This window comes from Shinella sp. GW821-FHT11G07 (assembly GCF_058808115.1).
Map to the genome: position 1 here is coordinate 1 of NZ_JBXARJ010000007.1, position 56647 is coordinate 56647.

At 63.6% G+C, this 56647-nt stretch carries 53 protein-coding genes and 2 pseudogenes (1 of these 55 cut by a window edge); 23 read left to right on the top strand and 32 right to left on the bottom strand.

The genetic code is table 11. From position 1 onward, the window contains the following. The 3 genes from AC1RT2_RS14745 to AC1RT2_RS14755 form a co-directional block, all read left to right on the top strand. On the top strand, positions 1-573 hold a 573-nt coding region (locus tag AC1RT2_RS14745), incomplete at its 5' end, for a thiamine pyrophosphate-dependent enzyme (RefSeq protein WP_493102950.1). 233 nt (positions 574-806) lie between these two features. Further along, positions 807-1976: an ATP-grasp domain-containing protein gene (locus AC1RT2_RS14750; protein ID WP_493102951.1), complete on the top strand. Its 1170-nt coding sequence runs from the start codon at positions 807-809 to the stop codon at positions 1974-1976. A gap of 3 nt (positions 1977-1979) precedes the next feature. Next, a complete protein-coding gene (locus tag AC1RT2_RS14755) occupies positions 1980-2732 on the top strand; it encodes an esterase family protein (RefSeq protein WP_493102952.1) in 753 nt (250 codons plus the stop codon). 2 nt (positions 2733-2734) lie between these two features. Here AC1RT2_RS14755 and AC1RT2_RS14760 read toward each other — a convergent pair whose 3' ends face one another. Together AC1RT2_RS14760 and AC1RT2_RS14765 are read right to left on the bottom strand one after the other, a co-directional pair. Beyond that, a complete protein-coding gene (locus tag AC1RT2_RS14760; RefSeq protein WP_493102954.1) occupies positions 2735-3742 on the bottom strand; it encodes a magnesium and cobalt transport protein CorA in 1008 nt (335 codons plus the stop codon). A gap of 198 nt (positions 3743-3940) precedes the next feature. Continuing rightward, the gene (locus tag AC1RT2_RS14765; protein ID WP_493102956.1) at positions 3941-4810 is read right to left on the bottom strand and encodes a bile acid:sodium symporter family protein; all 870 of its coding nucleotides are present in this window, start codon (positions 4808-4810) and stop codon (positions 3941-3943) included. A 235-nt stretch (positions 4811-5045) separates the two neighbouring features. Here AC1RT2_RS14765 and AC1RT2_RS14770 point away from each other — a divergent pair. Then, a pseudogene (locus AC1RT2_RS14770) lies at positions 5046-6725 on the top strand (amidase); the annotation flags it as partial. Positions 6726-6833: 108 nt separating this feature from the next. On the opposite strand, the gene AC1RT2_RS14775 reads toward AC1RT2_RS14770, so the two are convergent. From AC1RT2_RS14775 to AC1RT2_RS14805, 7 genes are all read right to left on the bottom strand, one after another. Beyond that, entirely contained in the window at positions 6834-8156 is a 1323-nt protein-coding gene (locus tag AC1RT2_RS14775) for a siroheme synthase family protein (protein ID WP_493102958.1), read from the bottom strand. Beyond that, positions 8128-10785, bottom strand: coding sequence for a nitrate reductase (locus tag AC1RT2_RS14780; protein WP_493102960.1), 2658 nt, complete (start codon positions 10783-10785; stop codon positions 8128-8130). Before AC1RT2_RS14780 ends, AC1RT2_RS14775 begins: the two co-directional genes overlap by 29 nt. Position 10786: 1 nt before the next feature. Then, positions 10787-11122 (bottom strand): nitrite reductase small subunit NirD, encoded by a 336-nt coding sequence (nirD, locus tag AC1RT2_RS14785; RefSeq protein ID WP_493102962.1) that lies wholly within the window; start codon positions 11120-11122, stop codon positions 10787-10789. Between the two features lie 2 nt (positions 11123-11124). Next, complete coding sequence (gene nirB, locus AC1RT2_RS14790) at positions 11125-13575, bottom strand: nitrite reductase large subunit NirB (protein ID WP_493102964.1); 2451 nt, start codon at positions 13573-13575, stop codon at positions 11125-11127. Between the two features lie 14 nt (positions 13576-13589). Next, on the bottom strand, positions 13590-14825 hold the full coding sequence (locus tag AC1RT2_RS14795; protein ID WP_493102966.1) for an MFS transporter: 1236 nt from the start codon (positions 14823-14825) through the stop codon (positions 13590-13592). Between the two features lie 336 nt (positions 14826-15161). Then, on the bottom strand, positions 15162-16376 hold the full coding sequence (locus AC1RT2_RS14800; protein WP_493102968.1) for a CmpA/NrtA family ABC transporter substrate-binding protein: 1215 nt from the start codon (positions 16374-16376) through the stop codon (positions 15162-15164). Further along, entirely contained in the window at positions 16373-16975 is a 603-nt protein-coding gene (locus AC1RT2_RS14805) for an ANTAR domain-containing response regulator (RefSeq protein WP_069062230.1), read from the bottom strand. Before AC1RT2_RS14805 ends, AC1RT2_RS14800 begins: the two co-directional genes overlap by 4 nt. A 200-nt stretch (positions 16976-17175) precedes the next feature. On the opposite strand from AC1RT2_RS14805, the gene AC1RT2_RS14810 reads away from it, so the two are divergent. The 12 genes from AC1RT2_RS14810 (at position 17176) to AC1RT2_RS14865 (ending at position 28863) form a co-directional block, all read left to right on the top strand. Beyond that, a complete protein-coding gene (locus AC1RT2_RS14810; RefSeq protein WP_493102971.1) occupies positions 17176-18237 on the top strand; it encodes a LacI family DNA-binding transcriptional regulator in 1062 nt (353 codons plus the stop codon). Further along, positions 18230-19252 carry an ABC transporter substrate-binding protein gene (locus AC1RT2_RS14815; RefSeq protein WP_493102973.1) on the top strand — a complete coding sequence of 341 codons (1023 nt, stop codon included), beginning with the start codon at positions 18230-18232 and terminating at the stop codon, positions 19250-19252. The genes AC1RT2_RS14810 and AC1RT2_RS14815 overlap by 8 nt, the downstream gene beginning before the upstream one ends. A gap of 96 nt (positions 19253-19348) precedes the next feature. Then, positions 19349-20176 (top strand): ABC transporter permease, encoded by an 828-nt coding sequence (locus AC1RT2_RS14820; protein WP_444801706.1) that lies wholly within the window; start codon positions 19349-19351, stop codon positions 20174-20176. Continuing rightward, positions 20173-20949, top strand: coding sequence for an ABC transporter permease (locus tag AC1RT2_RS14825; RefSeq protein WP_493102976.1), 777 nt, complete (start codon positions 20173-20175; stop codon positions 20947-20949). The genes AC1RT2_RS14820 and AC1RT2_RS14825 overlap by 4 nt, the downstream gene beginning before the upstream one ends. Continuing rightward, a complete protein-coding gene (locus AC1RT2_RS14830) occupies positions 20942-21970 on the top strand; it encodes an ABC transporter ATP-binding protein (RefSeq protein WP_493102978.1) in 1029 nt (342 codons plus the stop codon). Before AC1RT2_RS14825 ends, AC1RT2_RS14830 begins: the two co-directional genes overlap by 8 nt. Positions 21971-21975: 5 nt before the next feature. After that, positions 21976-22899 (top strand): nucleoside hydrolase, encoded by a 924-nt coding sequence (locus AC1RT2_RS14835; RefSeq protein ID WP_493103499.1) that lies wholly within the window; start codon positions 21976-21978, stop codon positions 22897-22899. Further along, positions 22896-24686 carry an adenine deaminase gene (locus AC1RT2_RS14840; RefSeq protein ID WP_493102980.1) on the top strand — a complete coding sequence of 597 codons (1791 nt, stop codon included), beginning with the start codon at positions 22896-22898 and terminating at the stop codon, positions 24684-24686. Before AC1RT2_RS14835 ends, AC1RT2_RS14840 begins: the two co-directional genes overlap by 4 nt. Positions 24687-24688: 2 nt before the next feature. Beyond that, positions 24689-25579 carry a DMT family transporter gene (locus AC1RT2_RS14845; protein ID WP_493102982.1) on the top strand — a complete coding sequence of 297 codons (891 nt, stop codon included), beginning with the start codon at positions 24689-24691 and terminating at the stop codon, positions 25577-25579. A gap of 18 nt (positions 25580-25597) precedes the next feature. Continuing rightward, entirely contained in the window at positions 25598-26893 is a 1296-nt protein-coding gene (locus tag AC1RT2_RS14850; RefSeq protein WP_493102984.1) for an amidohydrolase, read from the top strand. A 129-nt stretch (positions 26894-27022) separates the two neighbouring features. After that, entirely contained in the window at positions 27023-27397 is a 375-nt protein-coding gene (locus AC1RT2_RS14855) for a CidA/LrgA family protein (protein ID WP_069062222.1), read from the top strand. Beyond that, complete coding sequence (locus AC1RT2_RS14860) at positions 27390-28088, top strand: LrgB family protein (protein ID WP_493102986.1); 699 nt, start codon at positions 27390-27392, stop codon at positions 28086-28088. Before AC1RT2_RS14855 ends, AC1RT2_RS14860 begins: the two co-directional genes overlap by 8 nt. A 106-nt stretch (positions 28089-28194) precedes the next feature. Further along, on the top strand, positions 28195-28863 hold the full coding sequence (locus tag AC1RT2_RS14865) for a glutathione S-transferase family protein (RefSeq protein WP_493102988.1): 669 nt from the start codon (positions 28195-28197) through the stop codon (positions 28861-28863). A gap of 33 nt (positions 28864-28896) precedes the next feature. Here the strand turns inward: AC1RT2_RS14865 and AC1RT2_RS14870 are convergent, their stop codons facing one another. The 9 genes from AC1RT2_RS14870 to nirK all read right to left on the bottom strand — a co-directional run bounded on the left by AC1RT2_RS14870 (position 28897) and on the right by nirK (position 36719). After that, the gene (locus tag AC1RT2_RS14870; RefSeq protein ID WP_493102990.1) at positions 28897-29604 is read right to left on the bottom strand and encodes a cytochrome c3 family protein; all 708 of its coding nucleotides are present in this window, start codon (positions 29602-29604) and stop codon (positions 28897-28899) included. Then, positions 29604-30095, bottom strand: coding sequence for a nitrate reductase cytochrome c-type subunit (locus AC1RT2_RS14875; RefSeq protein WP_493102992.1), 492 nt, complete (start codon positions 30093-30095; stop codon positions 29604-29606). The genes AC1RT2_RS14870 and AC1RT2_RS14875 overlap by 1 nt, the downstream gene beginning before the upstream one ends. Beyond that, positions 30065-32569: a periplasmic nitrate reductase subunit alpha gene (napA, locus tag AC1RT2_RS14880; protein ID WP_493102994.1), complete on the bottom strand. Its 2505-nt coding sequence runs from the start codon at positions 32567-32569 to the stop codon at positions 30065-30067. Before napA ends, AC1RT2_RS14875 begins: the two co-directional genes overlap by 31 nt. Then, complete coding sequence (locus tag AC1RT2_RS14885) at positions 32544-32828, bottom strand: chaperone NapD (protein WP_493102996.1); 285 nt, start codon at positions 32826-32828, stop codon at positions 32544-32546. Before AC1RT2_RS14885 ends, napA begins: the two co-directional genes overlap by 26 nt. Then, a complete protein-coding gene (gene napF, locus AC1RT2_RS14890; protein ID WP_493102998.1) occupies positions 32821-33321 on the bottom strand; it encodes a ferredoxin-type protein NapF in 501 nt (166 codons plus the stop codon). The genes AC1RT2_RS14885 and napF overlap by 8 nt, the downstream gene beginning before the upstream one ends. Positions 33322-33331: 10 nt before the next feature. Then, positions 33332-33511: a periplasmic nitrate reductase, NapE protein gene (napE, locus tag AC1RT2_RS14895; protein ID WP_069063659.1), complete on the bottom strand. Its 180-nt coding sequence runs from the start codon at positions 33509-33511 to the stop codon at positions 33332-33334. Between the two features lie 269 nt (positions 33512-33780). Continuing rightward, positions 33781-34476 (bottom strand): Crp/Fnr family transcriptional regulator, encoded by a 696-nt coding sequence (locus tag AC1RT2_RS14900; RefSeq protein ID WP_493103000.1) that lies wholly within the window; start codon positions 34474-34476, stop codon positions 33781-33783. 75 nt (positions 34477-34551) lie between these two features. After that, positions 34552-35466, bottom strand: a complete 915-nt coding sequence (locus tag AC1RT2_RS14905; RefSeq protein ID WP_493103501.1) for an SUMF1/EgtB/PvdO family nonheme iron enzyme — start codon at positions 35464-35466, stop codon at positions 34552-34554. A gap of 110 nt (positions 35467-35576) precedes the next feature. Next, positions 35577-36719, bottom strand: a complete 1143-nt coding sequence (gene nirK, locus AC1RT2_RS14910; protein ID WP_493103002.1) for a copper-containing nitrite reductase — start codon at positions 36717-36719, stop codon at positions 35577-35579. Between the two features lie 214 nt (positions 36720-36933). On the opposite strand from nirK, the gene AC1RT2_RS14915 reads away from it, so the two are divergent. Beyond that, positions 36934-38148: an NnrS family protein gene (locus tag AC1RT2_RS14915; RefSeq protein ID WP_493103004.1), complete on the top strand. Its 1215-nt coding sequence runs from the start codon at positions 36934-36936 to the stop codon at positions 38146-38148. 39 nt (positions 38149-38187) lie between these two features. Here the strand turns inward: AC1RT2_RS14915 and AC1RT2_RS14920 are convergent, their stop codons facing one another. Genes AC1RT2_RS14920 through AC1RT2_RS14935 form a run of 4 tightly spaced genes read right to left on the bottom strand, consistent with a single transcriptional unit; the run spans position 38188 to position 40674 of the window. After that, positions 38188-38487, bottom strand: a complete 300-nt coding sequence (locus tag AC1RT2_RS14920) for a metal-sulfur cluster assembly factor (protein ID WP_069062210.1) — start codon at positions 38485-38487, stop codon at positions 38188-38190. A gap of 4 nt (positions 38488-38491) precedes the next feature. Continuing rightward, positions 38492-39013 carry a DUF2249 domain-containing protein gene (locus tag AC1RT2_RS14925; RefSeq protein WP_493103006.1) on the bottom strand — a complete coding sequence of 174 codons (522 nt, stop codon included), beginning with the start codon at positions 39011-39013 and terminating at the stop codon, positions 38492-38494. Between the two features lie 2 nt (positions 39014-39015). Beyond that, a complete protein-coding gene (locus AC1RT2_RS14930; protein ID WP_493103008.1) occupies positions 39016-40368 on the bottom strand; it encodes a hypothetical protein in 1353 nt (450 codons plus the stop codon). Positions 40369-40395: 27 nt separating this feature from the next. After that, positions 40396-40674 carry a DUF2249 domain-containing protein gene (locus tag AC1RT2_RS14935; RefSeq protein WP_493103010.1) on the bottom strand — a complete coding sequence of 93 codons (279 nt, stop codon included), beginning with the start codon at positions 40672-40674 and terminating at the stop codon, positions 40396-40398. 226 nt (positions 40675-40900) lie between these two features. Here AC1RT2_RS14935 and hemN point away from each other — a divergent pair. Continuing rightward, a pseudogene (gene hemN, locus AC1RT2_RS14940) lies at positions 40901-42253 on the top strand (oxygen-independent coproporphyrinogen III oxidase). A gap of 58 nt (positions 42254-42311) precedes the next feature. Here the strand turns inward: hemN and AC1RT2_RS14945 are convergent. The 5 genes from AC1RT2_RS14945 to AC1RT2_RS14965 form a co-directional block, all read right to left on the bottom strand. Continuing rightward, complete coding sequence (locus AC1RT2_RS14945; protein WP_493103012.1) at positions 42312-44210, bottom strand: nitric oxide reductase activation protein NorD; 1899 nt, start codon at positions 44208-44210, stop codon at positions 42312-42314. 8 nt (positions 44211-44218) lie between these two features. Then, positions 44219-45022: a CbbQ/NirQ/NorQ/GpvN family protein gene (locus AC1RT2_RS14950; RefSeq protein WP_493103014.1), complete on the bottom strand. Its 804-nt coding sequence runs from the start codon at positions 45020-45022 to the stop codon at positions 44219-44221. A gap of 62 nt (positions 45023-45084) precedes the next feature. Continuing rightward, positions 45085-46431, bottom strand: coding sequence for a cbb3-type cytochrome c oxidase subunit I (locus tag AC1RT2_RS14955; RefSeq protein ID WP_493103016.1), 1347 nt, complete (start codon positions 46429-46431; stop codon positions 45085-45087). A 24-nt stretch (positions 46432-46455) separates the two neighbouring features. Continuing rightward, entirely contained in the window at positions 46456-46908 is a 453-nt protein-coding gene (locus tag AC1RT2_RS14960; RefSeq protein ID WP_493103018.1) for a c-type cytochrome, read from the bottom strand. A 374-nt stretch (positions 46909-47282) separates the two neighbouring features. Beyond that, complete coding sequence (locus AC1RT2_RS14965) at positions 47283-48098, bottom strand: MerR family transcriptional regulator (protein ID WP_493103020.1); 816 nt, start codon at positions 48096-48098, stop codon at positions 47283-47285. Positions 48099-48311: 213 nt separating this feature from the next. On the opposite strand from AC1RT2_RS14965, the gene AC1RT2_RS14970 reads away from it, so the two are divergent. Together AC1RT2_RS14970 and AC1RT2_RS14975 are read left to right on the top strand one after the other, a co-directional pair. Then, positions 48312-49589, top strand: a complete 1278-nt coding sequence (locus AC1RT2_RS14970; RefSeq protein ID WP_493103022.1) for a 4-aminobutyrate--2-oxoglutarate transaminase — start codon at positions 48312-48314, stop codon at positions 49587-49589. A 96-nt stretch (positions 49590-49685) separates the two neighbouring features. Continuing rightward, entirely contained in the window at positions 49686-51167 is a 1482-nt protein-coding gene (locus AC1RT2_RS14975; RefSeq protein ID WP_493103024.1) for an NAD-dependent succinate-semialdehyde dehydrogenase, read from the top strand. Positions 51168-51203: 36 nt separating this feature from the next. On the opposite strand, the gene AC1RT2_RS14980 is transcribed toward AC1RT2_RS14975, so the two are convergent. From AC1RT2_RS14980 to AC1RT2_RS14995, 4 genes are read right to left on the bottom strand one after another with little or no spacing between them, the layout of a single operon-like run. Then, on the bottom strand, positions 51204-51599 hold the full coding sequence (locus tag AC1RT2_RS14980; RefSeq protein ID WP_493103026.1) for a type II toxin-antitoxin system VapC family toxin: 396 nt from the start codon (positions 51597-51599) through the stop codon (positions 51204-51206). Beyond that, positions 51599-51841, bottom strand: a complete 243-nt coding sequence (locus tag AC1RT2_RS14985; protein ID WP_493103028.1) for a type II toxin-antitoxin system VapB family antitoxin — start codon at positions 51839-51841, stop codon at positions 51599-51601. Before AC1RT2_RS14985 ends, AC1RT2_RS14980 begins: the two co-directional genes overlap by 1 nt. A 57-nt stretch (positions 51842-51898) precedes the next feature. Next, the gene (gene maiA / locus AC1RT2_RS14990) at positions 51899-52543 is read right to left on the bottom strand and encodes a maleylacetoacetate isomerase (RefSeq protein ID WP_493103030.1); all 645 of its coding nucleotides are present in this window, start codon (positions 52541-52543) and stop codon (positions 51899-51901) included. Between the two features lie 3 nt (positions 52544-52546). After that, positions 52547-53563, bottom strand: coding sequence for a fumarylacetoacetate hydrolase family protein (locus tag AC1RT2_RS14995; RefSeq protein WP_493103032.1), 1017 nt, complete (start codon positions 53561-53563; stop codon positions 52547-52549). Between the two features lie 111 nt (positions 53564-53674). Between AC1RT2_RS14995 and AC1RT2_RS15000 the strand changes: the two genes are divergently transcribed. Then, entirely contained in the window at positions 53675-54235 is a 561-nt protein-coding gene (locus tag AC1RT2_RS15000) for a DUF2585 domain-containing protein (protein ID WP_493103034.1), read from the top strand. Between the two features lie 2 nt (positions 54236-54237). On the opposite strand, the gene hmgA is transcribed toward AC1RT2_RS15000, so the two are convergent. Next, complete coding sequence (gene hmgA / locus AC1RT2_RS15005; protein ID WP_493103038.1) at positions 54238-55578, bottom strand: homogentisate 1,2-dioxygenase; 1341 nt, start codon at positions 55576-55578, stop codon at positions 54238-54240. Between the two features lie 35 nt (positions 55579-55613). Here hmgA and AC1RT2_RS15010 point away from each other — a divergent pair, with 35 nt between their 5' ends. Both AC1RT2_RS15010 and repA read left to right on the top strand, forming a co-directional pair. Continuing rightward, positions 55614-56120, top strand: a complete 507-nt coding sequence (locus AC1RT2_RS15010) for a MarR family winged helix-turn-helix transcriptional regulator (RefSeq protein WP_493103040.1) — start codon at positions 55614-55616, stop codon at positions 56118-56120. A 216-nt stretch (positions 56121-56336) separates the two neighbouring features. Continuing rightward, a protein-coding gene (gene repA, locus AC1RT2_RS15015) for a plasmid partitioning protein RepA (RefSeq protein WP_493103503.1) crosses the window boundary here: on the top strand, positions 56337-56647 show its 5' portion. The gene runs 901 nt beyond the window's last position; the window shows 311 of its 1212 coding nt (coding positions 1-311); its start codon is at positions 56337-56339; the stop codon falls past the right edge of the window.

The window sequence follows — 56647 nt, forward strand, 5'->3', positions numbered from 1 at the left end:
GTGGATGCCGGGCTGTGGCCCGCCTGCCGCACCCATGGCAAGCTGATGGAGGTCATCACCAAAGCTCTGCCCGATGCGACCGTTGCGGGCGACCAGACCGAGCCGGTCTATGCCGTCAACCAGTTCTACCAGGCACCGCAGGTTCGCTCCTTCTTCAACTCCTCCACCGGCTACGGCACGCTCGGTTACGGCCTGCCCGCCGCCTTCGGCGCCAAACTCGGCGCACCCGACCGTCCCTCCGTCTGCCTGATCGGCGACGGCGGCCTGCAATTCTCCGTGCAGGAACTGGCAAGCGCGGTGGAAGCGGGCATCGCCACCGCCGTCGTCATCTGGAACAACACCAGCTACGGCGAGATCAAGGCCTTCATGGCCGAGCGCGACATCCCGCAGATCGGCGTCGACATCTTCACCCCCGACTTCGTCGGCCTCGCCAAGGCACTCGGCTGCGAAGCCTCCCGCCCGACCTCGCTCGCCGAGCTGGAAAGCGAACTGAAAGCCTCCGCCACCCGCAACGTGCCCACCATCATCGAAATCCAGGCCGGCTCACCGCTCGCCAAAATCCTCGCCGCGTGAGGCGCAGATGCGAAACCTGCTCTTCATCAATGGAAAATGGTTGGAGCCTAGTGAAGACCGTATGATGCTGGAGGCGAGCGGCCGCTTCTAGCTGCGAGCACGTGCAACCGCACGGGCGATCGATACGGCCGAAACCATGCAAGCTTGCGTTTGCGCGCGACTTCTTTAACACTTCGGCGTCGGCTAATGTGCGAGGGCGAGTATCCCTCGAGCCTCTCGGGAGTCTGCTGCTCGTGAAGTTCGTGTTCTTTTCTCCGCATTTTCCTGCAAACGGCACCGAATTCTGCGACCGCCTCCATAAGGCCGGCGCCATGGTTCTGGGTGTTGGCGATACCGCCTACGATCATCTCGCTCCTAGGCTGAAAAATGCCCTGAGCGAGTATTACCGCATCGCCGACATGGAGGATGCCGATCAGGTGCTGCGCGCCATGGGCCATTTCATCCATCGCTGGGGCCGCATCGATCGCTTCGAATCGCTCAACGAGCATTGGCTGGAACAGGACGCCGCGATCCGCACCGATTTCAACATTCCGGGTATTCGCAGCGATTTCGTCAAGAATCTGAAGCACAAATCGAAGATGAGCGCCTTCTTCAAGAAGGCGGGCGTCGAAACGATCCGACAGCACAAATATGTCGACCGGGCGGGTGTGGAGGCTTTCATTGCTGAGGTCGGCTATCCCATCGTTATCAAGCCGGATCAGGGCTCGGGCGCCAGCAACACGGTGAAGCTGAGCGACGACGCGGGTCTCGACGCTTTCGAGACGGCGAAGCTGCCGGGCGTCAGCTATGTCGCCGAAGAATTCATCGACGGCATCGTGCTGACCTATGACGGCCTGGTGGATCGCGATGGCCGGGTGGTGTTTGCCGCCAGCCATCGTTTCGAGCAGAGCATCATGGAGGTGGTGAACACCAATTCGCACCTCAACTACTATTGCCTGCCCTTCGTCGACCCCGCGGTGGAAAAGGCCGGACGAGCCGCCGTGAAGGCTTTCGGCATCCGCGAGAAATTCTTCCACATCGAATTCTTCGAGACCCGCGGCGACAAACGGATCGTCGCGCTCGAAATCAACATGCGCCCGCCGGGCGCATGGATGACCGACGCCATCAACTATTCGTACGACATGGATGTCTATCGCGAATGGGCTGAGATGATCGTCAACAACAAGGTTGGCGGACCGTTCACGGGGCGCTACTACACCGGCTATGCCAGCCGCAAGAACCATATTCGCTATGTCAACGACCATCGGGCCATTCTCGCTACCCATGGCGACAGGATCGTGCATTTCGCACCGATCGAGGACGTGTTCAGCCGGGCTATGGGCAACGCAGCCTATCAGTTCCGTTCAGAGGATTTCGAAGAGGTGAAAGCCATCGTGCGCTTCATCCAGGACGTGGAGCGTTAGCCGTTGCAGATCGAATACCACAAGCGCTTCAGCCATCATCTCGGGCGAGAGATGGAGTTCAAGACCTACGGCCATGCCGGCCAGCCGGTCCTGGTCTTCCCCACCTCCAACGGGCGCTTCTACCAATATGAGGATTCCGGCGGCATCGGCGCGCTCGCTGATCGCATCGAATCGGGAGAATTGCGGGTGTGGACCGTCGATGGCATCGACGGCGAGAGCTTCTTTTCCAACGGCCATGACCTGCCGGCCCGGATCGCCCGACACGAATCCTATTTCCGCTATGTAAACGAGGAACTGCTGCCGGAGATTCTCGCCATCGGCGGACGCGCACCGGTCCTGTCGGGCTGTTCCATGGGCGCCTTTCACGCCAGCAATTTCCTGTTCCGCTTTCCCGACCGGGTTGCCGGCGTGATCGCGCTGAGCGGTGTTTACTCCACCCGCCATTTTTTCGGCGATGCGCTGGACGGCCAGATCTACTTCAACTCGCCGGTCAATTATCTTGCGGGTTTGAACGACCATCATCTGCTGGATCGCATAGGCTCGCGCCGCCTGTTTTTCTGCTGTGGCCAGGGGGCCTGGGAAGACGCGATGCTCGAGGATACACATCGTCTGGAGGCCGTGCTACGCGACAAGAACATTCCGGCCTGGGTGGACTTCTGGGGGACCGACGCAAGCCATGACTGGCCGTGGTGGCACAAGCAGATCGCCTATTTCTTCGACAAGTGGCTTGAGGACGACCGGGGCAGGCCGCTCTAACCTCACAACCAGCCATTCTTGCGAAACCGCCAGTACAGGAACGAGCAGGTCGCAATGATTGCGGTGAGCACCATCGGATAGCCGTATTCCATCCTCAGTTCCGGCATGTCGTTGAAATTCATGCCGTAGATGCCGGCAAGCGCGGTCGGCACGGCAAGGATCGCCGCCCACGAGGCAAGCTTCTTGGAAATCGCCGTTTCCTGGCTCTGGCCGACCAGAAGGCTCGCCTCGAAGGCGAAGGCCAGCACCTCGCGCAGGCTGTCGATCTTTTCCTGCACTGTGCGGATGTGATCGGACACGTCCCGAAACAGCGGATGCATCGCCGCCTGGATTTGCGGCAGATCGGAACTCGTCAGCCGCCGGCAGACCTCGACCAGCGGAAGTGCCGCATTGCGCAGCCGCAGGAGATCACGGCGCATCATGTAGAGCCGTTCGATCTCGCTGCCGGTCATGGGCTTGACCAGAACCTTGTCCTCGATCTCCTCGACCTCGTATTCGAGCTGCTCCAGCACGGGCATGTAATTGTCGATGATGAAATCCAGAATGGCGTAGAGGACGAAATCCTCGCCCTTGGCCAGCGAATGCGGACAGCTTTCCCAATGCTCGCGAACGGTGGCGTAGGAGGTCGATGGCCCATGCCGCACGCTGACGATGTAGCCCTTGCCGACAAAAAGATGCGTTTCGCCGAAGGTGACGCGGCGCTCTATCAGTTGCGCGGTGCGCGCGACGATGAACAGCGCATCGCCATATTGCTCCAGCTTGGGGCGCTGATGCGGGTGCTCGGCATCCTCGATCGCGAGGTCATGCAGGTTGAACTGTGCCTGGACACGCAGGAGAAGCTCGCGGCTCGGCTCCAGAAGCCCGATCCAGACGACGTGACCGTCCTTGCCAGCCCACTGGCCGGCCTCTTCGATGGGAATATCAGCGATGCGCCTGCCAGCCGAGTAAACGCTCGAGGCAACGATCCCGTCCTCTGCAGTGACTGGCGCGAAATTGCGGACATGGTCCATCACCACCTCCCGACTGCGGTGCCATCACTGTGTGATGAAATCGCTGGCCGGTCAATCTAGCGGAATTTCGGCAAACGTGCGCAGCGCGGAATCGAACGCTTGTTTGGGCGCAGCCGGGCGCGGAGCACTACCGGTGCCCCTGGCAGCAAGGTTTGGGGACAGCGCCGGCTTCGATCTGAAAACCGACGCGTCAGGCCCTTAAGAGGTTGGTTTTATAGTCATGCGACCATAGGCAACGAGACCGAAGCCGACGGCGTACATCAGCAATCCGAACAGCGCGGGCGGTACGGCTATTTCCGGCGAATTCATCATGGTGATTGCCAGCAACATGCCGACAGCCGCGTTTCGAATGCTGATCGACGTTGTCACCGCCATCGCCTCGGCGGGGGACAGGCGGAGCAGGCGCGAGCCGAGAAAACCGATTGCCACGCCGCAAATGACCAGCACAAGGACGGCAGGCCCGGCGCTGACAAGGATTTCCGCCCATCGACCGTAGACCGAGATGCCGATGCCGACGATCAAGACCACCAGCACCACAAGGCCAAAGGCGCCAACCATCTTTTCAGCGCGGGCAGCGAGGGCCGGCACCTTGTGCCGGACCCACATGCCGAGGATGACAGGAAGCAGGATGATGACCAGCATCATGCCGATCGTGCGCAGCACGGGCAGGTAGACACGAACATCGCCGTCGCTGAAGCGCTCGATCGCGAAGTTCGCAAACAACGGCAGCGTTGCAATCGCGACAAGGCAGCCGAGAGCGCTCAAAGCGATCGACAGCGCAAGGTCTCCCCGGCCCAGATAGGAAAACAGGCTGGATGTGGTGCCGATCGGGCAGGCGGCAACGATGACCAGGCCGACCGCGATTTCGGACGGCAGGTCCATAAACATCGCAATCGACATGCTTGCGAGGGGGAGGAGCAGAAGCGCTGCCACGATACCCCAGATCAGGGCCTTCGGCCGCATGACGACACGGTGGAAATCGGAAGGGGCGAGCGTCAGGCCGATGCCGGCCATGATGATGAAGACAGCGGCCGGCAAACCGATTTCGATCAGGGCGGACTGCTCCATCCTTCTTCCTTTTCTTTTGGAGGCCGCTGATCGGCCGTTCAGAATCGTAGCATTGCTCCACCATTCCGCCAGATGCAATCGTGCTGTATCCGCAATCCCGCAGAGGCGGTATCCGTCTCTATCCCAGATGAGACATTGCCCCTGAAAAAACCACGCCCTACAACCGTCGAGCCGCATTGCCGAAGGCCACAGTCGTGCTCCCGGCGGTGACGCAAAACCGTGCAGGAGGGCACTGATGAAGGTTGTCGAAGCTTCGATTGATATGTTGCGCGCAGCACTCGAGTCGGGCGAGACGACCAGCGTCGCTCTGGTCGCGGCCTATCTGAACCGCATTGCGTACTACGACCGCCACGGCATCACCCTCAATGCCGTGCCTGTGCTCAATCCCGACATGTTCGCCGATGCGCAGGCTTCGGACCTGCGGCGCGCGCGTGGTGAAAGCCTCGGTCCGCTCGACGGCATCCCCTATACCGCCAAGGACAGCTACAAGGTCAAAGGGCTGAGCGTCGCCGCGGGCTCACCGGCCTTTGCCGATCTGATCGCGACAGAGGATGCCTTTGCGATTTCCCGGCTACGCGCCGCGGGTGCGGTGTTGATCGGACTGACGAACATGCCGCCGATGGCCAATGGCGGCATGCAACGCGGGGTCTACGGGCGCGCGGAATCCCCCTACAATGCCGACTGGCTGACCGCCGCCTTCGGGTCGGGCTCCTCCAACGGATCGGGGACGGCGACAGCGGCGAGCTTCGCAGCCTTCGGACTTGGCGAGGAAACCTGGTCCAGCGGGCGCGCACCCGCCGCCAACAACGGGCTCTGCGCCTATACGCCAAGCCGCGGCGTGATTTCCGTGCGCGGCAACTGGCCGCTCGTGCCGACCATGGACGTCGTGGTGCCGCACAGCCGTTCGATGGCGGACATGCTGGAACTGCTCGATATCATCGTCGCCGACGATCCCGACAGCCGCGGTGATCTCTGGCGCCGCCAGACCTGGGTATCGATCCCGAAAGCCTCCGAAATCCGACCGCAATCCTATGCCGGGCTTGCCCGCACGGCGAGCCTTGCGGGCAAGCGCTTCGGCCTGCCGGCAATGTATATCAACGCCGATCCGGAAGCGGGAACCGGCGGGACGGTGGGTATCGGTGGCGCGACTGGCCGGCGGATCGAAACGCGCGCCTCGATGCTGGCACTCTGTGTGGCGGCACGGGCGGCGCTCGAGGCGGCCGGCGCCGAGGTGGTGGTCACCGATTTCCCGATCATCAGCAACTACGAGGGAGACCGGCCGGGTGCGCCGACCATTTCGACGCGCGGCCTCGTCAGCCCCGACTATCTGCACCGCGAGATCGTCGATCTGTCGGCCTGGGCCTGGAACGATTTCCTTGCGGCCAATGCCGACCCCAATCTGTCGCGACTGACCGATGTCGACAGCGCCCACATCTTCCCTGCCCCGAAAGGCAGCCTGCCCGACCAGTATCACGGTTTCGACGACAGCATTTCCGGCTATGCCGCCCATTTGCGCAACCATCCCGTCGCCTCGTTCACCGAGATTCCCGATCTGGCCGAAGGCTTCAGGGGGCTTGAGGAAACCCGGCGCGTCGATTTCGAAGCCTGGATGGACAGGCTTGGGCTTGATGCAGTGATCTTCCCGGCCGTTGCCGACATCGGTCCGGCGGACGCCGATGTGAACCCTATTTCGGCGGATCTTGCCTGGCGGAACGGCACCTGGGTCGCCAACGGCAATCTGGCGATCCGCCATCTGGGTATTCCAACGGTGACCGTTCCGATGGGAATGCTGGCCGATATCGCAATGCCGGCCGGGCTGACCTTTGCCGGCCGGGCCTGGGACGACACGGCATTGCTGGGCTATGCCTACGCCTTCGAACAGACCGGCACCTACCGCGAAACGCCGGCACGAACGCCCGAGCTTTCGGAACTGCCCACCTCTATCTCAACGGACCGGTCGGAAACACCGGGCCTCAGCCTCGACGCCTCGGTCGTGCCCGACGGTCCCGGACGCCAACAGCTGTCAATACGGGCGCAAAGCCAAACCCCGCTGCTCTGGCTGACGGTGAACGGCCAGCCGGTCGCGTTCCGGCAGGACGGCGTGGAGGTGAGCGCGAGCCTCGATCTGGAGCGGAACACCCATATCCACAGCGAGTGGCGCGAACCCTATGGGCATATCGTGATCGCCTGTGCGAGCGACGGCACCGCCGCTTTCACCATAGCTGGCGGCACTGCCTGATCGAGGGTGGTACCGCCGGCCGACCAAGGCTGGTCGGGGTGTGGCGACGGGGATGCCGGGAACGACATGGACAGGGATGTTTTCGCGGCCAAGGCGCGCCATCACCTCGCCGGCACCGCTGAGCATCATCGGATCGCCGGGCGTCAAACAGACGACGCGCTTTCCCGCCTTGGCGAGCTTGGCCAACATGTCGCCAACGTCCGCCGGCCGGTATAGCGTCCGCCCGTCGTGCCCGCCGATCCGCATGCGCGTCGCCTCGCGGCGGGCGAGTTCCAGAACCTCCGTCGACACCAGATCATCGAAGAGGATGACATCGGCGGCCTGCAAGGCGCGCACGGCCTTGAGGGTCAGAAGCTCGGCATCGCCCGGGCCGGCGCCGACCAGCGCGACGGAGCCGATGGCGGGGGCTTCCGCGAGCCTTTCGGCATCAGCAAGAAGCACCCCGCCTACGCCCTCCTCCGGCGTATCCGTTGTTGCGAAGGCGAGATCGGAAAAGCGTTCCCAGAAGGCGCGGCGCTGTTGGCCTGGTGCAAGACGCCGGTTGACGGCGTCGCGTAGCGACTGCGCCAGTGTCGCCCAGCTTTTCAGGCTGCGCGGCAACAGCGCCTCGATCTTGCGGCGGATGGTCTGTGCCAGGATCGGGGCTGCCCCATCCGTCGAGATCGCGATGATGACGGGCGAGCGGTTGACGATGGAGCCGAACTGGAACTGGCAGAATTCCGGCTTGTCGATCACGTTGGCCGGCACGCCAGCTGCGCGTGCGGCAGCGGAGAACGTCCGCGCATCCGCTTCATCCTCGCAGTCTGCAATAGCGAGCGAGGCACCGCCAAGATCATCCGGCGCCCAATGCCGCCGATGCGGTGTAAATTTAGCGGCCGGGTGATCTGGTGCGCGAGAGAGCAACGTTTCGAACGTCTCGTCGAACGCTTCCGCATAGACATCGACATGCGCGCCGCAGGCGGCGAGCAGCTCTGCCTTCCAGGCGGCGGCATCCGAACCGCCGGCGACGACGACACGCTTTCCTTCCAGCGCCCAGAACACCGGGAGCTTGGCGAGCGGCTCCATGCGCGGCGGTCCATCACTCCGCGGCTGCGGCAAGACATCCATCGATGATCCCCTTGATCTCGGCTCGGCAGGAGCCGCAATTGGTTCCGGCATTGAGCTGCCTGCCGACGGTTTCGACACTGTGGCTGCCGCCGCGCACAGCGGCGACGATCTGGTTGACCCCGACGCCAAAGCAGGCGCAGACGCTCGCGCCGGGATCCGGCTTGTCGGCACCTGGCCGGCCGGCGACCAGGGCAAAGCGCTTGCGCAGGTTAGCGTGTTCGGCCGTCAGTTGCGCAATCGCCCAGTTCCGAGCGACGGCGACCGGTTCGCGGGCGAGAAACAGGGCGGCGCGCAGGTGCGGCCCGTCAAAGAACGCAAGCCGAAGATCGCCGGTCTGACGATCGACGTAACCGAGCGGCTCAACGCCATCCGGCACCGCGAAGGTGCGGCGGCACCAGGCGCTCCAATCCTCGACCGGTTGATCAAAGGCAAGCTCCACCCGCCAGCCGCCCTCCGCCTTCGCCAATGCCCAATAGCTGGCATCAAGCCCCTTCGGCTTGCCCTGCGAGACGGCGAAGCCATAGTGCGCCGCCTTGAACCGTCGAGCCGCCACGGCCACGTTTTTCGACGCCGGCTGGCCGGAGATGCTGTCCACGATAGACGGCACCACCGCGTCGATGCGGGCCTGCGCCGAAAACTGGTCGTTCCAGTGCATCGGCACGAAGATGCTGCCGCGTGCCTGGCGCTCCGTGATGAGTGCGCGCACGATCACCTTGCCCCGCGGGCTCTCGATTTCGACGAGACCGGCATTGCCAACACCAATCTCCATTGCGTCGCGTGGATGCAGCTCGGCAAAGGGTTCGGCGATATGGGTGGAGAGACGCGCGCTTTTTCCCGTGCGGGTCATCGTATGCCACTGGTCGCGGATGCGACCCGTGTTCAGCGTGAAGGGGCAGGCCGTATCGGCGCGATCGCAGGTAACCGGCTCGATGGCAATGAACCGGGCCTTGCCGTCCGTATGATAGAAGCCGCCATCGGCGAAAAAGCGCCGCTCTACCGGTTCGCTGCCCTCGGGCTGCGGCCATTGGAAAGGGGGAAGCGCATCGTAAGCCTGGCCCTCCAACTCGCTGCAGGCGCCGATATCGAAGTCGCGTTGGCCCGCATTCTCGAAAGCCGAAAGTGCTGCGTGCTCCCGGAAGATCCGTGTGGGCGAACCGTAGTCAAAGGCGTCCTTGAAACCGAGGCGCCGGCCAACCTCGGCAAGCTGCCACCAGTCTGCCCTCGCCTCACCCGACACATCGAGGAAATTGCGCTGGCGGGAGATGCGCCGTTCCGAATTGGTGACCGTGCCGTCTTTCTCTCCCCAGCCAAGCGAAGGAAGCAGTACATGGGCGTGACGGGTGGTATCGGTTTCTTCTAGGATGTCGGAGACGACGACGAAGGCACAGGCCTTGAGCGCCGTTTCTACGGCATCGGCATCCGGCATTGAGACGACAGGGTTTGTCGCCATGATCCAAAGCGCCTTGATGCGCCCCTCCGCCACGGCCTGAAACAAATCCACCGCCTTCAGCCCCGGCTTGTCGGCAATCGTCGGCGATTGCCAGAAGCGCTGGACGCGGTCGCGATCCGTTGCACTTTCAATCGCCATATGGGCGGCAAGCATATTGGCAAGCCCGCCGACCTCGCGCCCGCCCATGGCGTTCGGCTGGCCGGTCAGCGAAAACGGCCCCATGCCCGGCCGGCCGATGCGGCCGGTGGCGAGGTGGCAGTTGAGAATGGCGTTGACCTTGTCGGTGCCAGAGGACGACTGGTTGACGCCCTGGCTGTAGCAGGTCACGACCTTTTCCGTCGTCGTGAAAAGGCAATAGAACTCGCGGAGTTGCATGGCCGGAAGACCGGTCTGCTCCAGCACGTCGGCAAAAGACACGTTCGAAGCGGCGGCAAAGGTTTCGGCAAAACCCGTCGTATGCGCGGCGACATAGTTCTGATCGACAGCGTTGTTTGCCACCAGATGCGCAAAAAGGCCGACGAAGAGCGCCACATCCGTATCGGGGTGAAGGGCCAGATGCAGGTCGGCGAGGTCGGCCGTCATCGTGCGGCGCGGATCGATCAGGACCACCTTCATCGCAGGTCGCCTGGCCTTGGCTGCCGCCAACCGCTGGTAAAGCACGGGATGACACCAGGCGAGATTCGAGCCGGTCAGGATGACGAGATCGGCAAGCTCCAGATCCTCGTAGGTTCCCGGCACCGTGTCCGAACCGAAGGCCCGGCGGTGGCCGGCGACGGAGGAGGACATGCAGAGCCGCGAATTGGTGTCGATATTCGCCGAACCGATAAATCCCTTCATCAGCTTGTTAGCGACGTAATAGTCTTCGGTCAGCAATTGGCCGGAGACGTAGAAGGCAACGGAATCCGGCCCGTGCTCGACAATGGCTTGCGAGAATTTTTCGGCGACGAGGTCGAGTGCCTCGTTCCACCCGGCGCGCCGGCCATCGATCTGCGGATGCAGCAGGCGACCGTCGAGGTCGATCGTCTCGGCCAGCGCCGCACCCTTCGAGCAGAGCCGGCCGTAATTCGAAGGATGGTCCGGATCGCCTTTGACGGAGACGGTACCAGCTTCGTCGATCGTCGCGATGACCCCGCAGCCGACACCGCAATAGGGGCAGGTTGTCTTGACCGGATTTTCCATCCTATTCGGCCGCCATCATCAGGCTTTCAAGTGCGATAAACAGCGCGCCGTTGTCGTTGCGCAGCGGAATGGTCTTCACCGCCCCCTCGTCTGCGCCAAGGGCCTTGCCGGTTTCGAGCGAAATCACCCAATTATGCAGCGGGCAGGTGACCGCCTTGGCATGGACGATCCCTTGCGAGAGCGGCCCGCCTTTGTGCGGGCAATGGTCCTCGATGGCAAACACCTCGTTTTCCGCGGTGCGAAAGACGGCGACCTTGCCTTGTGGTATCTTCACGCAGCGGGCGCCGCGCAGCGGAATATCGGCGATGGTGCCGATGGCGATCCAGGTCCTGTCCATGTTTACTCCGCAGCCTGATTGTAGCCGACCGTCGCCATCGGCTTGAACTCGTGTTTGTCCTTGCCGGAGACACGCTCCGACCAGGGGTCGACCTGGGCGAACTTCTGGGAGAAGACGAAACGCTCGTAATAGGCCTTACGCTTGTCCGCATCGCCGATGATCTGGCGGCGGATTTCCTCGAGGCCTATGCGCTTTGCCCATTTGTAGATGCGCTCGAGATAACGCGCCTGCTCGCGATACATCTGTGTCAGTGCCACGATGTGCTCCATCGCCTCTTCCTCCGTTCTCACGAGGCCGAGCACCTCCGTGCCCTTGATGTCGAGGCCGGCGGCACCGGCGAAGTGGATTTCGAAACCGCTGTCGACGCAGATGACGCCGATATCCTTGCAGGTCGCCTCGGCGCAGTTGCGCGGACAGCCGGAGACAGCCAGCTTCAGCTTGGCCGGCGTCCACGAACCCCACATGAACTTCTCGATCTTGATGCCGAGGCCGGTGGAATCCTGCGTGCCGAAGCGGCACCAGTCGGAGCCGACACAGGTCTTCACCGTGCGCAGGCCCTTGGCATAGGCCTGGCCCGAAACGAAACCGGCCTTGCCAAGATCGGCCCAGACAGCAGGCAGGTCTTCCTTCTCGATGCCGAGCAGATCGATGCGCTGGCCGCCCGTCACCTTGACCAGCGGGATCTCGAACTTGTCGACCACGTCGGCGATAGCGCGGAGTTCGCCTGCATTGGTGACCCCGCCCCACATGCGCGGCACGACGGAATAGGTACCGTCCTTCTGGATGTTGGCGTGCACGCGCTCGTTGATGAAGCGCGACTGGTAGTCGTCGGCATACTCGTCCGGCCAGTCGCAGACGAGGTAGTAGTTGAGGGCCGGCCGGCATTTGGCGCAGCCGCAGGACGTTTTCCATTCCAGTTCCTGCATGACGGCGGGAATGGTTTTCAACCCCTTCGCCTTGATCAGGCGGCGCACGTCGTCATGGCCGAGATCAGTGCAGCCGCACATCGGCTGGACGGCCGCAGGATTATAGCTTTCCCCAAGCGTCAGCGTCATCAGTTGCTCGACGAGGCCGGTGCAGGAGCCGCAGGAGGCGGACGCCTTGGTGTGGGCGCGCACGTCGTCCAGCGACGTCAAGCCCTTGTCCGTTATGGTCGAGACGATCCTGCCCTTGCAGACGCCGTTGCAGCCGCAGATTTCCGCATCATCCGGCAAGGCTGCAACGGCCGCCATAGGGTCCAGCGGGGCGCCCCCCTGGTAGGCCTGGCCGAAGATCAACGTCTCGCGCATCTCGGCAATGTCGACGGCCTTCTTCTTGAGATCGTTGAACCAGGCGCCATCCGAGGTCTCCCCGTAAAGCACCGTGCCGATGATGCGGTTTTCCTTCAGCACCAGCCGCTTGTAGACGCCGGCCGAGGCATCGCGCAGCACGATCTCCTCGCGGTCGTCACCGTCGGCGAAATCCCCGAGCGAGAACAGCTCGATGCCGGTGACCTTGAGTTTCGTCGGCGTATCGGAGTGGACAAAGACTGCACTGCGCTCGCCGGCGAGATGGGACGCGGCGACGCGGGCCATTTCATAGAGCGGCGCGACAAGGCCGTAGACCTGGCCTGCCACTTCGGCACATTCGCCGAGCGCCAGAATGCTGCCGTCGGAGGTCTGCATGCCGTTGTCGACGACGATGCCGCGATTGACGGCGAGCCCCGCTTCCTTGGCGAGCCCGACGCTCGGGCGGATGCCGACAGCCATGACGACGAGCGTCGCGGGGATGATGCGGCCGTCGTCCAGCTCTATGCCCTCGACCCTGCCATTGCCGACGATCGCCTTGGTGTTGGCCTTGCAGATGATCTTGATGCCGCGCCCTTCCAGCTCTTTTTGCAGGAGATAGCCGGCGGCGGGGTCGAGCTGGCGGTCCATCAGTGTCGGCATGACATGGAGGACGGTCACGTCCATGCCGCGGCCGGCAAGGCCGGCGGCAGCTTCGAGACCGAGCAGGCCGCCGCCGATGACCACGGCCTTTTCGCGTGACTGGGCGGCAAGCAGCATGGCCTGCACGTCGTCAAGGTCGCGGTAGGTGATGACGCCGGGCAGCGTGTTGCCGGGCACCGGAATGATGAACGGCACGGATCCAGTGGCGATCACCAGCTTGTCGTAGCTCTCCGTCACGCCATGGTCGGATGTCACGGTCTTCGCATCGCGGTCAATGGCGACGATCCGGTGGCCCTTGTAGAGCGTGATGCCGTGTTTGATGTACCAGCCGTCACCGTGGATGATGATCTGCTCGTAGTCCTTCTCGCCGGAAAGCACCGGCGAGAGCATGATGCGGTCGTAGTTGACCCGCGGCTCGGCGTTGAAGATGGTCACCTGATAGTGGTCGGGCGCCTTCTCCAGCAGATGCTCCAGCATGCGCCCCGGCGCCATGCCATTGCCGATGATGACGAGTTTCTCGGTCATGGTGTTTCCTTCGATTACGCGGCGACGGCAGAGACGGAGGGGGCGCGGCGTTCCATCTGGCGGATCGACAGATGCATCCAGATCAGCGAGACGGCGACGACGGCGAAGAGCAGGATGAAACAGCTCGACCAGAGGCCGGTCGCGTCCTTCAGAAGACCGAAGGCGATGGGCAGCACGAAACCGCCAAGCCCGCCGACCATGCCGACGACGCCGCCGACCGCACCGACACCATCCGGGTAGTAGACCGGGATGTGCTTGTAGACGGCAGCCTTGCCGAGGCTCATGACAAAACCCAGCACGAAGACGACGACGATGAAGACTGCGGGAGACACACTCGCCGGCAGCGACAGGATCAACGTCGCGACGGCCGAAATGCCGAACATCCAGTACATGACGCTGCGTGCGCCCTTGCGATCCGACAGCATGCCGCCGAAGGCGCGAAAGATGCTGCCGGGGATCGAGTAGGCCGCAGCGATCATGCCGGCGGTGGCGATGTCGAAGCCGTAGACGCCGACGAGATAACGCGGCAGCCAGAGCGACAGCGCGACGAAGCCGCCGAAGGCAAAGAAGTAGTAGAGCGAGAAGCGCCAGACCCGGGTGTCCTTCAGCGGTGCGAACTCCTGGCGGAGACTGCGCTGCGGGAGCTTGCCTTCGCGGCGGCTGCGGAAGGCCGGATCATCGGTCGTCGTGAACCAGAAGACGAAGGCGGCCATGATCAGCGCAGCCGCCCAGAGCTGCGCAACCATCTGCCAGCCGGCGGCGACCAGCACGAGGGGCGCAACGAACTTGGTCAGCGCCGCGCCGACATTGCCGGCACCGAAGATGCCGAGCACCGTGCCCTGCTTTTCCGGCGGGAAGAAGGGCGAGACATAGGCGATGCCGACGGCGAAGGAACCGCCGGCTAGCCCGATCCCGAGGCCGGCGAGCAGCATCTGCGGATAGGTCGTGGCATGGGAAAGCAAGAGGGTGGAGAGCGATGCCGCCAGCATGGTCAGCGTGTAGACGAGGCGGCCGCCATAGCGGGTCGTCCAGACGCCGAGCACGATGCGCACCAGCGAGCCTGTGAGGATGGGTGTTCCGATGAGCAGGCCGAACTGGGCTTCGCTGAGCCCCAGATCTTCCTTGATGCGGATGCCGATGATCGCGAAGATCGTCCAGACGGCAAAACAGATGGTGAAGGCGAAGGTGGACATCCACAGGGCGACGGCGGGTTCGCTTGAGGATAGAGGAGGCTGCTTGGTCTCAGACATGGCTTCTCCGTGGCCCGACAAGGTCGTGCCGCTCCAACTTGGGGGTGAAAAACAAAAAGCCGCTGATGAGGATGCGTGCGAAACGGACGGTCCGTGGTCGCAGGATTCCTGATCAGCGGCTTTGCTGGAGGCGCCCTTCGTTGGACGCCGATATCGTGACCCGAGGGCCTATACCAAGAAAAGCAATCGGCGTGCCAGTTTTAGCAAACCATTGATTTCATGCTATGGATGAGACCTCGCTCCCAATCGCGGATCAACGGCAGGATAGAACAAGTGCAGTGCGATGCCATTTTTTGTGCAGTGCGCATAAATTAGGCGCTTCGCATTTCAGGCCGCTCAGCCGATCCTTTGTGCCAGGATATAGGCGTCTAAATCGTCCGGATCGAACCGTCCGCCGTCGAAGAAGCCGTCCGGCCCGAGCGTCAACGCGCCGGACGAGCCGACGGGCGTCTCCACGGCCAGCGCACCCTCGACCTTGGAGCTGGCTGACGGCATGGCAAGTCCAAGCGTCTTCAACGCCGCACGATAAATGTCCGGCCGGTAGGTTTCGGCAGCGACTTGCTGGTGTTCGGCCGTGTGGCCGATCTGCCGCCAGCGAACCATCTGGGTGTAGAACCAGAGCGCATGGCTCTTCCAGGGAAAGGTCGCCGCCTTGGCATTCGGAACGAAGAAGTCGCCGATATTTTGCACAACACCACCGCCGACCGGCAGGTTGCCGCTCAAGGCAGGCAGCAGAAGCTCTGCATCATGCCCGACATAGCCGGGCTGCGCCAGGAGATGCGCCAGCTCTTCGCGGTTTTCCAGCTTTTCGCACCAGGCAGACGCCTGATGAAGCGCAACAAGCAGCGCCGCCAGGGCTTCAGGATGAGTTTCGGCCCAGCCGGCATTGACGCCGAGTACCTTTTCCGGGCTCGACCGCCAGATGGCGGCCTTGACGGTGGCCAGATGCCCGCCGCGCTTCAGCACGCCAAACGTGTTCCACGGCTCGCCGGCGCAATAGCCGTCGATCAGCCTCTGCGCCAGTGCGTCCCCCATATCGGGCGGCGGCAGCACAACGATCTCGATGTCCCGGTCCGGGTCGATGTCGCTTGCCGCCAGCCAATAACGCAGTTCGTAGTTGTGCCCCGAATAGGGATGCACGACACCGAACCGCAACGGCTCGCCCTCGCGCCGCGCGATGGCCCTGCGCAAAGCTACGCCGTTCGCGCGCGCATCAAGATCATCCGTCGCCCCCTCACCCGCCATCGCCTGCCAGAGCGCGGTGGACACGGTAACGGCATTGCCGCCGAGGCCCAGCGCCATCGGCACGATCATTTTTGGCGCCGGCGCGGAAAGACCGAGATTGCAGGCGATCGGCATGGGGCCGAGAATATGCGCGACATCGAAATGACGGACGGCCAGCCGGTCGCGTATGCTCGCCCAGGACCGTTCGCGCACGAGGGTCAGATCGATCGACTGCGCCTCGGCAAAGCCCTTCTCCTTGGCAACGACGAGCAGGGCACTGTCGAGCAGCGGCACGAAACCGGCGGTGATGGCGTGGGACATCGTCATTCCTTCGCTCCCGGATCGAGCAGGCTTGCCGCCGTGACGAGGCTTTGGGCGATCTCGACGATCTTGCGGTTCTGGTTCATCGCCGTGCGGCGCAGAAGCGCGTAGGCTTCCTCTTCCGAAAGACCGCGCGAGCGCATCAGCAGACCTTTGGCCCGGTCGATCACCTTGCGGTTCTCCAGTTCGCTGCGTGTCTCTTCCAGCTCACGGTTAAGCCGGGAAAAGGCGTTGAAGCGGCTGATCGCCATCTTCAAGATCGGCCGGACCCGCTCCTGCTTGAGCCCGTCGACGATATAAGCGGACACGCCGGCCTCCACCGCGGCCTCGATCGACGCTTCGTCCGACTTGTCGACGAACATGGCAATCGGGCGCTGGATGACCCGCGAAAGCTGGAAGATACTCTCGAGTTCATCACGGTTCGGGTTCTCGAGATCGATGACGATCACGTCGGGATTGAGCTCGGTGATGCGCCGCGCCAGTCCGTGCATCTGGTCTATGACCGTGACCTGGCCATAGCCAGCGTCACGCAGCCCCTCTTCGATGATGGCGGCGCGGATCCGGTTTTCGTCGATGACCAGTACGTTCAACTCGTTCGGCTTCATCCCGCAACCGTACTCTCTTGCTGCCTGGAGCGGCGCGTCTGCATTTTGACATGCGGCATGACCGAGTCGAAATCAAGCAGGCCCAAAGAACATAGCCCCGGCCTTTCAAGGTGGCTTTTATGAGAGAACAATAAACAATTGACAGAGGCATTTTTTCTGGTAGCGTTGCTTAAACGTTTAATCAGGCTTATGAGCTTCTCTTGAAACCACCTCGCCCCAACCTTTCGGAACTGGCGCGCCACCTCGGGGTGTCGATCGCGACGGTGTCGAATGCGCTGTCCGGCAAGGGGCGCCTGTCGCCGGAGCTCGCCAAGCGTATCCGCGATGCGGCCGACCGGATGGGCTACGTGCCGAGCCAGGCCGGCCGGGCGCTGCGTACCGGGCGCAGCGGGGTTCTGGGGCTGGTGCTCCCCGATATCGGCAATCCGCTCTATCCGGAAATCGCCCAGGAAATCGAGCGCGTCGCAACGAATGCCGGATACGGCGTGCTGATCGCCAACTCGCGCGACGAAATCGCCGCGCAGGACAAGGCGATCTTCCAGCTCATCGAGCGCGGCGTCGACGGCATCGTCATCGTTCCCCGGCGCGGCACCACCGTGCCGGAAACCGCCTGCCCCATTGCCATCATCGACACGCCGACGACACCGAGGAACACAGTCTCGGCCGATCATTTCGAGGGCGGCGCGCAGGTCGCGCGCCACTTGCGGGCGCTTGGCCACGAAAAGATCCTGCTGATCGGCGACGACCCCAGCTCGAACGTCCAGAACGCCCGCGTCAACGGCATGCGGTCGCAACTCGCAGAAGCCCGGGAAGTCGAGACGATCTGGATCGTCGAGATCGAGGCAAAGGGCGGCAAGAGCTGCGCGCTCGGTCTTGCCGCGTGGCGCGCACGCGGGTTTTCCGCCTTTGCCTGTGTGTCCGACCCCCATGCCCTGCGGGCACTCACAGAACTTCAGTCGGCCGGCATCGCCATTCCGGCGGAAGCAACGATCACGGGCTTCGACAACCTGCAATGGTCGTCCTTCATCTCGCCGCCGCTCACCACCGTAAAAATGAACATGCCGGAAATCGCCACCCTCGCGCTCGACGCGCTGGTCGAGGCTATCCAGGCCCGCGATGCCTCGGACGATACACCGAGCCCGCCCGTCACCGCTCGCAAGGCCGCCGTGCCGATGGAGCTTGTCATCCGCCGTTCCAGTGGCCCGGCTCCGAAGGAGCAGCCGGCGGCCGGCATTTCTCAGGAGGAGATCAAACATGCATAAGACGCTTCTTGCCGCCAGCGTGTTCTGGCTTGCGGGCAGCACGCTCGCGGCCGCTCAGGAACAGACGCTGACCATTTCCGTCTACGGCTTCGCCCAGGACGAATTCTCCGAAGCGCTCTACAAGCCCTTCGAGGCGGAATGCGGCTGCAAGCTGGTCGTCGAAACCGGCAACAGCATCGAGCGCCTCGCCAAGCTCGACGCCAACAAGGATGCGCCGGTCATCGACATGGCCGTCTTCTCGCTTGCCGACGCGCTGGCCGCATCCCGCAAGGGCCTGACCGAGAAGCTCGATCCCGCCAAGCTTTCCAACTACGACAAGCTCTACGACTTTGCCAAGGACCCGAACGGCGACGGCATGAGCGTCGGCTATACCTTCTACAAGACCGGCATCGCCTATCGCACAGACAAGATGAAGGTCGAATCCTGGGCCGATCTCCTGAAGGACGAGTATGTCGGCCATGTTGCCCTGCCGAACATCACCACCAACCAGGGTGGTCCGGTGCTCTCGATGATCGGCAAGGCGCTCGGCAAGGATACGCCTGATCTCAAGGACGCCATGGCCGCCGTAGGCGAGAAACGCGACGAGTTCGTCACCTTCTACGTGAAAAGCTCGCAGCTCGTGCAGTTAATGCAGCAGGAGGAAATCTGGGCCGCACCCATGGGCCACTTCTCCTGGGCCGGCATTTCCAAGCTCGACCTGCCGGTCGGCTGGGCAACAACGAAGGAAGGCGATGCCGGCGACATGAACGCCATGGTGCTGGTCAAGGGTACGAAGAACCAGGACCTCGCGCTGAAGTTCATGGATTTCTGGCTCTCCGTGCCGATCCAGACCAAGATCGCCGAAATGCTGATCGACAGCCCGGCGAACAAGGAAGTCGTTCTCGCGCCGGAAATCGCCGAAAAGCTCACCTACGGCGCCGATGTTGCCAACAAGCTGACCTTCCTGCCGGCCGCCACCACGCTCGACTACCGCGAGAAGTGGCTTGCCGAATGGAACATCACGATCGCGCAGTAAAAAGCCCGTCTCCTCGATCCACACGCCTGCGGCGGAGGGTGCCTGAACGCGCCCTCGCCACCGGCAAACGCTGCCCTCTTTCGGCAGGAGCACAGCATGTTTCAAAATCGCGCTGAAGCCTTGGCGCTGGCTTTGCCGGCCGCCGTCTTCGCGGCCATCGTCTTCCTGGTGCCGGTCGTCATCGTGCTGGCCGAGGGTTTTCGCAGCCCGACAGGCTGGACCTTCTCGGCCTACATCGATTTCTTCTCGGAGCCGCTCAACCGGCTGGTGCTGGTGCGTACCTTCAAGCTGGGCCTCGCCGTAACGGTCGCCTCGGCGGTGATCGGCTATGCCGCAGCCTTCGCCATCGTCAATCTCAGCGCGTCGGGCAAGGGCCGCATGATCGGCCTCATCTCGCTGCCGCTGATGATCTCGCCGGTGGCGCGCACCTATGCCTGGATCGTCATCCTCGGCCGCACCGGCATCGTCAACCAGGCGCTCCAGACCGTCGGCCTCAGCGACGAGCCGATCCGCCTGCTCTTCACCGAGACGGCGGTCTTCATCGGCCTGCTGCAGCTCTTCCTGCCGCTGATGATCCTCTCGCTGATCAGCGCGCTGGAAAACATGCCGAAGGATGCGATCCTCGCCGCCCGGGTGCTCGGCGCCAACTGGTTCCAGGTGTTCTGGAAGGTCATCCTGCCCCTGACACGCGAGGGCCTCGTCGTCGGCGGCACGCTGGTCTTCACCGGCTCGCTGACCGCCTACATCACGCCCGCCATCCTCGGCGGCTCGAAGGTGCTGATGCTGGAGACCCTGCTCTTCCAGCGCGTCACCGTCGCCAACGATTTCGTCTCGGCAAGCGTCATCGCCTTCATTCTCATTGCCATGTGTTTTGCCGCGAACCTGCTCCTGAAGCGGCTCGCGACCGCGAGGAACAAGCGATGAACCGCACGCTTTCCACCATCATTCTCGCCGCGCTGCTCATCTTTTTGATCGGCCCCTTCATCATCATCGTAGCAGCCTCCCTTTCAGCCGGCGACACACTTGTCTTCCCGCCGCAGGGCCTGTCCCTGAAATGGGTCGCCAAGGTCTTCACCGTCGAAAGCTTCCGCGACAGCTTCATCATGTCGATGATCCTCGCCGTCGGCGGCACCTTCGTCGCGCTGCTGCTCGGCGTGCCGGCCGCCTATGCGCTCTCGCGCTACAAGCTGCCGTTCGGCGAGGTCGTCAACACGATCGTCACGCTGCCGATCATCGTGCCGAGCATCATCGTCGGCCTCGCCCTGCTGCGCTATCTCGTCGTGCCGTTCAGCTTCTCGATTGGCGTCGCGCTGTTCCTCGCCCATACCGCACTCGTGCTGCCCTATACGGTGCGCGTCGTCTCCTCCAGCTTCAACAACCTGCGCTCCGACATGGAAGAGGCGGCGGTGCTGCTTGGCGCGACGCGCCTTGGCGCCTTCTTCAAGGTGGTGCTGCCGAACATCCAGAGCGGCATCCTCGCCGCCTTCATCCTCGGCTTCGTGACGAGCTTCAACCAGGTGCCGGTCTCGCTGTTCCTCTCCGGCCCCGGCGTGCGCACGCTGCCCATCGACATGCTCTCCTACATGGAAACCACCTACGATCCCTCCGTTGCTGCGCTGTCGGCCCTGCTCGCCCTGATGTCGATCGGTATCGTCTTCCTCGCAGAACGCTTCCTTGGATTCTCCCGTTATGTCTGATCGCGCCTTTCTCTCCCTCGAAAACCTGACGCTTTCCTATGGCAATTCGATTGCCGTGGACAAATTCAACCTTTCGATCCGCAAGGGTGAACTCGTCGCCTTCCTCGGCCCGTCCGGCTGCGGCAAGACGACGACCATGCGCTCGATTGCCGGCCTGCTTGCGCCCACCTCCGGCCGCATCACGCTCGACGGCACCGACATTACCCGCGTTTCCGCCAACAAGCGCAATGTCGGCCTAGTCTTCCAGTCCTACGCACTCTTCCCCCACCTGTCGGTCTTCGAAAACGTCGCCTTCGGTCTCAGATTGAAGCGCATGGCCGCGGCCGATATCGACGCGCGCGTCACTGCCGGCATCAAGTCGGTCGGCCTTTCCGCGCTTTCCGGCCGCAAACCGACCGAACTCTCCGGTGGCCAGCAGCAACGCGTGGCGCTTGCCCGATCCATGGTGATGGAGCCGAAGGTGCTGCTGCTCGACGAGCCGCTCTCCAATCTCGATGCGCGCCTGCGTGTCGAAATGCGCGCCGAACTGCAGCGCGTGCAGAAGGAAACCGGCGTCACCATGATCTTCGTCACCCACGACCAGGCGGAAGCCCTGTCACTCGCCGACCGGATCGTCGTCATGCGTGAAGGCCTGATCGAGCAGGTCGGCACGCCCGAGGAGATCTACAACAACCCCGCCTCCGCCTTCGTTGCGGATTTCGTCGGCTTCGAGAATGTTTTCGCGCTTCGCGGCGGCAAGCTGGCAACACCGGGCGGTGCGATCGCGCTTGCCGAAGCGCTGCCGGGCAATGCTGCCGGCTTCGCCTGGCGTCCCTCCGGCGTGACGCTCGAAGCCGGGCCGTTCAAGGGCACGGTGAAAAGCGTCTCCTTTACCGGGAACCTACGCGAATATCTGCTCGATACGCCCCTCGGCCCGATTACCGCGGAAGTGAGCGCGGCACTGCCGGTCCACGCACTTGGCGCAGAACTGGCCTTCGACCTGCCGCTCACGGCAGCCGCCACCCTCCAGCGTTTCGCGTGAGCACCATGGGTGTGTGGATCGACACCGACATGGGCTTCGACGACATCGCCGCCATCCTGGCGGTGGCACGGGGCGCCGAGCCGATCGACGGCATCTCGCTGGTCTTCGGCAATTCCGGCTTCCGCCAGGTGCGGCAGAACGCAGCCTCGGCCGCCGTTGCCTTCGGCTGGACCTTTCCGATCCATAACGGCCGTGCCCTGCCGGTGCTCGGCCGGCTCGAAACCGCGGAAAACATCCTGAGCGAAGCCGGCATGCTGACCGCCGGCCGCAGCCTGCCGCTGGCGCCCTTGCTGCCGGAAAGCGACGCCTTCAGCGCCCTCTGCCAATGGCTTGAGGCTGCGACAAAGCCATGCCGCATCCTCGCTCTCGGCCCGCTGACCAACATCGCGGCCCTGGCGCTGGCCCGGCCGGATCTCGCAAAAAAGATCGCCGACCTCACCTGGATGGGCGGCGGCGTCACCGCCGGCAACCACACGGCCTCGGCCGAATTCAATGCCTTCGCCGATCCGGAGGCGCTGGCGATCGTGCTCGCCCATGGCTTGCCGCTGCGCATGGTCGATCTCGACCTCTGCCGCAAGGTCGTCGCCTTTCCGGACGACACTACGCCCGTTCGCGATGCGGGCGGCAGGAATGCAGCACTTCTCGCCGACCTCTTCGCCGGCTACATTTCCATTGGAACCAGCCGCGGCCGGCCCGGCATGGCGGTCTACGATCCCTGCGCCGCCGTCGCCTTCGTGTGCCCGCAGGCCGTGACCTTCACCGACGCGCGCATCGACGTGGAACTGTCTGGTCTGCTGACGCGCGGCCGCACGGTGGTCGACATGCGCGCACCGCAGGAGAAACGCAATGCCGTCTTCGCCTCCGACATCGATGTCACGACTGCCCGCAGCCTCATTCTCAGCGCGCTGACCGACGAGGCGCGACAATGACCGGCAAGACCGATACCCGCGATCTCGACGACGAAACCCTGCGTGAAGCCGCCGTTGCGGCCGCGCGCGGAGACCGCCCCTTCGACATGCTGATCCGCGGTGGAACGCTGATCGACATGGTGACCGGCGAGCGCCGCGCCGCCGATATCGGCCTCGTCGGCCCACTGATCGCCAGCGTGCACCCGCAGGATGCCCGTCTCGACGCCCGCGAGACGATCGACGCCAGCGGCCTGATCCTCGCGCCCGGCCTCATCGACACGCACATGCATGTCGAGAGCTCGATGATCACCCCGGCCGCCTATGCCGCTGCCACCCTGCCGCGCGGCGTGACGACGCTCGTCTGGGACCCGCATGAACTGGGCAATGTGCATGGCATAACCGGCATCGACTGGGCGGCCGAGGCCGCGCGCGCGCTGCCGCAGCGCCATGTGTTGCTCGCCCCCTCCTGCGTGCCCTCCGCGCCAGGCCTGGAAGTCGCCGGCGCCGATTTTTCCGCCGAGACCATCGCGGCGCTGCTCGCCCGGCCGGACATCGGTGGTATCGCCGAGGTCATGGACATGCGCGCCGTCATCGAAGGCCGCGCGCGGATGAGCGCCATTCTTGACGCCGGCCGCCACGCGGGAAAGCCGATCCATGGCCACGCCCGCAGCCTCGCGGGGCCGGAGCTTCAGGCCTTCATTGCTGCCGGCATCAGCTCCGACCACGAGATCGTCTCCGGCGAGGACCTGCTCTCAAAACTGCGCGCCGGTCTCACCATCGAGCTGCGCGGCTCGCATGATCACCTGCTGCCCGAATGCGTCGCCGCCCTCAACACGCTGCCGCAGTTGCCCCAGACGCTGACGCTCTGCACCGACGATGTTTTCCCGGACGATCTTTTCGAGGCCGGCGGTCTCGACGACGTGGTGCGCCGTCTCGTCCGCTACGGAATGACGCCCGAACGGGCCCTGCAGGCCGCAACGTTCAACGCCGCACGGCGGATCGGGCGCAGCGACCTCGGCCTTATCGCCCCCGGCCGCCGCGCCGACATCGTGCTCTTCGAGGATCTCACGGAGTTCCGGGCGAAACTGGTCTTGAGCAGCGGCCGGATCGTTGCGCAGGACGGCGCGCTCATCGAACCCGCCCAGGAAATCGACGCGGCACCGCTGCAGGGCTCCATGCATCTCGCCCTGCTACGCGAAGAGGATTTCCGCATTCCGTGTGCGGGAACCGAGGCAACCGTCGCCCTCATCGCCAAGCCCCGCTTCACCGAATGGGCCGAGGCGGTCGCGATCGTTTCGGACGGCTTCATCGTCCCGCCCGAAGGCACGGCGCTGATTGCGGTTGCGCATCGGCACGGGCGGGCGGATGCGCGCCCGCGCGTCGGCCTGCTCTCCGGCTGGGGAACATGGCGCGGGGCGCTTGCGACCACCGTCTCGCACGACAGCCACAATCTCACCGTCTTCGGCGGCAATCCGGGCGACATGGCCGCCGCCGCCAACGCACTGATCGAAGCGGGCGGCGGTATGGCCGTTGCAGCGGATGGCAAGGTGCTTGCCGTGCTCGAACTGCCGCTTTCGGGCCTTCTTTCCGATGCACCGCTCGAGGACGTCGCGCGCGCCTTCGCCGCCGTGCGAACCGCGGCGGACAGCCTCGTCGACTGGCAGCCACCCTACCTGGTGTTCAAGGCCGTCTTCGGCGCAACGCTCGCCTGCAATGCCGGCCCCCACCAGACCGACCGCGGCATCGCTGACGGCACGACCGGCGCCCTGTTGGAAACGCCGATCCTCAGCGTAAGGCATGGGGTGTGAGCGTGCCCGCCACAGCCGCCCCCATGCGCAACGACCTGCTCCTTCCCGCGATCTTCGTGCCGCTTTGGTCGAGCGGCTTCGTGCTTGCACGGCTCGTTGCGCCGCATGCCGAGCCCCTCACCTTCCTTGCCGTGCGCTTTGCGCTGGCGCTGCTGGCACTTGCCGCCATCGCGCTCTGGAAGGGCGCCGCCTGGCCCGGTACGGCGCGGGAATGGGGGCAGGCTTTGCTTGCCGGCGTCCTGATCCACGGCCTCTATCTCGGTGGGGTCTTCTGGTCCGTGGCCAATGGCCTTCCGACGGCGATCTCGGCGCTGATGGCCGGCATGCAGCCGCTGCTCGTGACACTCCTTGCCGGCCGGGTGCTCGGAGAGCGCATGTCGCGGCGCGGTGCCATCGGCATTCTCGTCGGGGCCTTCGGCACGCTCGTTACGCTGGCGCCGAAACTCGGCGCAACGGAGGCTGGCGGCATTCCGCTCATCCCGCTCGCGATCTGCCTTGGCGGCGTTCTGTCCCTTACGCTCGGATCGATCTTCGTGAAGCGCACGGCGATTGCCGCCGATCCGCTCACCAACACGGCCGTGCAATATGTCGGCGCCCTCGTGCCGACGGCGCTCGTCCTGCCTTTCGTCGGCGGACCGGCCTTCGACATCACGGCGCTGCCGCTGTGGATCGGCCTTGCCTGGTCGGTTTTCGGCATGTCGCTCGGCGCGGTCCTGCTGCTCCTGCACATGATCCGGAAGGGTGCTCTGTCGAAAGTGTCCTCGCTCTTCTTCCTCGTGCCCGGCGTCTCGGCCCTGATGGCCTGGATCGGCTTTGGCGAAAGCCTCACCGTGATGCAGATCGCCGGCCTCTCCATCGCGACGGTTGGCGTTTCGCTCGCCAGCCGCGGCTAACCCAGATAGAGAATGCCCATGACCCTTGCCGAGATGATCGCCGCCAGCAATGCGCCCGCCGTGCTCGTTCGCCGCGACCTGCACCGCTACCCGGAAACGGCTTTCCTGGAATACCGCACGGCCTCGCGCATCGCCGCCTATCTCGATCACCTGGGCTTTGCCGTACGAACCGGCCGCGAAGTCATGGACGCCGAGATCGTCATCGACCCGCCGTCATGCGAACAGGTTGAAGACGCCAAGCGCCTGGCGCTCGCCGCGGGCGGCGATGCGGCATGGATGGAGCGCATGCCGGACGGCCTGACCGGCATCGTCGCCGACTATCGCTTTGGAGACGGCCCCACCGTCGCCTTCCGTTTCGACATGGACGCCCTGCCGGTCAGCGAAACCGAGGCGGAAGCCCATCGGCCGAATGCCGAGGATTATCGCTCGCTCTTTGCCGGCCGCATGCATGCCTGCGGCCATGACGGCCATGTCGGTATCGGCCTCGCCCTTGCCCGGCGGCTCGCGCAGGAAAAGGGCCTCGTCGGAACCCTTCGCCTGATCTTCCAGCCGGCCGAGGAAAGTGCCCGCGGCGCGGCACCTATGGTCGCAGGCGGGGCGGTCGAGGGCGTGGATCATCTGTTCGTCGGCCATCTCGGCTGCCTGCTGCCCTCCGGCAAGATCGCCGCGAGCGCTGTCGGCTTCCTCTTCTCCAGCCGTTTCGCCGTCACCTTCCGCGGGGCCGTCGCGCATGCGGCGATGGGTCCCCAGGAGGGCCGCAACGCGCTCCTCGCCGGCGCATCGGCAGCGCTCGGGCTGCACGGCATTTCCCGTTTTTCCGGTGCGGAAACGTTCGTCAATGTCGGCGTGCTGCGCGCCGGCACCGCCTTCAACATCATCGCCGATACCTGCGAGATGCTCGTGGAGGTGCGCGCCAACAGCCACGCCGCTCACGATTATATGGTCGAACGGCTCCATGCGGTGATTGAAGGCGCCGCCGCCATGCATCAATGCGCGGTCGACACCGTGCGCAAGAGCCACATGCCCGGCAACGAAAACAGCCCGGAGGCCGTGGCCCTCATTGCGGACGTCTCGACCGGCCTGCCCGGCGTCACCGAGGTCCTGCCGGAATGGTCGATCGGCGGCGGCGATGACGCCTGCCTGATGATCCGTCGCGTGCGCGAAACCGGCGGCACCGCCGCCTACTGCATCATCGGCAGCGACATCCCCGCCGTGCACCACGCCGCCGATTTCGACATCGATGAAAACGCCCTCGAAACCGGCGTCGCGCTGTTTGCCGGCGTCGCACAACGGCTCCTTCGGCCCCGCGGGTGAGCCCTTGGCGAACAGATTTTGAACCGCTCTTGCTCTGCCTCTGGATGAGACGCGCATAGGCCCCTACCGTCTGGCTGACGCGCTTGCTGAGTCGCATCGGCAAAGCCCTTAGCCAGACAGGAGCCAGGCATGCTTATCGGGATTACAGTTCTTCTCGTCTTTCAGTTGATCGGCGAGGTTACCGCCTATTTTCTGAACGGATATGTGCCGGGACCCGTCATCGGCATGGCAATGGCCGCCGTGGCCCTCACCCTCACCGGTGGCGTCAAAATCCTGCGGCCGGCCCATCAGCAGACCATCGACACATCCAAGGTGGTGCTTGCCAATCTCGGCATCCTCTTCGTACCGGCAGGGGTCGGGATCATCCAGCATCTCGATCTCATCCGTAACAGCGGCTTTGAACTCCTCGCCATCGTCATCCTCTCCACAGTCATCACGCTCACCGTCACGGTCTGGGTTTTCATCCTGGTGAAGAGGCTTTCCGGAGGCTACGCCAATGACTGAAGGGCTCTGGGTCTATCTTGCGACGTCGCCCCTCCTCTGGCTCGTCACGACGCTCGTCGTCTGGCTGGCCGCCACTGCCATAGCCGGCCTCAGCCCCGGCAATCCGCTGCTCAACCCGATCATGCTGTCGATCGGCGTCATCGTCGCCATTCTCTGCATCGTCGGGATCGACTACGACGCCTACTTCAAGGGCGCGCAGTTCATCCATTTCCTGCTCGGGCCGGCCACCGTGGCGCTCGGCATCCCGCTCTACGAGAAACTTTCGCTCGTGAAGAGCAACCTCGTTCCCATGCTCTGCGCCCTCGTCGTCGGCAGCCTCACGGCCGTCGGGTCGACGGTGTTCCTGAGCCAGCTGTTCGGCTTCTCGCCCGATGTCGTCGCCTCGCTCGCGCCGAAATCCACGACGGCGGCCGTTGCCATGGCCATTTCCTCCGGCCTGAGCGGCGATCCGGCGCTGACCGCAGCCGTAGTCGTCCTCACCGGCATTTGCGGTGCGATCGTCGTGACGCCGATGATGAACGCCATGCGCATCAAGGACTTCAGCGCCCGCGGTTTTGCGGTTGGCCTTGCCTCGCACGGCATCGGCACGGCGCGCGCCTATTCAGTCGATCCGGTCGCGGGGTTGTTTTCGGGGATCGCCATGGGGTTCAATGCGGTTCTGACATCCCTCATCGTCCATATCTTCCTTTGACTACCGGCGTCACAAAGGGAAGCGATTGTCGATTTTTCTGCGCGGATGTCGGCGAGCGCATCCTTCATTCGTCCTTGAAGACGACAGATAGGGAGGATCACATCGTATGAAATTGTATTTCAGCCGCAATCCCAATCCACGCTTGGCCGTCGCCGTTGCGCGCTTTCTCCATGCGGAGGTCGCCTTCGAGTTTGCGACGCCCCGGGCGTCCGGCCAGGCGGCCCGCTACCTGCCGCTCAACCCGAACCTGCTGCTGCCGATACTGGAGCTTCCCAATCGATCGCTTTGGGAAAGCGACGCGATCGCCTGCTGGTTCTCCCGCAATGCCGGCTCCAACTTCTGGCGGACGGACGATGACGAACCGGATATGATCCGCTGGATCAGCTGGGGCAAGGACAACTTCGTCAAGGCTTGCGACATGGTGCATTGGGAGCGCGGCACCAAGCAGCGATATGGTATCGGCCCCTGCGACGACCAACTGGTCGATGAAGGCCTGCGGGAGTTTCGCAAGGCGGCCGCCATCCTTGAGAATGCACTGTCGGATCGCCTCTGGCTGGTCGGAGACACCATCTCCTTTGCCGATTTTCGCATGGGGACGTTTTTGCCGTTCAACGATGCCGCGCGGCTGCCGATCGATGATTATCCCGCGATACGACGCTGGTCAGAGCAGCTTGAAAAGCTCGACGCGTGGCGTGAACCGTTCAAGGGCCTCGCCGCCCCCGATCTGCCGCCGCTTCCGGTCGAAAGCGCGGTCGGCGCAAACAGCCCGCAGTAATTGCGTGGCCAAGGCCTGTGACAGGGGTGCGTCTTAGAACCCCGTTGTGCCATGCGCGCTGGCAACGGCCTCGCGAAGGTCGCCGATCGCATCGTTCGATGCGGCGGGCAACTCCTTGCCTTCGAGTTCCCTCGGCATCTTCCAGCCGGGCTCGACCCCTTCCATGTTCGGAAGCTCATGCGCAATGCCCTTGTGGCAGTCGATACAGGTCGCCTTGCCGGGCAAGAGGTACTTCGAATGGATGTCGGCGGCGCGCTGGGTTTGTTTGGTGAAGTCCATCGCGACGGCGGAATGGCAGTTGCGGCATTCCAGGCTGTCGTTTGCCTTCAGGCGCGACCATTCGTGCTTCGCCAGCTCGAGCCGGTGGTTCAGGAATTTTTCGCGCGTGTTGATCGTGCCGAAAATTTTTCCCCAGACCTCCTTCGACGCTTGCATCTTGCGGGCGATCTTGTCGGTCCATTCGTGCGGCACATGGCAATCCGGGCAGGAGGCACGCACGCCGGAGCGGTTGGTGAAGTGCACCGTTCTCGTCAGCTCCTGGTAGACGTTGTCCTTCATCTCGTGACACGAGGTGCAGAACTTTTCGGTGTTTGTCAGCTCGAGCGCCGTGTTGAAGGCGCCCCAGAACATCACGCCGCCAACGAAACCGCCGAGCGTCAGGAAGGCGAGGCTGAGCGTCGCCGCAGGCGTCGTCAGCATCGTCCAGACCCAAGCTACAATTGCCTTGATGCGCGCCACCATCACTCGCTTCCCGCCCCGGTGACACCGAGTTCGCTCATATCCTTGAACGTGTTGCCGACGAGCGGCTTCTTGTCGGCCTGCGGCACATGACAGGCGGTGCAGAAGTAGCGGCGCGGCGAGACGTCGGCGAGCATCTGGCCCTCGCGCGTCATGTAGTGGGTGATGCTGATCATCGGCGCGCCGGCATCCTGCGAGAACTCGCGTTTGTGGCAGGAAAGACAGCGGTTGGCGTTGACCGAGAGCTGGTAGCCGTCGATCGAATGCGGAATGATCGGTGGCTGTTCGGGATAGGCGCGCATGCGCCTTATGTCGTCGACGATCCACTTCGGCAGCGGATCGGCCGGTAGCGTCTGCATCGCGTCGCCCTGAGGACCGGACAGCTGCGGAACCATCTGCGCCATGGCGCTTGTGACGATAACGGCTGCGCTGAGCGCAGCCAGGACCCATCCTTTGCCGAGGGTCAGACGGCCGGTTCGATCTTGACTGCGCATTTTTTGAAATCCGTCTGTTTCGAGATGGGATCGGTGGCGTCGAGCGTGACCTTGTTGATGAGCTGGCTGGCATCGAACCACGGCACGAAGATCACGCCCGGTGGTACGCGGTTGCGGCCGCGCGTTTCGACGCGCGAACGGATTTCGCCGCGCCGCGAGATGATGCGGATCTCCGATCCCTGGTTGAAGCCGCGCTTGCGGGCATCGTCCGCATTCATGAAACAAAGCGCACCCGGGAAGGCCTTGAACAACTCGGGAACGCGCATGGTCATGGAACCGGAGTGCCAATGCTCCAGCACACGGCCGGTGACGAGCCAGGTGTCGAACTCGGCGTCCGGCGATTCCGCCGGCGGCTCGTAGGGCACGGCGATGATCGCCGCCCTGCCGTCTGCGTTGCCGTAGAATTTCACCCCTTCACCGGGCTTCACATAGGGATCGTAGCCCTCGCGGTAGCGCCAGAGCGTTTCCTTGCCGTCGACCACCGGCCAGCGCAGGCCACGCACCTCGTGATAGGTGTCGTAGGGCGCCAGATCATGGCCATGGCCGCGGCCGAAGGTGGCATATTCCTCGAACAACCCCTTCTGCAGGTAGAAGCCGAAATGCTGCGCCTCGTTGTTGGCGTGCTCGGGCTTGACCTCGCTGATCGGGAACTTTGCCACGTCGCTTTCGGCAAACAGCACCTGGTAGAGCGTCTTGCCCTTGTAGTCGGGATTGGCAGCAAGCAGCTCCGCCGGCCAGACCTCGTCCGTGGTGAAGCGCTTGGAAAACTCCACCATCTGCCAGAGGTCGGAGCGCGCCTCGCCCGGCGCCTGCACGAGCTGGTGCCAGACGTGGGTGCGCCGCTCGGCGTTGCCGTAGGCCCCCTCCTTCTCCACCCACATGGCGGCCGGCAGGATGAGGTCCGCGCTCATCGCCGTAATCGTCGGATAGGGGTCCGAGACGACGATGAAGTTTTCCGGATTGCGATAGCCCTGGTAGGTCTCGTTCGACGTGTTCGGCGCGGCCTGCACGTTGTTGTTGACCTGCACCCAGTAGAAATTGAGTTTGCCATCCTTCAGCATGCGATCCTGCTGGACCGCGTGGTAACCCGGCTTTTCCGGGATGATGCCGTGCGGAATGCGCCAGATCTCCTCCGCATGCTTGCGGTGCTCAGGATTGGTCACCGTCATGTCGGCCGGCAGACGATGGGCAAAGGTGCCGACCTCGCGCGCCGTGCCGCAGGCGGACGGCTGGCCGGTCAGCGAAAACGGGCTGTTGCCGGGCTCGGAGATTTTTCCGGTCAGGAGGTGGAGGTTGTAGACCATCTGGTTTGCCCAGACACCGCGCACATGCTGGTTGAAGCCCATGGTCCAGAGCGACATGACCTTGCGGTTCGGGTCGGCGTAAAGCTCGGCGAGCTGCTTGAGGAAACCGGCTTCGACGCCGGTCATCTCCACGGCCTTTTCCAATGTGTATTCGGAAACGAAAGCCTTGAACGCCTCGAAGTCGATCGCCTCGGTCTTGCCGGGATCGGCGGAGTTGGCGGCATTGACCTCGACCGGATTGTCGGGCCGCAGCCCATAGCCGATATCCGTGACGCCGCGCACGAACTTCGTGTGGTTGCGCACGAAATCCTCGTTCACCCGGCCGGTCTGGATGATGTGATTGGCGATGTAGTTCAGGATCACTAGGTCAGTGCCCGGCTTGAAGACCATGGGGATATCGGCGAGGTCCATGCTGCGGTGGGTGAAGGTGGAGAGCACCGCGACCCGCACATGCTCGTTGCCGAGCCGCCGGTCGGCGATGCGCGTCCACAGGATCGGGTGCATCTCCGCCATGTTCGAGCCCCACAGCACGAAGGCGTCGGCATGTTCGAAATCGTCGTAGCAGCCCATCGGCTCGTCCATGCCGAAGGTTCGCATGAAGGCGTAGGCAGCGGACGCCATGCAATGGCGGGCATTCGGATCGAGATTGTTCGAGCGGAAGCCTGCGCGCATCAGCTTGGTCGCGGCATAGCCCTCGAAGATCGTCCATTGGCCGGAACCAAACATGCCGACGGCCGTCGGCCCCTTCTCCTTCAGCACCTTCTTGCACTGCTCGGCCATCACGTCGAAGGCCTCTTCCCAGGTGACGGGCTCGAACTCGCCGTCCTTGGCGTAGACACCGTTTCGCTTGCGCAGCAGCGGCGCCGTCAGGCGGTCCGCGCCATACATGATCTTCGACAGGAAGTAGCCCTTGATACAGTTGAGGCCGCGATTGACCTCCGCCTGCATGTCGCCATGCGTGGCGACGACCTTGCCCTCCTTGACGCCCACCATCACGCCGCAGCCCGTGCCGCAGAACCGGCAGGGCGCCTTGTCCCACTTGATTTCCAGTGCACTCACCCCGCCCGGCACGGGCTGGGCGGCGACCGGCAGTGCTATGCCGGCCGCCGCCGCAGCGACGCCCGCCGCCTGGGCCTTCAGGATGTCACGCCGCGTCAGTTCGCTGCCCATGCACCTCTTCCTCTTCCATCTCGACATGTTCGAAAACCATGTTTGCCGCGATCACGCCGTCGAGAAGGGAGATGCGCATCAGCGTATCCCCGAGCACGCCGGTCGACGGCCCCTCGATGACGATGACGATCTTGCCCTTGTCCGCGCCGTGCACCTCGACATTGTCAAAATCGACAAGCGCGGCGTGCACTCCGTCGAGGCAACCGGGCTTGGAAAGAATGACCGCGCTGGAAATGTGATGGCGCCGCGTCTCAGGCATAGGCGGCCTCCGTGCTCAACGGCGCGGTTGTCACCGCACCGACGGGACAGATTGCAATGCAGGCGCCGCAGCCGGTACAGGCTTCGGCCAGCAACTCCGGCACGAAAGGCCCGCCGCGCACCGGGCGAAAGCGGATCGCCGCGGTGGGACAGGCGTCCCGACAGGCCTGGCAGTCGACACGCTGGAATGGCAGGCATGCGTCCGAGATGGCAACGATGTGATCGAAGCGGCTGGCCGCCTCGACGAAAACCGGCTCGGGACAGCTTGCAGCGCAGGCGCCGCAGAATGTGCATTCACCAACCGTGAAGTCGAGTGCCGGCAGTCCATCCACGAGGCTGATGATCTTTGCAGGACAGTGCTCGACGCAGGCGCCGCAGCCGGTGCAGGCCGCAAGTGTTGCATCTTCAACCCCCGGCGGTCGGATGCGGATGCTGGCGTCCTGCCTGCCACCCCTCAGGAAATCCCGTCTCGACAACGCCCCCTGCCGCTCCATGGCCACGCCCCTAATGGACAGGGGGGCCGGGCGGCCCGTAGATAATTTGAAGCATCCAGACGAAGAAGCCGTATCCGCCGACGACGCCGACGGCGACAATGGGCCAGATACCAAAAGCCAGAACGAGGAAGGTAATCAGCTCGCGTCGCCGGCTGGGTTTCGGCGTCTGGGGCGGCAGATGCTCTGTCAAGGCTTCGGACAAGGCTGGCTTCCTCCGACGACTAGATCGCAGGCCGGATAGTAGCATCGCCACGACAGAAAGAAAGTATAATATACTATACTTTTGCACTCATAATATTATTTGCGAAATATCAATTCTCGTTATATCTAACAAAATATAGCGCTTGAAAGAACTCTATTATAAATATTTACTAAAACTGCAAGAAACAACAGTACAGACCAAGCCTGCTTTAGAACCTGCGCATCTTGCAGGCCATGGAAATTCGCCGATGCGCCATCTCAATCCCGTACCCCGTCTGCCAGCGCGGAAAGGCCGGCGATGTCGCAGATTAAAAGCTTCTGTCGTCCACCCTCGACGAGGCCGCGCGATTCCCAGGCACTCAGGATGCGCGAGACGGTGTGCAGTGTCGTACCGGTCATTTCGGCTATGTCCTGGCGCGAGATCGGAAAGTCGATGCGGATGCCACCGCCTTCCTTGCGCCCCGCCTGCTGGGACAGTCGCAGCACGGCGTGCGCCACCCGGCGCTCCACTTCCTGCGTAGACATTTCGCGAATCCGAGTATGCGCCTCTTCCAGCCGCTGGCCGATCGTCTGCATGGCGCTGACGGCAAGACGCGGGTTCTGCTCGACGAAGTGCGGCCAGAGATCGGTCGGCCAGCCGAGGATCACGCTTTCCGTCGCCGCGCGCGCGGTGCCGGGATAGTCGGAACGCTGGAGCGCCTTGGCAAAGCCGAAGAGGTCACCGGGATGCACGACGCGCACGATGATCTGCTGGCCGTCCTCCGTGACCTGCGTCACTTTCAGCCGGCCGTGCAGCAGGAGAAAGAAACTTGCCGCCTGCTGGCCCTGCTCGAAGACGGCATCGCCCTGCGCCACGCGCCGCGCTGCCGCGTGGGCAAGCAGTCTGTCGAGGTCCTCGTCGCTCATCTTGTCGAACAGGGCGAGCGAGCGAACGACGGTCCGGTCGATTTTCACAATCAATTTCCTCTCGCGTGAAAGCTACCGGCTTCTATCACGCCACCCCGGCCCCCGAAAGTTTGCGCCGAGCGGTCAGAGTGGAAATCCCCTGTCCCTGAGGGCCACGAACAAGGGTGCGTACCACCGCGTATCCTTGACGAGCCGGAAGCCGACATTGTCCGGCGGCACGCCCACCGCACAGCCGCCCCCCTTGGGGTTGCGCACGAACGAACTCAGCGCCGCCCGATGCTTGCCGCTCGCAACATAAATGCCGCAGGACGACACGTCGTTCACCACCCAGCCGCCCTTGTCCAGGTTGACACGGCGGTTGCAGGTCGTGGTCCACTCCCAGATATTGCCGGCGAAATCGGCAAGGCCGTGCTCATTCTCCCCGAAGCGACCGAGCGGTTGCGGTACCGGATCGCGCGAGGCCTTGCGCGCCGCCTCGCGGCGATAGTCCGCCAGCCAGCGGTCTGCGGGATTGGTGCTGTCTATATCGACGCCCAGCGCGTCGTCGGGAAAACGCGAGCCGGCAGCAAAAGCAAGATCCCGATCAGTCGGCAGCGTCCAGACTTCGCCGGTGCGCGCAGTCAGCCATCCGGCATAGGCGATGGTGTCGTCATAACTGACGCCGGTCACCGGCGTATCGGCGGGATCAGCCGGCACGAAGCCGGGCTCGGCGGGTGCACAGGCATCATCGGCGACGCACCGCGCATAGTCGGCGGCGGTGACCTGATATTTCATGATGGTGAGCGGTCGGCGTACCGCCACGGTTTTCACCGGACCATCGACGGCAAAGCCGTTGCGGAAGAATTCGCCACCGTCACGATACTGGAAGCTGCGCGGCGCAATCTCCACCGTCCGCGGTTCGTCGAGCATAGAGCCATCCGGACCGGGGGCGACGAGATTGACCTTAATCGCCAACACGCCCGCCAGCGCGGCGAACAGGAGAGCGGGAAGAGCAAGCGACGCCCACGACGGGCCGGGTCTCGATGTTACCGTAGCGATGACGGCCTCCTCGCGCCTTGCCCGGACGATGCGTTGACGGCCGGGCAAGGCGCCGGTTTGAGAGCGGACGCGCCCGCCGCAGGGCGGGGCGCGTCGGTATCGTGCGAGCGTCAGACGCCGCTCGGAGGCATGACCGAGGTCATCAGGTCGTCGTTCCATTCACCGGTAACCACGAAGTGGCCGGCAGCCCCCAGCTCGAAGGCTTCGATCAGGTTGTGGTTGACATAGGCGTAGATGCCGGGCTGTTCGAAAGTATAGAAGGCAGCGCCTGCCGTGCCGCCCGGAATGAACCAGGTTTCCTGGTCGACATCCGGCATATTGTGAAACTTGCCAGTCGCCCAGACATAGTCGCCATGCCCGCCGATGAGGTGCGGACGGGTGTCGCGGTTGGCCTGCGAATGCACGATCAGCACTTTCTCGCCCACCTTGGCCTTCAGCGCATTGTCGCCGGTCAGCGCGCCGACGGCGCCGTTGAAGACGATATGGCTCGGGGTTAGCGTGCGCATGACCTCCAGCGTGTCGGCATAGGCCTCGCCGACGCTGGGATATTTCTTGTAGTTTCCCTGTGCGTCACGCGGCACGTAAAAATCCTGCTCCCCGACATAGTAGACGTGGTCATAGGTCAGCTCCTTGCCGTGCCCATCGGTCAGGCCTTCGCGCGGCAGCACCATGATCGCACCGTTCATGCCCGAGGTGACGTGCCACGGCACCATGCCGGGAGGTGCACAGTGGTAGACGAAGACGCCCGCCTTGGTGGCCTTGAAGCGCAGTACCGTTCGCTCACCGGGATTGACCACGGTCAGCGCACCGCCACCAAGCGCACCCGTCGCCGAATGGAAATCGATATTGTGCTGCAGCTCATTGGTATCGGGGTTGATCAGCGTCAGTTCGACATAGTCGCCCTGGTGCACGACCATCAGCGGGCCGGGAACCGAACCGTTGAAGGTCATGGCGTGCACTTCCGTGCCCTTGTCGTCGAGGATCATCTTCTTCTCCTCGATCGTCATGGTGAATTCGTAGACCTTCGGTCCGCCCTCGGCTTTCTGGCTATGGGTGTGCACGAAGGGCGGCTTTACCAGTTCGATCTTCACCCTTTCGAGCTTGGCGACGTCAGCTGCGGTCGCGACCGCATTGGTCTCGATGGCGTCGCCTTCCGCTCGCGCCATCGATGCCGCAATGATCGGCGTCAGGACGCCGGCAAAGGCGGCTCCGCCGAGAATGGTGCGGCGTGTCATCTGAAACTGCTCGGTCATTGCTGTTCTCCTTTTTGAAAGAACGGAGCGGTGTTTCGCCCGGTCCTCTCTGTTCTAGGAGCATTCGCGCCGACCTGTTTGTGATGGGACAAACAGGCCTTTCCGGCCGATGCGGCATTTTGGCAGAGGCTGATTTGCTCTTTGCCATCTCGCAAAGAAGGCGCCGCGCATCTGCCCTAGAACAAGCTGACAATTGCAAAGGAACGAGACGATCATGATTGCCAGCCAACCCGCAGCGCGCGTCAGCCGCGCCGTCCCGCGCGGCCTTTCCCGCACCGGCCCGGTTCTGTTTTCCTACGGCTTCCGGCCGTTCTTTCTCGGCGGCGGCGTCTGGGCCATCGTGGCGATGGCGCTCTGGATCGCCGCGATCACCGGCCGCATGGATCTTGCCGGCGAATATGGCGCGCCCAACTGGCATGCGCACGAAATGCTCTTCGGCTTCGCCTCCGCGGTGCTCGCCGGCTTTCTGTTGACGGCCGTGCCGAACTGGACGGGACGCCTGCCCGTATCCGGCTGGCCGCTTGGCGGGCTTTTCGCCCTGTGGTGCGCCGGCCGCGCCGCCCTGCTTGCCACTGAGCAGATCGGCGTGGTGCCGGCGGCGGTCATCGACGGCCTCTTCCTGCCCGCACTCCTTGCCATCTGCACGCGCGAGATCGTGGCGGGACGCAAGTGGAAGGACCTGAAGGTGCTTGCCGGCCTGCTGGCGCTGTCACTCGCAAACGGCCTCTTCCACGTCGCCGCCATCGATGGCGAGCATGACCGCCTTGCGATCCGCCTTGCGGTCTCCGCCTATGTCATGCTGGTGATGATCGTTGGCGGCCGCATCCTGCCGAGCTTCACGCGCAACTGGCTGAACAAGTCCGGCCGCACGGATTTCCCCTTGCCCTACAATCACTTCGACAGCGTCGCCATCATCGGCGGCATCTGCGCTCTTGCCGCCTGGACGGTCGCACCCGAGCACCCGACGACGGCGGGGCTCGGCCTTGCGGTCGCCGCCCTGCACTGCATCCGCCTCCATCGCTGGCGCGGCTGGACGACGAGGCCGGAAAAACTGATCGCCGTTCTCCACGTCGCCTATGCCTTCGTGCCGCTCGGCTTCGCGGCCATCGGCGTCAGCGCCCTCGGCTACCTGGAAGAACGATCCGTGCTGCACCTCCTTTCGGTCGGTGCTATCGCCGGCATGATGCTGGCGGTGATGACGCGGGCGAGCCTCGGCCATACCGGTCATGCGCTGACCGCCTCGCGCCTCACCGTCACCTCCTATGCCGCCCTGATCCTGTGCGCGCTGGTGCGCCCGCTTGGAGAAATCTTGCCTGCTGCCAGCCCGCAGATCTACGCCGCCGCCGGCCTCCTCTGGATCGCGGCCTTCAGCCTGTTCTGCCTGGAATATGCGCCGATCCTCGCCCGCAAGCGCCGCACGCCGCTCTGAATCAAACGGCCCGGAGTTTTCCTCTCCGGGCCGTTCTCTTCAAAATGCTTCCGTCATCATCTCCGGCGTCCAGGGCGGCTCGTAGGTCATGTGCACCTCGGCATATTCGACGCCCGGCACGTACCAGACGCAGTTGCCGACCGCCTCCTTGAGATAATCGCCGGCCGGGCAGCCGCGTGTCGTCGTGGTCATGGTGACGCGAGCAATGCCGCCATCCTCCACATCCACCGCATAGATCAGCCCGAGATCGACGATGTTGCGGCCGATCTCGGGGTCGATGATCATGCGCAGGGCATCGCGGATATCGTCCGCAAGCCTTGCTTTCTCTCCGTCGCCCATCGCTTCAGCCCTTCCGCACGAGGATGCGGTAGGCCGAGCCCGTTTCGTCGAAATTGCCGGCCCACTGGTGGCCGCGCTTCGTCAGTTCCGCGAAAAGGAACAGCGGCTCTCGGGACAGCAGTGCGAAGAGTACCTCGCCCGGCGCCAGCCCTTCTGCGACCGCCAAGATGCGCACCATGGGCTCCGGCGGGTCTAGATCGGTAAGATCGAGATGCCGGACCGGATCCGGCCAGGTCTCGGGACGTTCGGCATCGGCGGAGATTTCGACCGGTGCCGCATCCGTCTGCGGTGTGAACAGCACCTCCCAGTCGCCGTCCTCGACCTCGCGGACCTGATGATCGAAGCCCCGGCTCGCCATGACGCGAAACAGCGGCTGCGGCCGAAACGTGGCGAGGAGTTTCAGGCTCTGCCCGGGATGAAGCCCTTGCACCGCCTCCATGATCGCCTGGAACGGCTCTCCGCCGCTGCGCAGGATCGGCCGCACGTCGAGCACCTTTGGCGCGATCTCGGTTGAAATGTCGGGCATGGTCATCTCCTTGAAGCGGATAGGGGCAGAAAGAGGTGTGGCCGTATCATGCCGGGCGGTGCACGGAGCGCCAGCGGCACGACAGAAAGCCGACGGGCGCAGATGAACTCGTGTATCAACGCCAGCGTGGCGGCGAGCTGCAGGCAGACGGCACCGCGAAAAAGAACGGGCGTGCCCGCCAAAAGCGCAAGCGTCGCCACCGCCACAGCGCCGTAGTAGATCCAGAACACAATACGCGCGCGGGTCTCATCGACGAGGTCCTGCACACGCGGCACCGGCGCCCGGCCGAGCACCGGACCATAGGCTTCCAGCCAGGTGAGGAAAGCGACGATCTTGTAGAGCTGGGCAAGCCCGAGGCCGCTCAGCCAACCAAAGACGAAGAGGTAGGACAGTGCCATCACCGCCTCACCGGTGCGAATTGCGGGTACGTTGACGAGGGCAATTGCGATGGCAAGGGCGACGAAGGCGGGGAAAGCCGCACGGATGTTCAATTCGGCCTGCCTGCGTTTGCGTGCGCGGTAGATGCCGAGGACATCCCCGGCGTAGAGCAACGCAGCCACCAATGTCAGCAGCAGCGCAGCCGCAAACAGCAGGTCCGCGCCGGCAAGCGCAAACAGCACAAGCGGAACACAGGCGGCGACGAGCCCGATCGCAACGCTTGCCAGCCACCACATGGCACGGCTTGTCCGCCGCTCCACCTCGGGCGCCAGCAGGAACATGGCAAGCAGACGATAACTGACGCCGGCCGCAGTGACGCTGAGCCAGCCGCCGAGCCCGAGCACCGCATGCAATTCCACACCGTCAGCGACCAGCCGGGCCAGCAGCGCATTTTCGCTGGAGCCCGACAGCACCAGGGTAAAGCTGGCACCGAGCAGGATTGCACCGAAGAGGGAAACGAGCCCCGTCGCGACGAAGCGAGCCGGCAGCGGCAGGGGACGCGCGGCACAAAGCGTCACGGCAAGAATGCCGGCGACAAGCCCAAAACCACCGAAAAGCAGGCTGCCGCCAAGCGGCAACAGAAGGAGCGGCAGGTCCAGCGCACCGGAAAGCGCAACGAACCCGCCGACGAGAAACGCAAGGCCACCGACGAGCAGACCCAGCGCCGGCGCGGCAAACCGTCCGCCAACGAGGGGGCGGGCGATGAGAACCGGCACGAATTGCAGCAGCGCGCCCGCCATCAACAGGCTCAGCCAACCGATCGCGATGACATGGACGACCACCAGCGTCTCCGGCGCACCGACAGCCGCATCCGGATAGCCGTAGCCGGCAACCATCAGGCCCTGCCCCGCGACCAGCATCAGACAGGCGGCGGCGAAATAGGACATGGTCCAGCGAGAGAGCGTGGCGCCCGGCATGTCGTTTCTCCCTCGCCGCGTCCAGTTCTAGTGGTCCGCACCGCAGCAGCAGTCGCAGCCACCATCTTCGAGCCGGTCGATCTCGACGCGCCAGACGGCCGGGCCCTCTTCCAGATAATCCCAGCCGAACTGTCCGGGAAAATTCGTTTCGAGCTGGTAGTGCAGCGGGCGTGGGTCGTGGTCGCTGGTGATCAGCATGGATTTGCCGGGCAGCAATGCGCCGAGCATGCCGAAGATGCGCGGATGACGCTCGCGCGGCGGAACGGCGCGGACGTCGATGGCGGGTTTTTCCTGGTGGTCTGACATGGTCTGGTGTTTCCGTCCCGGCCGCTCCGATCCTGTTCCGGAAGGCACGGCCCGACCCGACCGGAACCGCCTGACGCTAGCCGCACGACCTTCCCGTCACTTTGATCAACCGCAAACAAAACCCTAAATGCGGACCGCAGCACCTGGTGCTTGGCTTTGCGCAAAGAAGCCCCTCCATCCCGGCCCTAGGTTTTCCTCAATCGACCATCCAGACAGAGGAAACCCCATGCGACAGGACCTGATCGAGAAATACGGTGAAGCGCGACTGCCGCGCTATACGAGCTATCCGACAGCGCCCGGTTTCTCGCCCACCGTCGGCGCCGGCACCTATGGCGACTGGCTCTCCGCCATCAAGCCGGGCACGAACGCCTCGCTCTACCTTCACATCCCCTTCTGCCGGTCCATGTGCTGGTATTGCGGGTGTCACACCACCATCACCCAGCGAGACGCGCCGATCCTCGACTATATCGACATGCTGCGCAAAGAGATCGGCCTCGTCGCGGAGAGGGTCGGCCATCGTCCGAGAATCCGTCATGTACATTTTGGCGGTGGCACGCCGACGATCATGCAGCCGGAAGAATTCCGCGACCTGATCGGCCTTCTGCGCACCCGCTTCACCTTCACCGCCGGCATGGAAATCGCCGTCGAGATCGATCCGCGTACCCTGACGCCCGAGATGGCCGATGCACTTGGCGCGGCGGGCGTCACCCGCGCCAGCCTCGGCGTGCAGAGTTTCGATCCGGTCGTGCAGAAGGCGATCAACCGCATCCAGAGCGAAGCCCAGACGGCCGAAGCCGTGGCGCGGCTGCACAAAGCCGGCATCAAGGGTATCAATTTCGACCTCATCTATGGGCTGCCGCACCAGACGGTGGCCTCCTGCATCGAGACGGCAATGGCGGCCGTCCTGATGCGGCCGGAACGTTTCGCCGTCTTCGGCTATGCCCATATCCCCTCCTTCAAGAAACACTAGCGGCTGATCGACGAACGCGCCCTGCCGGATGCAGCACTGCGCGCGGAGCAGGCCGCGGCGATCGCCGACACGCTCGCCGCGGCCGGCTATGTCCGCATCGGCCTCGATCACTATGCGCTGGAGGATGACACCCTCGCACTGGCCGCACGACGCGGCCGTCTGCATCGCAACTTCCAGGGTTACACCACGGACGCCTGCACCACGCTCATCGGCTTCGGGGCATCGGCCATCGGCCGCACACCGGAGGGCTACATCCAGAACGAGGTGCCGCCCGGCCTCTATGCCCAACGCATCGCCTCCGGCCGGCTCGCCACCGTCAAGGGCTACCGACTGACGGCGGAAGACCGGCTGCGCGCCGAGATCATCGAGCGTCTGATGTGCGATTTCCGTGTCGACGTCACCACGCTTGCCGCCCGGCACGGTTTCGACGGGGCACCACTTCTCGACGGCAATGCCCGGCTGGCCGCGCTCAACGAGGACGGCGGGATCGACATTCGCGGCGGCACGGTCACCGTGCGGCAGGACCATCGCTTCATCGTCCGCGCCGTTGCTGCGGCCTTCGACGCCTATATCGACCAGTCGGCGCGCACGCATAGCAAAGCCGCCTGAACGGAAAAGGCCCGGCATGGTGCGGCATGCCGGGCCTGTCTCGCGGTATCGTGCGCCTCTATCCCACAAGACCGCGATAGATCGCCGGCAGCGCCGCAGGCAGCCGAGCGATATTGCTGACGATGGCGTAACCATTCCTCCCGAAGATCGCCGGCACATAGGCCTGCGCCTCCCGGTCGACCGTCACGCCGAACACGCTGAGGCCTGAGCGCCGAGCCTCGTTCACAGCGCGACGGCTATCCTCCAGCGCGAAACGGCCCTCGTAGTGATCGACATCGTTCGGCTTACCATCGGTGAGCAGGAGGAGAAGCTTGCGGCGGTTCGGCTGTTCCCGCAGCTTTGCCGCTGCATGGCGGATTGCCGGGCCGATGCGAGTGTAAAAACCCGGCTTCAGCGCTGCGATGCGCGCCTCCACGCCATGCCCCATCGGCTCGCCGAAATCCTTCACCGTCTCGATACGCACCCAGGAGCGGCGGCGCGAGGTGAAGGTCAGGATCGAATGGCTGTCGCCGCAGGCGGCAAGCCCGTGCGCCAGCACGAGCAGCGCCTCCTTCTCCACGTCGAGCACCCGGCGGTCGTCGAACCAGGCATCCGTCGAAAGCGACACATCGACGAGGATGGTGACGGCGAGGTCGTGCACCTGCGGCCGGCTCATCAGGTGGATCCGGTCGCTGCCCTGTCCGCCGGCGGCAAGGTCGCTGCGTGCCCTGACCACGGCGTCGAGATCGAGCTCGGCACCGTCGAGTTGCGCGCGCAGCACTTCATGGCGCGGCCGCAGCACCTCGAACTGCCGGCGCACGCGGCGGATCAGGCTTTTGGTATCGGCGTCAGGTTCCGGCACGGCGGCCGTATCCGGTGCTGGCAACGCAAGGACGCGGCAATGATCCGGCAGGTAGGTGGCAGTGCGATAATCCCATTCGGGATAGGTAAATTCGCCAGTGAGGCGTGTGCGGTCGAGCGCCTCGGGCGGCAGGTCGAGATCAAAGCGGAAGCGCGCGGCGGGACGGCCCTTGCGCTCGCCGAGCGTCATGTCGTCCAGCTCGTCGGCCGCAGACGCGTCGTGGTCGTCGCTGTCATCGCCGGGGCGATCGACATTGACCATCTCCGCCATGGCCAGGATCTTCTCGAAGCGGTTGAGGATGAAGGGGCTGCGCTCGCTCTTGCGGGCCTCCGCCTTTTCTCGCTGCGCAATATGCCGCCCGGTCTCCCCCGCCTGCGGCGTGTCGTCGCTTGTCGGCTGGTCCTCTTCTGCCCTCCCCTCCCCATCCGCGCGCAGCAATGCCTCCGGCCAGAGCGGCACCGGCAACATCGGCAGATAGCGCGGCGGCGCACGGTGGGGGAGGATGACCGGTGGCGTATCATCGGCAAGCCCCGCACCCACCCTCAACAGGCTGAGAATGCGGTTCTCGACATGGCACTCGACGGAGGGCAGCGGCCGGACTTTGCGCGCTGCGAGCGTCGCGGCACAGAGGCGGCTGTATCGCCGGGCAAGGCCCGGAAAAGCAACGAGCACGGCTTTCGTCGTCGCTTCCGCCCGCTGGAGGATGGCGAGGTCGCGCTGCAGTGGATCATCGTGGGTGACCTGGTCGAGCGGCATCACGGCCATCCCGGCGGCAAGCCAGGTATAGAGGTCGCGGTTGAGGCCGCGCTCGGGGAAGAGGCTGATCTCGCCGGGCAGCATGAGCGTTGCATGGTCACGGCCGGGCTGCACCAGCTTCTCCTCGCCGAGGCCCATGCGCTGGCGAAGCCGCAGGCGGTGCGTCGATGTGCGGCCACGCGCCGGCGCGATCTGCACCGCGCCCTCCCCGCCGAACCCGCGGAAGCAGATGGCAAGCACCGGCCGTATCTCCTCCAGACGGACGGCATGGTCAGGATGGCTCGCCCAGCTGCCGGTCTTGCCGACGAGCCGATGCCAGGCCCGGCCGACTGTTTCCTCAAGCTCCAGAAAATCCAGCATGATGCCCCTCAGCGGATCATCGCATCGGCGATTTCGAGAAGAGCGGCGCGGGCGTCCGGCTCGTCGGTGAGCGGTTCGATCATTGCGGCGCGCACGGCCTCGCGCACCGCCATGCCGCTATCGATGAGGCAGGCGCAATAGACGAGAAGACGCGTGGAGACACCCTCTTCAAGGTCATGGCCCTTGAGGGCCCGCAAGCGATGCGCGAGATCGACGAGTGGTGCTACGCGGGCTTCGTCCAGGCCGCTTTCGGTCGCAACGACCGCGATCTCCTCCGCCTTCGGCAGGAAATCGAACGCGATGGCGACGAAACGCTGGCGGGTGGAGGGTTTCAGCGCTTTCAGGAGGTTCTGGTAGCCGGGATTGTAGGAGACGACGAGCATGAAGCCGGGCGGCGCTTCCAGCACCTCGCCGGTGCGCTCCAGCGGCAGGATGCGCCGGTCGTCGGTGAGCGGATGCAGCACGACGGCGACGTCCTTGCGGGCTTCCACGATCTCGTCGAGATAGCAGATCCCGCCCTCGCGCACCGCCCGCGTCAGCGGCCCGTCGACCCAGACCGTATCACCGCCCTTCAGCAGGTAGCGGCCGGTGAGGTCGGCAGCCGAGAGATCGTCGTGGCAGGAGACGGTCGACAGCGGCAGGCCGAGCCTTGCGGCCATATGGCTGACGAAGCGGGTCTTGCCGCAGCCGGTCGGGCCTTTCAGCAAGAGCGGCAGCTGGCGCACCCACGCCTTTTCGAAGAGGGCGCATTCGTTGCCGGAAGGGCTGTAGGCGGGAATGTCGGCACGCGCCGTCTTGAGCATGACGTTCATTTCGATCTCCGTAATGTCAAAAGGATGTGCCGGCCCCGCGGGATGACGGGGCCGGCCAACGCTCACTCGGCCGGCTGGACCAGCCGGGTGAGGCTGTCGCGACGCTCCCGGCCGGGCACGAGCACCGCCCAGATGAACATCAGCGCCGCGACGAGCACGACGACGCCCGAGCCGAGGCGCACCCAGTAGAACAGGGCAAGCTGGTCCTGCACGTCCATGAAGCCCTCGCCGAGCACGCGCTGGAGGTGAACCTGCACGACGCCGGCAAAGGTGAGCGCGAAGGTCATCACCGACATGGCGGTGCACATGAGCCAGAAGCTGGCGATCGAGAGCCATTGGTTGAACGGCGCGCGGCCGCGGATTTCCGGGATGGCATAGGCCATCATGGCGAGGTTCAGCATCACATAGGCGCCGAAGAAGGCGAGATGGCCGTGCGCGGCGGTGACCTGCGTGCCATGGGTGTAGTAGTTCACCGACGACAGCGTGTGCAGGAAGCCCCAGACCCCGGCGCCGAAGAAGGCCATGACCGAGCAACCGATCGACCACAGCAGCGCCGCCTTGTTCGGATGGTTGCGGCCGGCCTTCCAGGTCATCACGAAGGTGAAGATGACCATGGTGAAGAACGGCGCCACTTCCAGTGTTGAAAACAGCGAACCGATCCACTGCCAGTAGCCCGGCGCGCCGATCCAGTAATAGTGGTGGCCGGTGCCGAGAATGCCCGAGAAGAGTGCCAGGCCGACGATGACATAGAGCCACTTTTCCACGACCTCGCGGTCGATGCCGTTGAGCTTGATCATCAGGAAGGCCAGCACGGAGGCCATGATCAGCTCCCAGACGCCCTCGACCCACAGATGGATGACGTACCACCAGTACATCTTGTCGAGCGCCAGGTTGATGGGGTTGTAGAAGGCGAACAGGAAGAAGAGCGCGAGGCCCCAGAGACCGAAGAGCAGGATGTTGATGACCGTGGTCTTGCGACCCTTCAGCGCCGTCATGGTGATGTTGAACAGGAACATCAGCACCACCACGACGATGCCGACCTTGGCAATGAAGGTCTGTTCGAGGAATTCACGGCCCTCATGGATGCGGAACATGTAGCCGACGACCGTCAGGCCGGCCGCGATGAAGAACATCCAGAACTGCAGGACGGCGAGCTTCGGGCTGTAAAGCTCCGTCTCGGTCTCCTCCGGGATCATGTAGTAGGTCGCGCCCATGAAGCCCATGAGCAGCCAGACGACGAGCGCATTGGTGTGGATCATGCGCACGATGTTGAAGGGCAGAAGCTCGGACAGCACATTCGGCAGCACGTAGATCGTGCCGGCGAGAACCCCGAAGAGCACCTGGGCGAGGAACAGGCCGAGCGCGCCGTAAAAATACAGCATCGCGACCTTTTGCGTTTGATATTTCATGTCTTTCTCCTGGGCGCTTGTCGGTCAGCCGGCATCGTTCGGCGGCCAGTTCTGGGTCAGGATCCGGCTCGTCCATTCGAGGAAATCGGCCAGATCGTTGAGTTCCTGTTCGGTAAGGTTGAACTGCGGCATCTGCCGCCGGCCTTCCGCCCCGCTCGGCTGGGCAGCCATCCAGGCCTTCAAGACCTCGCGCGCGCCTTCCGGGTCATCGACGCCGCCATAGCGCTTCCACACATTGCCGAGCTCGGGCGCGAAATAGGCGCCTTCGCCAAGCAACGTGTGGCAGTTGATACAGGCGTTCTTTTCCCAGACATGTTTTCCGCGTGCGACGCTGTCGCTCAGCGTGGTCTCGTCGGTGGAGGTGGTGCGAATGTAATAGTGAGAGTGGGCCGTAAGCCCCACGAAGATCGCGAAGAAGAAGATGGACCCGCCATAGAAGACATTGCGGGCCCCGGTCTTGGTTAGGCGCTCTGCCATCCCCTGGTCCTTTCCTTGCCGAGGCCCTGCGAGCCCGGCGCCAAACCCGCCGACTGGCTTGCCGGCGAGCCCCTCGCCGGCAGTGCGGGACGTCTTCGGTTCTAGCGTCGGGGAAAAAGCCTTCTTTGCGCATTGGCAAAGAACGAGGCGGTTCGTCAGCCGATGAGCGTGACGGCGACCGCGCGGGCGAGTGCAAGCAGCACGCAGTTCCATGAAATCGAGGATGGCGCTTGCCGAAGATACCCTGCGCGGGACTAGGATCGCTGGGGGAAGCTGCGGAGAGGATCGACTATCGCCTTGAACGGGCCTTCAGCCGCTAGTTGGGCTACCCACCGAGCGAATTCGCGCGAAACATCGCGGCATAGCCGTTTCGGCTAGAACGTCGGCGGGGTGTTGATCCAGATCAGCACCGTCTCGCCGTCGTGGCGGTTGCGCCAGGCGTGGCGGCGGCAGCTTTCGAAGTACAGGCTGTCGCCGGGGCCGAGGTCGTGGAATTCGTGGCCGTCCAGCACCATTTCGATGTGGCCGGAGAGCACGTGTACGAACTCCTCGCCTTCGTGTTTGTAGGCTCCGTCGGAGGAGGCGCCGGGGGCGAGCACGAAGCGATGGCAATCCATCATGTTCCGCCCGTCCGCCAAAACCTGTACGGTGACGCCCGGGGAGGTTTCCGGCCAGAATTTCCACTCCCCGGCCCTGACAACCGAACGGTTGTCATTTTCTTCTTCGCCCGAGAGTTTCGAGACGGTCGTGTCATAATAGGCTGCGAGGTCGTGCAGCACGCGGAAGGTCACGCCCTGCGAGGTGCGTTCGAAGGTGGAAAGCACCGATGTCGCGATGCCGATATCGCCGGCGACCTGTTCCAGGGTCTTGCCCGTCGCATGGCGCAGGCTGCGCAGCTTTCGACCGACGCCCTGGGGCGCTTCGCCGTCGGCGGAATGTGTGTCACCGCTGGGCTCTTCGGCTTCCAGCGCCTCACGAATGGCGGCCGGGTTGAGGCCACGTTCCGTCCTGAACCAGGCGATACGCTTCAGCCGCGCGACGTCGTCGCCGCTATATTGGCGGTGACCGGTCTCCGAGCGGCCCGGCACGACGAGGCCCTGCGTTTCCCAAAGCCTGAGCGTCGACGCCGAAACGCCGGCGAGCCGTGCGGCCTCCGCCACCTTATAGTGCACCGGCTCCTCGGAACCCATCGCGCCAAATCCCTGATTCTGTAGTAGTGTCTTTTATAGCATTCCCGACAGACCGCGCTCGATTTCGAACGTGGGCCTGTCACCGCAAAATCCGTCATAGTGCGGGCTTAAAATGCCCATTGCATTCTTGCAGAAAAAATGTAGGAATTCCACAAGAAGCTTGCAGAAAAAATGCAAGTTATTGAACGAAGCCTCCAGATTCAGGATAGCGCCATGACCGCCACGCCCCTTACAGACCGCAAGAACGCCGCCATTTCGCGTGGCGTCGGCATGACCACGCAGATCTACGCCGACCGTGCGGAGAATGCGGAAATCTGGGACAAGGAAGGCAACCGCTACATCGATTTTGCCGCCGGCATCGCCGTCGTCAACACCGGCCATCGCCATCCGCGCGTCATCGAAGCCGTCAAGGCCCAGCTCGACCGCTTCACGCACACCTGCCACCAGGTCGTGCCCTATGAAAACTATGTCGAGCTTGCCGAGCGCCTGAACGCCATCACCCCCGGCAACTTCGCCAAGAAGACGATCTTCGTCACCACCGGTGCCGAAGCCGTCGAAAACGCCGTGAAGATCGCCCGCGCCGCCACCGGCCGCCAGGCCGTCATCGCCTTTTCCGGCGGCTTCCACGGCCGTACCTTCATGGGCATGGCGCTGACCGGCAAGGTCGTGCCTTACAAGGTCGGTTTCGGCGCCATGCCGGCCGACGTCTTCCATGCGCCCTTCCCGGTCGAGATGCACGGCACCACCACCGAGCAGTCGCTCGGCGTGCTGAAGAAGCTTTTTGCCGCCGACGTTGACCCGAACCGCGTTGCCGCGATCATCATCGAGCCGGTGCAGGGCGAAGGCGGTTTCTACCCGGTCCCGGTCGCCTTCATGAAGGCGCTGCGCGAAATCTGCGACCAGCACGGCATCCTGCTCATCGCCGACGAAGTCCAGACCGGCTTTGCCCGTACCGGCAAGCTCTTCGCCATGGAGCACTACGGCATTGCGGCCGACATCACGACCATGGCTAAGGGCCTTGGTGGTGGTTTCCCGATCGCTGCCGTCACCGGCCGCGCGGAAATCATGGATGCGCCCGGCCCCGGTGGTCTCGGCGGCACCTATGCCGGCAGCCCGATCGGCGTTGCGGCGGCCCATGCCGTGCTCGATGTCATCAAGGACGAGGATCTCTGCAACCGTGCCGAAAACCTCGGTGCGCGCCTCAAGCAGCGCCTCGCCTCGCTGCAGGACAAGGTTCCGGAAATCGTCGATATCCGCGGACCGGGCTTCATGAACGCCGTCGAGTTCAACGACGTTTCGACGAAGCTGCCGAGCGCTGAATTCGCCAACAAGGTGCGCCTGAAAGCCCTCGAAAAGGGCCTGATCCTGCTCACCTGCGGCGTACATGGCAACGTCATCCGCTTCCTGGCGCCGATCACCATCCAGGACGCGGTTTTCGCCGAGGCACTCGATATCCTCGAAGCTGCGATGATCGAAGCCCGCGCCTCCTGATCGGCAACGCGCAAGACTGAACCACATCCTCCCAAGGCAACACCCGGGGCATACGCTCCGGGTGAACGCCCTTCCTTTTCCGCAAGGAGCGACATCATGGCCTTCTACGATGCTCTCACCAAGCACCTGAAGTCGACTGAATTCCTGCGCGATGCAGGCTATGTCAACGGCAACTGGATCGGCGGCAACGGTGCCGAGACCTTTGACGTCTTCAACCCCGCGACCGGCGAGAAACTCGCGACGCTGCCGGAAATGGGCGCCGATGAGACCGCCGCCGCCATCGACGCCGCCTACAAGGTGCAGCCGGCCTGGGCGGCCCGCCCGGCAAAGGACCGCAGCGTGCTGCTGCGCAAGTGGTTTGATCTCATCGTCGCCAATGCCGATGAACTGGCCGCGATCCTCACCGCCGAAATGGGCAAGCCGCTGGCCGAAGCCAAGGGCGAAATCCTCTACGCAGCGTCCTATGTCGAATGGTATGCGGAAGAAGCCAAGCGCATCAACGGCGAGACGATCCCCGCCCCGTCTGTCGACAAGCGCATGCTGGTCATCAAGCAGCCGGTCGGCGTCGTTGGCACGATCACGCCCTGGAACTTCCCGGCCGCGATGATCGCTCGTAAGGTCGCCCCCGCACTCGCCGTCGGCTGCACGGTGGTGTCGAAGCCTGCCGAACAGACTCCGCTTTCGGCAATCGCCCTTGCAGTGCTCGCCGAAAAGGCCGGCATCCCGGCCGGCGCCTTCAATGTCATTCTCGGCACCGACGGCCCGGCGATCGGCAAGGAGCTTTGCTTCAATCCGAAAGTCCGGAAAATCTCGTTCACAGGTTCGACCGAGGTCGGCCGCATCCTGATGCGCCAGTGCTCCGACCAGATCAAGAAGGTCAGCCTGGAGCTCGGCGGCAACGCGCCCTTCATCGTCTTCGACGACGCGAATATCGACGCGGCCGTGGAAGGCGCTATGGCCTCCAAGTACCGCAACGCCGGCCAGACCTGCGTCTGCGCCAACCGGCTCTATGTACAGTCGAACGTCTATGATGCCTTCGCCGAGAAGCTGGCAAAGAAGGTCGCCGAACTGTCCGTCGGCAATGGTTTTGACAAGGGCACGACGATCGGTCCGCTGATCGAGGAAGCGGCTATCGAAAAGGTCGAGGCGCATATTGCTGACGCCGTTTCGAAGGGCGCTACGGTGGTTGCCGGCGGCAAGCGCGTCGAGGGCAACGGCACCTTCTTCGAGCCAACCGTTCTGAAAGGCGTTGCGCGCGGCATGACGGTTGCGCGGGAGGAAACCTTCGGCCCCGTCGCCCCGCTCTTCCGCTTCGAAACAGTCGAGGATGTGATCGAACAGGCGAACGATACAGAGTTCGGCCTTGCCGCGTATTTCTACGCCGGTGACCTGAAGAAGGTCTGGAAGGTCGCGGAAGCGCTGGAATACGGCATGGTCGGCGTGAATACGGGCATCATTTCCTCCGAAGCCGCCCCCTTCGGCGGCATCAAGCAGTCCGGCCTCGGCCGTGAAGGATCTGCCCATGGTGCGGATGACTATCTGGAAATGAAATATGTCTGCATGGGCGAAGTCGCCTGATGCTTTCGGATCGCCCCGCCTCGTGCGGGGCGATTCTTATGCGGCATCGATATCCGTCTGCAAAAAGTCGTCACCGTTGTAGAGCAACGGCATGCCGAGTTGCCGCGCGCAGGCATAGGCGAAACAGTCGCCAAAATTGAGCGCAGCCGGGTGGCGACCCTTGCCGAAGCGCTGATGAGCGACAACGGCCATTTCGCCAATCTCCAGATTGACGGGCTCGACTTTGACGAAGAGCAGCTTCATGAAATCCGTGACGAGTTTGAGAGCATCCATAGGCGCAAGCTGGCGCTGTCGCCCGAGTGCCAGTGAGGTCTCCCAAACGGCCATGGGGGATGTATACCGGATCTCGGCTCGCTGCAGGCGCGCCAAAAGCTCCTCCGCCCCTTCCTCATAGGCTAGGATCGCAACGAAGGCCGACGCGTCGACGAACATCAGTCGTCCTCATAGAGGCTATCGATGAAGGCCTTGTCGGCGGGCGGGCCTTTTTTGGGGTATTTGGCATCGAGTTCGCGAACAAAAGCCCGCGCCTTTTCCACCAGTGTCGGCTCGCCCTCCACCCGCTCCAATTCATGCGCAAGCGCCCGCCGCACCGCCTCGGTCTTGCTGACCTTGCGTAGCGTGGACAGTCTCTCGGCGAGCCGGTCGACCTCCTGGTCCTTGACATAGAGCGGCATGGTATATCCTTCCCTTGCTGAGGGTATATATAACATGCCGCGTCCCGTTCCAAAAGATCAGGCCGGTTTCACCGCCTGCGGATGCGCCGCCAGGAAGGCCGGGAGCGCCAGGCAGGTTTCAGCAATGCGCCGAACTTTGGCGAGGCCGGCAATGTCGACGCCCCAACGCTCCGCATTGTAGACCTGCGGCACAAGGCAGAAATCGGCCATGGTGGGCGTCTCGCCGTGGCAGAAGGTGCCGGTTGCCGGATTGTCGAGCAGCGCCTCGACGGCGGTAAGGCCCTCGCCGATGAATTTCTTCATCCAGCCGACGCGAACCTCTTCCCCTCCCCCGGTGATCTCCAGGACGTGGTTGATGACGCCCGTGTTGCAGACGGCATGGATTTCCATGGCGATGGCGCAGGAGAGTGCGCGCACCCGCTGCCGGCCGAGCGGATCGGCCGGCAGGAAACGCGCCTCCGGGCGCGTTTCGCAGAGGTATTCGATGATTGCGAGGGATTGCGTCAACGTCTGCCCATCGATCACCAGGGCCGGAACAAGGCCCTGGGGGTTTCGAGCGCGATGCTCCGGCGCACGCTGCTCTCCCGCGAGCAGATCAACCGAAATCCGCCGATAGGGTAAGCCGAGGCTTTCGAGCGCGATGCGCACACGATAGCTGGCGGAGGAGCGCCAGTAGTCGAAGAGCACGATGTCGTCGTTCACTCTTTAGCCCTTCTCGTATTGCTGCACGGTCTGCTCGATCGCGCCGAAGATCGAATGACCCGTCTTGTCCTTCATCTCGATGCGCACGGTGTCGCCGAATTTCAGGAAAGGCGTTTTCGGAGCGCCGTTGACAATCGTCTCGATTGTGCGGATTTCCGCGATGCAGGAATAGCCGGCACCACCCTCCGAGACCGGCTTGCCGGGCCCGCCATCGAGCTTGTTGGAAACGGTGCCGGAGCCAATGATCGAACCGGCGACGAGCGGCCGGGTCTTCGCCGCATGGGCGACGAGCTGGCCAAAATCGAAGGTCATGTCGATGCCGGTATTGGCCTTGCCGAAAGCTTGGTCGTTGATCGAGACAAGCAGCGGCAGATGCAGCTTGCCGCCGTCCCAGGCGTCGCCCAGCTCATCGGGTGTCACGGCGACGGGGGAGAAGGTCGAGGACGGTTTCGACTGGAAGAAGCCGAAGCCCTTGGCGAGTTCAGCCGGAATGAGGCCGCGCAACGAGACATCGTTGACTAACATGACCAATTTAATCGCCGCGCGCGCTTCCTCCACGCTCGCCCCCATCGGCACATCGCCGACGATTACGGCGACTTCGCCTTCCATGTCGATGCCCCAGGCCTCGTCGGCTGCGAGAATGGGATCGCGCGGCCCCAGAAAGCTGTCGGAGCCGCCCTGGTACATCAGGGGGTCCGTCCAGAAACTATCCGGCATCTCGGCATTGCGGGCCTTGCGCACCAGTTCGACGTGATTGACGTAGGCGGAGCCGTCTGCCCACTGGTAGGCGCGCGGCAGGGGAGAAGCGGCGTCGTGCTCATGGAAACGGGCGGTCGGCTGCGAGCCGGTTTCCAGCCCCTCGGCGACACGCCCCAGCCGCGGCGCGACATGGTCCCAGTCGTCCAGCGCATCCTGCAAGGTGCGGGCGATATGGCCCACTTCCGAGCAGCGCGTCAGATCGCGCGAGACGACCACCAACCGGCCATCACGGGTGGAATTCTTCAGCGTCGCAAGTTTCATGCGTGTCTCTCCCGATCTTGTTTGCAGCCGTCAAACTGTGTCATCTTCCGGCGCCTGTCTCCACCCTCGTGCGCCGCTCCCACGACGCATCGCATTCTCAAGGAATCCCGCTTGAACCGCTCGGTCCGAAATTCCCTGCTGATCGTCCTCGGCTTCACCGCCGCGACGGCCATCATCCTTTATACGATGGGTCAGCCGCTCATCTGCAAGTGCGGATATGTCAAACTCTGGCATGGCGTCGTTTTTTCTTCGGAAAACTCGCAACATCTGTCCGATTGGTACACGCCGAGCCATATCATCCACGGCATTCTGTTCTTCGGCTTCTTCACACTGATATTGCCCAAGGCGAGCATCAATGTGCGCCTGGTGCTCTCGCTCATCGTGGAATGCGCCTGGGAAATCCTCGAAAACACCGACATGATCATCAACCGCTACCGTGAATCGACGATCTCGCTCGATTATTTCGGCGATAGCGTGATCAATTCGAGCGCGGACATCCTCGCCATGGTCATCGGCTTCTTCCTTGCCGCGCGCCTGCCGGTCTGGGCGAGCGTCGCGCTGATCGTCGTCTTCGAGGCGACGACGATCTATCTCATCCGTGACGGACTGGCGCTGAACATCCTGATGCTCGTCTGGCCGATGGAAGCGGTAAAGGCCTGGCAGGGCGGCTAACTTCATTTGATGCCCGGCGTGCCGTCGAATTTGCGCTCCAGGCCATCCCAGCAGTCGAGGTAATTGTCCTGCAATGTCTCCAGTTCGGCTGCGAACTTGGTGAGCTGCTGCGGATAACGGGTCTCGAACATGAAGGCCATCGTGTGGTCGAGCTTGACGGGCTTCAACTCGCTGTTGGAGGCTTTTTCGAAGCCTGTCGTGTCCGGCCCGTGCGGCAGCATCATGTTGTGCAGGCTCATGCCGCCGGGCACGAAGCCCTCCTCCTTGGCGTCGTACTGGCCGTGGATCAACCCCATGAACTCGCTCATGATATTACGGTGATACCACGGCGGGCGGAAGGTGTGCTCGGCCACCAGCCAGCGCGGCGGGAAGATGACGAAGTCGATATTCGCCGTGCCTGCCTCTTCCGTTGGTGCCGTCAGCACCGTGAAGATCGACGGGTCGGGATGGTCGAAGAGGATCGCCCCGACCGGTGAATAGGTGCGCAGGTCATATTTGAACGGCGTGTAGTTGCCGTGCCAGGCAACGACGTCGAGCGGCGAATGGCCGATATCCGTGACGTAGAACTTTCCGCACCATTTCACATGCACCCGGCAGGGCGTTTCCTTGTCCTCGTAGGCGGCGACCGGCATCTTGAAGTCGCGTGGGTTGGCAAGGCAATTCGCGCCGATCGGCCCGCGGTCCGGCAAGGTGAATTTCGCGCCATAGTTCTCGCAGACGTAACCGCGCCAGGTGTCTCCTTCACCGATGCGGGAGACCTTGAACATCATGCCGCGTGGGATGAGGCAGATTTCCAACGGTTCGACATCCATGATGCCCATTTCGGTGAAGACGCGGATGGCGCCCAACTGGGGCACGACCAGCAATTCGCCGTCGGCATTGAAGAAATAGTCGTCCACCATATCGGCATTGAATGTGTAGGCATGCGCGGCCATGCCGACCTGGGTCAACACGTCGCCCGCGGTCGTCATCGTCCGCATGCCGTCGAGAAAGCTCTGCGTCTCCTTCGTCGCCGGCAATGGATTCCAGCGCAGCTGGCCGAGCGGCAGGGAATGATCGTCGAGGCAGGGCGCCGTTTTCCAATGCGGATAGCTGGCATTCGAAAAGCGACGCGTGTGGCGCACGCTCGGGCGGATGCGGTAGAGCCAGGAGCGTTCATTGGTGCCGCGCGGAGCCGTGAAGGGCGAGCCGGAAAGCTGCTCGGCATAAAGGCCGTAGTTGCATTTCTGCGGGCTGTTCTGGCCCTGCGGCAGGGCACCGGGCAGGGATTCCGTCTCGAAATCATTGCCGAAGCCCGGCATGTATTTCAGGCTGTTGGACGTCTCCGTCGCATGATCCGACATGGTTTGCCCTCCTCGCAAAGCGTGCGTATAGTCATATGGTTACAGATGTAACTTTCTATTTTGTAACCATCAAGGCGCGTGTCGTGGACTTCAAGCTCGAGAGTTTCCTGCCCTACAGGCTCAACCAGGCGGCCGAGCGCGTGAGCCAGCGCTTTGCCGCGCAATACCGCTCACGCTACCACATGACCCGGCCGGAATGGCGCGCACTCGCGGCAATCGGGACCTATGGCCGCATGACGGCGACCGAGATCGGGGCCAATTCCAGCATGCACAAGACGAAGGTATCCCGCGCCGTGCGGGCGCTGGAGGAGAAGCGCTGGCTGAAGCGCAGCGAGCATGCCGAGGACCGGCGCGTCGAACATCTGGAGCTGACGCCTGCCGGCAAGCGTATCTACGCAGAGATGATTGAACTTGCCAAAGCCTATGAGCAGGAGTTGGCGATGCTTCTCGGCGCAAGCGGCATGCAACAACTGGAAGCCGGTCTCACAACGATCGAGGTAAAAATGGCCTCCGAAACAGGCCGCCGCGGCCCAAAGGACTGATGCACATGAACCGATGGGAGCGGATCGGTTCGAACCTTTCATGGGACGCGGGTCCCGGATCTCGCCGAATCGACGCGCGCGGTAACAGATCGCTGATGGGCGATGTCGTTTCGCCCGACCCGTTAACCATTATTGCCTTGCCCTTGAATCGGAATTGATTCTAGATGCGATTCAAACCCTCACATGGGCTGCAAATCGCATTTTGAGGTTATGGACATGAATATGGCCACAACAGTCGGGCAGGCAATTTCCGACATCGACCAGCTGATCATCGGCCAGGCGCACGAACTGTCAGACAAGCTTAAGCAGCATCGTCTGGAGATGTTTCCTCCCGTCGCGCAAAAATCCCTGCGCCAGTTTCAATTGAGCGAAGCCGCCCATTTCCTCGGCGTTACGAGCGGGTATCTGCGCAATCTCTCGCTGGAATCCAAGGGGCCCCTGCCACAGGCCACTCCGTCCGGCCGCCGGTCCTATTCGGCCGGGCAGTTGCAGGAGATGCGGGAGTATCTGGACCAGAACGGTCGTGG

What these genes read in the sequence shown, in the direction of transcription:
- napA (WP_493102994.1), bottom strand. Translation starts at nt 32,569, where the DNA reads ATGGGCAGCGAACTGACGCGGCGTGACATCCTGAAGGCCCAGGCGGCG.
- AC1RT2_RS14865 (WP_493102988.1), top strand. Translation starts at nt 28,195, where the DNA reads ATGAAATTGTATTTCAGCCGCAATCCCAATCCACGCTTGGCCGTCGCC.
- AC1RT2_RS14805 (WP_069062230.1), bottom strand. Translation starts at nt 16,975, where the DNA reads ATGAAGCCGAACGAGTTGAACGTACTGGTCATCGACGAAAACCGGATC.
- napF (WP_493102998.1), bottom strand. Translation starts at nt 33,321, where the DNA reads ATGGAGCGGCAGGGGGCGTTGTCGAGACGGGATTTCCTGAGGGGTGGC.
- AC1RT2_RS14840 (WP_493102980.1), top strand. Translation starts at nt 22,896, where the DNA reads ATGACCGGCAAGACCGATACCCGCGATCTCGACGACGAAACCCTGCGT.
- AC1RT2_RS14945 (WP_493103012.1), bottom strand. Translation starts at nt 44,210, where the DNA reads ATGCTGGATTTTCTGGAGCTTGAGGAAACAGTCGGCCGGGCCTGGCAT.
- hmgA (WP_493103038.1), bottom strand. Translation starts at nt 55,578, where the DNA reads ATGTCGGATCATGCGACGGAGACGTCCAACAGCCTGAAATACATGCCG.
- AC1RT2_RS14815 (WP_493102973.1), top strand. Translation starts at nt 18,230, where the DNA reads ATGCATAAGACGCTTCTTGCCGCCAGCGTGTTCTGGCTTGCGGGCAGC.
- AC1RT2_RS14980 (WP_493103026.1), bottom strand. Translation starts at nt 51,599, where the DNA reads ATGTTCGTCGACGCGTCGGCCTTCGTTGCGATCCTAGCCTATGAGGAA.
- AC1RT2_RS14830 (WP_493102978.1), top strand. Translation starts at nt 20,942, where the DNA reads ATGTCTGATCGCGCCTTTCTCTCCCTCGAAAACCTGACGCTTTCCTAT.
- AC1RT2_RS14955 (WP_493103016.1), bottom strand. Translation starts at nt 46,431, where the DNA reads ATGAAATATCAAACGCAAAAGGTCGCGATGCTGTATTTTTACGGCGCG.
- AC1RT2_RS14780 (WP_493102960.1), bottom strand. Translation starts at nt 10,785, where the DNA reads ATGGAAAATCCGGTCAAGACAACCTGCCCCTATTGCGGTGTCGGCTGC.
- AC1RT2_RS14775 (WP_493102958.1), bottom strand. Translation starts at nt 8,156, where the DNA reads ATGGATGTCTTGCCGCAGCCGCGGAGTGATGGACCGCCGCGCATGGAG.
- AC1RT2_RS14795 (WP_493102966.1), bottom strand. Translation starts at nt 14,825, where the DNA reads ATGTCTGAGACCAAGCAGCCTCCTCTATCCTCAAGCGAACCCGCCGTC.
- nirK (WP_493103002.1), bottom strand. Translation starts at nt 36,719, where the DNA reads ATGACCGAGCAGTTTCAGATGACACGCCGCACCATTCTCGGCGGAGCC.
- AC1RT2_RS14965 (WP_493103020.1), bottom strand. Translation starts at nt 48,098, where the DNA reads ATGGGTTCCGAGGAGCCGGTGCACTATAAGGTGGCGGAGGCCGCACGG.
- AC1RT2_RS14915 (WP_493103004.1), top strand. Translation starts at nt 36,934, where the DNA reads ATGATTGCCAGCCAACCCGCAGCGCGCGTCAGCCGCGCCGTCCCGCGC.
- nirB (WP_493102964.1), bottom strand. Translation starts at nt 13,575, where the DNA reads ATGACCGAGAAACTCGTCATCATCGGCAATGGCATGGCGCCGGGGCGC.
- AC1RT2_RS14875 (WP_493102992.1), bottom strand. Translation starts at nt 30,095, where the DNA reads ATGCGCAGTCAAGATCGAACCGGCCGTCTGACCCTCGGCAAAGGATGG.
- AC1RT2_RS15010 (WP_493103040.1), top strand. Translation starts at nt 55,614, where the DNA reads ATGGTTACAGATGTAACTTTCTATTTTGTAACCATCAAGGCGCGTGTC.
- AC1RT2_RS14925 (WP_493103006.1), bottom strand. Translation starts at nt 39,013, where the DNA reads ATGCCCGACATTTCAACCGAGATCGCGCCAAAGGTGCTCGACGTGCGG.
- AC1RT2_RS14765 (WP_493102956.1), bottom strand. Translation starts at nt 4,810, where the DNA reads ATGGAGCAGTCCGCCCTGATCGAAATCGGTTTGCCGGCCGCTGTCTTC.
- AC1RT2_RS14850 (WP_493102984.1), top strand. Translation starts at nt 25,598, where the DNA reads ATGACCCTTGCCGAGATGATCGCCGCCAGCAATGCGCCCGCCGTGCTC.
- AC1RT2_RS14935 (WP_493103010.1), bottom strand. Translation starts at nt 40,674, where the DNA reads ATGTCAGACCACCAGGAAAAACCCGCCATCGACGTCCGCGCCGTTCCG.
- AC1RT2_RS14855 (WP_069062222.1), top strand. Translation starts at nt 27,023, where the DNA reads ATGCTTATCGGGATTACAGTTCTTCTCGTCTTTCAGTTGATCGGCGAG.
- AC1RT2_RS14800 (WP_493102968.1), bottom strand. Translation starts at nt 16,376, where the DNA reads ATGACGATGTCCCACGCCATCACCGCCGGTTTCGTGCCGCTGCTCGAC.
- AC1RT2_RS14820 (WP_444801706.1), top strand. Translation starts at nt 19,349, where the DNA reads ATGTTTCAAAATCGCGCTGAAGCCTTGGCGCTGGCTTTGCCGGCCGCC.
- AC1RT2_RS14960 (WP_493103018.1), bottom strand. Translation starts at nt 46,908, where the DNA reads ATGGCAGAGCGCCTAACCAAGACCGGGGCCCGCAATGTCTTCTATGGC.
- AC1RT2_RS14835 (WP_493103499.1), top strand. Translation starts at nt 21,976, where the DNA reads ATGGGTGTGTGGATCGACACCGACATGGGCTTCGACGACATCGCCGCC.
- AC1RT2_RS14985 (WP_493103028.1), bottom strand. Translation starts at nt 51,841, where the DNA reads ATGCCGCTCTATGTCAAGGACCAGGAGGTCGACCGGCTCGCCGAGAGA.
- AC1RT2_RS14885 (WP_493102996.1), bottom strand. Translation starts at nt 32,828, where the DNA reads ATGCCTGAGACGCGGCGCCATCACATTTCCAGCGCGGTCATTCTTTCC.
- AC1RT2_RS14760 (WP_493102954.1), bottom strand. Translation starts at nt 3,742, where the DNA reads ATGGACCATGTCCGCAATTTCGCGCCAGTCACTGCAGAGGACGGGATC.
- AC1RT2_RS14860 (WP_493102986.1), top strand. Translation starts at nt 27,390, where the DNA reads ATGACTGAAGGGCTCTGGGTCTATCTTGCGACGTCGCCCCTCCTCTGG.
- AC1RT2_RS14920 (WP_069062210.1), bottom strand. Translation starts at nt 38,487, where the DNA reads ATGGGCGACGGAGAGAAAGCAAGGCTTGCGGACGATATCCGCGATGCC.
- AC1RT2_RS14870 (WP_493102990.1), bottom strand. Translation starts at nt 29,604, where the DNA reads ATGGTGGCGCGCATCAAGGCAATTGTAGCTTGGGTCTGGACGATGCTG.
- AC1RT2_RS14970 (WP_493103022.1), top strand. Translation starts at nt 48,312, where the DNA reads ATGACCGCCACGCCCCTTACAGACCGCAAGAACGCCGCCATTTCGCGT.
- AC1RT2_RS14930 (WP_493103008.1), bottom strand. Translation starts at nt 40,368, where the DNA reads ATGCCGGGCGCCACGCTCTCTCGCTGGACCATGTCCTATTTCGCCGCC.
- nirD (WP_493102962.1), bottom strand. Translation starts at nt 11,122, where the DNA reads ATGGACAGGACCTGGATCGCCATCGGCACCATCGCCGATATTCCGCTG.
- AC1RT2_RS14950 (WP_493103014.1), bottom strand. Translation starts at nt 45,022, where the DNA reads ATGAACGTCATGCTCAAGACGGCGCGTGCCGACATTCCCGCCTACAGC.
- AC1RT2_RS14995 (WP_493103032.1), bottom strand. Translation starts at nt 53,563, where the DNA reads ATGAAACTTGCGACGCTGAAGAATTCCACCCGTGATGGCCGGTTGGTG.
- AC1RT2_RS14825 (WP_493102976.1), top strand. Translation starts at nt 20,173, where the DNA reads ATGAACCGCACGCTTTCCACCATCATTCTCGCCGCGCTGCTCATCTTT.
- AC1RT2_RS14975 (WP_493103024.1), top strand. Translation starts at nt 49,686, where the DNA reads ATGGCCTTCTACGATGCTCTCACCAAGCACCTGAAGTCGACTGAATTC.